The following is a 55,622-nucleotide window of genomic DNA, read 5'->3' on the forward strand; positions in this document are numbered from 1 at the left end:
TGCCCGCGAAGCAGGCGCCACAGTTACATCAGGTTACTTCACTTCGACGGCCAGGCTTTCGGCAATCTTGCTCTTCCACAGGGCAGGGCCAGTGATGTGTACCGACTCACCGTTGCTGTCCACGGCGACGGTCACCGGCATGTCCTTGACTTCGAACTCGTAGATCGCCTCCATGCCCAGCTCGGCGAAAGCCAGCACCTTCGACTTGCGGATGGCCTGGGCTACCAGGTAGGCAGCGCCGCCAACGGCCATCAGGTACACAGCCTTGTTGTCCTTGATCGCTTCGATGGCGGTCGGGCCACGCTCGGACTTGCCGATCATGCCCAGCAGGCCAGTCTGCTCAAGGATCTGGCGGGTGAACTTGTCCATGCGGGTAGCAGTGGTCGGGCCGGCTGGGCCTACCACTTCGTCACCCACCGGATCGACCGGGCCTACGTAGTAGATGAAGCGGCCTTTCAGGTCTATCGGCAGTTCTTCGCCACGGTTGAGCATTTCAACCATGCGCTTGTGCGCGGCATCGCGGCCAGTCAGCATCTTGCCGTTGAGCAGGATGGTTTCGCCCGGCTTCCAGCTGGCCACTTCTTCCGGGGTAATGTCGTCGAGGTTGACGCGACGGGCGCTCGGGCCGGCTTCCCAGACGATTTCCGGGTAGGCGTCCAGCGACGGCGCTTCCAGTTCTGCCGGGCCGGTGCCATCGAGCACGAAGTGGGCGTGGCGAGTAGCGGCGCAGTTGGGGATCATGCACACCGGCAAGGACGCCGCGTGGGTCGGGTAGTCCATGATCTTGACGTCGAGCACAGTGGTCAGGCCACCCAGGCCTTGAGCGCCGATGCCCAGCTGGTTGACCTTGTCGAACAGCTCCAGGCGGATTTCTTCCAGGCGGTTCTGTGGGCCACGGGCTTTCAGTTCGTGAATGTCGATGGACTCCATCAACACTTCCTTGGCCATGACCGCGGCCTTCTCGGCGGTACCGCCGATGCCGATGCCGAGCATGCCGGGCGGGCACCAGCCAGCACCCATGGTCGGCACGGTCTTCAGTACCCAGTCGACGATCGAGTCGGACGGATTGAGCATGGCCATCTTCGACTTGTTTTCCGAGCCGCCGCCCTTGGCTGCAACATCCACTTCGACCTTGTCGCCAGGGACGATGGAGTAGTGGATCACTGCCGGGGTGTTGTCCTTGGTGTTCTTGCGGGCACCGGCTGGGTCGGCCAGGATCGAAGCGCGCAGGACGTTCTCAGGCAGGTTGTAGGCGCGACGCACACCTTCGTTGATCATGTCGTCGACGCTCATGGTGGCGCCGTCCCAGCGCACGTCCATGCCCACGCGGATGAACACGGTGACGATACCGGTGTCCTGGCAGATTGGACGATGGCCGGTGGCGCACATGCGCGAGTTGATCAGGATCTGGGCGATGGAGTCGCGTGCAGCAGGCGACTCCTCACGCAGATAGGCCTCGTGCATGGCCTGGATGAAATCGACGGGGTGGTAGTACGAGATGAATTGCAGGGCGTCGGCGACGCTCTGAATCAGGTCGTCTTGCTTGATCACGGTCATGCAGCGCGCTCCTCTTAAAGACGGGAACATTCAAAAAGACGCTCGACATAGCCGACCAGCACGTCGAAACGCCTTGCAAGGCGCCGGCAGGTCAGGCCGACGGAAAAAGGCGCGGCAGTATAGCGCGCATCCGTGCCCGGCACACCTGCGGCCGGTCTGGACCATGGTCGGCAGCGTGCCGGCATCTATTTTGCTGGTGTGCTCTGCTTGGCTTACAGTGAGCCTTGGATAGCAGGAGATGTACCGAACATGCCCGAAATTTGCGTGGGCGAGCGCCGCTGGGTGGTGCCCATTGGCAGCAACCTGCTCGATGCCCTCAACGAGGCGGGGCTGAATGTGCCCTACAGTTGCCGCGCCGGCAGTTGCCACGCTTGTCTGGTGCACTGCCTGGATGGGCAACCGGCGGACGCTTTGCCCGAGGCATTGGCGTTGGAGAAACACGCTCAGGGCTGGCGCCTGGCATGCCAGTGCCGGGTGGTCGAGGACCTGCGTGTGGCGCTATACGACCCCCGGCAGGGTGGCGTACCGGCGCAGGTCTGCGCTTTGGACTGGTTTGGCGATGTATTGCGCCTGCGGGTGCGGCCCGCGCGGGCGGTGCGTTACCTGGCGGGGCAGCATGTGGTGCTGTGGCTGGAGGCGGTTGCTCGGCCTTATTCCCTGGCCAGCCTGCCGGGTGAGGATGATGTTCTCGAGTTTCATATCGATTGCCAGCGACCTGGTGCCTTTTGCGACAGGGCGCGTGGGCTGCAGGTGGGCGATCAGATGCATTTGGGTGAGTTCAGAGGCGGAGCCCTTCATTACGACCCTGATTGGCAGGAGCGGCCGCTGTGGTTGCTGGCCGCGGGAACCGGGCTGGCGCCGCTCTGGGGTATCTTGCGCGAAGCGTTGCGCCTGGGGCATCGGGGCGAAATCCGCGTGCTGCATGTAGCGCGGGATCCGGCGGGGCACTATCTGGCGGAGCCGCTGCTGAAGCTGCCAGGGGTGAGTGTCGAGCTGGTGCTGATGGAACAGATGGATGAAGCGTTGGCCGGGATGCGGCTGTTGTCGCGGCAGACGGTGGTGCTGCTGTGTGGGGCGCCTGGGAGTGTCGAGCGGTTTGCCCGGCGGATGTTCATCGCAGGCGTGCCGCGGGGGCAGGTGTTTGCTGATGTGTTCGTCGAGCATGCCTGAGGGTAGCCTTGTGATGCGAAGGGACCGCAAAGCGGCCCCTCCCTCTTTCATGCGGCGCTGTGCTCGGCGACGGGCACCTCGGCCTGCGCCCGCCGATAGAGAACCAGGTAATACGACCCCAGTCCGATCAACCAGCAGAACACTGCTGTCCACACATTGTGCGACAGGAAGTGCGCCCCCTGCATCATCCTGCCCACCGACAGTATCGACCCTGCTACCAGGGCTACTAAAAACGCCACCCGCGCCAGGCGCGGCTTGCGATCACGCAGCATGAAGAACAAGGCGAACAGGCAGAACCCGGTCGCGGCATGCCCGCCCGGCCAGCACAGCCCAGGCTTGTTGGTAGGCGGCCGTGGTTCCAGCAGCTTGCTGTACGTTTCGGTGCCGCCAAACTGGGTCAGGCTCCAAGGGCACTGCACCTGGGTGACTTTTTTCAGCGGCGTGACAAACGCTGTGGACAAGCCCAGCGCCAGCACCAGGCAGCCTAGTTCACGGCGCCAGCCAAACAGGCGCTTCCAGAAAAGGCTCGCGGCAAAGATCAGCAGCGATATCACCCCCAACAGGATCACCACTTGCTTGACCCGGTCATGCAGGATGTTTTCCAACACGTAACTGTGGCGGCCAATGAACTGCCCGGCAGCGGGGTCGAAGAACAGGTTGGCGACATCCATGTCGACTGAAGTCAGTTCCAGCAGGATCAGGGCCAGCGCAGTCGCCAGGGGAATCCCCAGGTACAGCCAGTAGTTGATCGGGCGAGGGCGGGTGCGTTGCTGCATGACGGCTCCAGGGCGCGAAAAAGATCGGGTATTGTCGGCCGCCCGCTATCCTGTGTCCGTGAAGGATCAGTGAAAAAACTGTCAAGTGGGGTGAATTTTCCCAAGGGCTGGCACCGTGCAGGCATAGGCCTTAAGCTGCGCCTGCCGCGCACCACAGCGAGAAGCGCCGCACAGGAGAAACCGATGCGCATTCTTTTGGTTGAAGACAACCGCGATATCCTGGCCAACCTGGCCGATTACCTGGGCATGAAAGGCTACACCGTCGACTGTGCCCAGGATGGCCTGTCCGGGCTGCATCTGGCCGCCACCGAGCACTACGACCTGATCGTCCTCGACATCATGCTGCCAGGCATTGATGGTTACACCTTGTGCAAGCGCCTGCGCGAAGATGCCCGCCGTGACACGCCGGTGATCATGCTCACTGCCCGTGACCAACTGGACGATCGCCTGCAGGGCTTCCGCTCTGGGGCTGACGACTACCTGCTCAAGCCATTTGCCCTGTCGGAGCTGGCGGCGCGCATCGAAGCGGTGCTGCGCCGTGCCCAGGGCGGTGGGCGGCGCACCCTGCAGGTGGCTGACCTCAGCTACGACCTCGATACCCTCGAGGTAACCCGCCAGGGTCGCCTGCTGAAGCTCAACCCGGTCGGCCTCAAGCTGCTGGCGGTACTGATGCAGAAAAGCCCGCACGTACTGCGCCGCGAGGTGCTGGAAGAAGCCTTGTGGGGCGATGACTGCCCTGATAGCGACAGCCTGCGCAGCCATGTGCATCAGTTGCGCCAGGTGATCGACAAACCGTTTGAAAAACCGTTGCTGCATACCGTCCATGGCGTCGGCTATCGCCTCGCCGAGGGCCGCGATGGAGTTTAAGCAAAGCCTTGCCCAGCGCATCATCATCGCCTTTGCCCTGATGAGCGCGCTGGTGGCCGGGGCCTTCGCATTCGGTATCGTCGCCACGGTGCACCTGGTCGAGGAGCGACTGATTTCTTCGGTACTGGGCGGTGATCTGCAGCGCCTGCTGCGTATGGACAGCGTCAGTGACTGGAGTCATCGGCCTCGCCCGGATCAGCTGTTCTACTTCAGTGGTGGGCGTGACGACTTCGAGCTGCCCAAGGACCTGCGTCACCTCGACCGCGGTTTCCACGAAGTGTTCCGAGACCAGCTGTCGTACCACGCCATGGTCGAGATCGTCGATGGTCGCCGCTATGTACTGCTGCAGGACCAGAGCGACTTCGAGGAGCGTGAGCGCATACTGTTTGCCGTGGTTGTGGTGGGCTTCGTGCTCAGCCTGGTGCTGGCGGTCATCCTTGGCTGGTTGGTTGCACGTCGGGTAATGGCACCGGTCATCCGCCTGGCGCGTCAGGTGCGCCACCGCGATCAGTTACTGGGCCTGGCCCCACCGCTGGCGCCGGATTATGCGGCAGACGAAGTCGGCCAGCTTGCAGTGGCTTTCGACGATACCCTGGGCCGCTTGCGTGATGCGCTGACCCGCGAGCGGCTGTTCACCAGCGACGTCAGCCACGAACTACGCACGCCGTTGATGGTGTTGGCTACCTCTTGCGAGCTTCTGATGGAAAACCCTGGCCTCGATGCCCGCGCGCGCAGCCAGGTGGAGCGGGTTGCGCGGGCTACCGAAGAAATGCGCGAGCTGGTCAAGACCTTCCTCATGTTGGCCCGGGCGCAGCGTGATGAGGGCGCGGTGGCGTCACGGGCGACCCTGCGCGAAGTGGCCGACGAACTTATCGGGGTGTGGCGCGACACCATCGAACAGAAAGGCCTCACCCTGTATTTCGATGGCCGCGTGAGTGCTAGCCCTGTGCTGTACAACGCCACCTTCCTGCAGTCGGTGATGGGCAACCTGCTGCGTAATGCTGCGCACTACACCGACAGTGGGTATATCCGCCTGAGCCTGGAAGCCAACGGTTTCAGCGTAGAAGACAGCGGCGTGGGTATCCCCGAAGAGCAGCGCGAGGCCATGTTCAGGCCGTTCGTGCGCGGCGATGAACGGCGTGGCGAGGGCCTGGGGCTGGGGCTTTCGCTGGTACAGCGGATCTGTGACGACCAGGGCTGGCGTGTCACCCTGACATCCACCTTGCCACATGGCTGCCGCTTCCAGGTGGACCTGAGCAACACCGCGGCCAAAGGTGACCCGGACGCCTTGGTCGGGTAATTTCTTGTATCAGGTCAACTGGTACTCAACGTTTTTTTCACACTGGCATGACCTGATTCCAACGCTTGCATACCTAATGTGGGCGCAATGGAGTCAGGAGATGCCCAATGCGTAGCCCCATCAAGCTTGAATTTTCCGAGAAGTACGACAAAGACCATGCGCGCGAGTACTTTCTCAAGCACCAGGCCGGCCTGGCGCGACGCCTTTCCCACAAGCGAGATGAGCAGTTGGCGCGCCGCGCCTTGGCATTGGCTGGCGAGCCCGGCCTGGTATTGGACCTGCCATGCGGTGCGGGCCGTTTCTGGCCGCTGTTGGCGGAAAAGCCCAATCGGGTAATCATCGGTGCCGACAACTCCGAGGCCATGATCGAGACTGCCTGTGCGGCGCAACCGCCAGAGGTGGTCGCACGGGTACGGCCGTTGCAGACTTCGGCCTTTGCCATCGACCTGCCGGATAACGCCGTCGACAGCATCTTCTGCATGCGCCTGTTCCACCACATTGGCGAGGCGGCGCACAGAAAGACCATACTTTCGGAATTTCAGCGGGTTAGCCGTGATAGTGTGATCCTGTCCCTGTGGGTGGATGGCAACTTCAAGGCCTGGCGCCGGAAAAAGCTGGAGCTGCGCCGTAGCGCCAAAGCCGAACAGGATAATTACCAGAACCGTTTCGTGTTACCTGCCGAAACGGTCGAAGAAGAATTCAGGGCTGCCGGCTTCAGAATCCAGGAACGCCTCGACTTCCTGCCGTTCTATGCCATGTGGCGAGTCTACGTATTGCGTAAGGGGTAGTGTTTGATGGCTGTAGCCCATAAAGGGGAATCGCGGTTCGATTTTTACTGGCGTCAGCAAGGCGAGTGGGTCGAGGAGCCTAACCAGCGCCGCGGCGGTGAAAGTGGCGTGCAACGCCTCAACGATGCCAATGGCAAGCTGTTGTATGCCAAGCGCCAGGTTGGGCATATCTACCGCAGCCTGTTGCACCCTTTTGGTCGGCCGACGGTATTGCGTGAACTCGATGCGCTGAACAGTTTCGAGCAGTTGGGCGTGCGTGTACCGCGTATCGTCTTCTGTGGTGCGGAGCGCGATGCCGAGCACCAGTGGCGCGCGCTGCTGGTCAGCGAAGCGCTGGACGGTTTTGTCGAACTCGACACCTGGCATGCCGAAGGTGCCCGCGAGCGTTACCCGCAGGTGGTGCATGAGCGCATGCTCAAGGACCTGGCGGAAAACCTGGCGCGGATGCACCTGGGGCACTGGCAACACGGCTGCCTGTATGGCAAGCACGTATTCATCAAGGTGATCGGCGAGGGCGACCAGGCTCGCGTCGAAGTGGCGCTGCTGGACCTGGAAAAGTGCAGGCGGCGTATCAGTTGCCAGCGTGCGGCCGGCAATGACTTGCGTCAGCTACGCCGCCATTCGTCGCTCAATGACGCAGAATGGCGGACACTGCTCTACTTTTACAAGATGGCGTTTGGCAGCGCTGTCAAAGGGTTAGAGTAATGAAACTAGAAATTGCTCGAGCTTTGTTCCTGGTAGCTGGCCTGGCGGTGACCACCGTGGCGGTGGCTGCCTGGGAAGAGCCGAGACCGACGGTGTTCAGCAAGGCAGAAATGGCAGACCAATGCGCGTTGCCGCGGGATGCAAAACCGCAGCAGGCCCGGACCGAGCCGGACCATGACCTTTTGCTGTTCCTGTTTGGCTTGCGTCAAGGGTTGCGTCCATTCGGTTGAACCCTGCGTTAGCTGGAAAAACCAGAGGCCTCGCGATTGCGGGGCCTCTGGCTTTTTGCGCCTGCGTTGCCGGCCTCTTCGCGGGCAAGCCCGCGCCCACAGTTTGGCTCAAGCGATTGCAGGTTCCTTGGCGCTCGCCTTGTGCGCCAGCAGGGTGTAGATACATGGCAACACAAACAAGGTAAACAGCGTGCCAATCGACATCCCGGTGGCAATCACCATACCGATGTCAAAACGGCTGACCGCTCCCGCCCCGGTTGCCAGAATCAGCGGCACCATGCCGAACACCATTGCCGCCGTGGTCATCAGCACCGGCCGCAGGCGAATGGCCGCTGCTTCCTCGATCGCTTCGCGCACGCTCAGGCCCCGCTCCTGACGTAGCTGATTGGCGAACTCTACGATCAGGATACCGTGCTTGCTGATCAGTCCGATCAAAGTCACCAGCCCGACCTGGGTGTAGATGTTCATGCTCGACACACCCAGGAACAGCGGCAAAAGCGCGCCACAGATCGACAACGGCACTGTCACCAGAATCACCAACGGGTCGCGGAAGCTTTCGAACTGGGCAGCCAGTACAAGGAAAATGATCGCCAGCGCCAGGCCGAAGGTGACCCACAATGCGCTACCTTCCTGAACGTACTGCCGGGCCGCGCCGGCGTAGTCGAAGGCAAAGCCTTCCGGGGCCTCTTCGCGAGCTATGTCCTGCACGGTCTTCAGCGCCTCGCCCAGGCTGACCATGGGTACACCCTGGATGATCGCAGCGTTCAGTTGCTGGAACTGGTTGAGCTGACGTGGGCGAGCACGGTCGGTGAGGGTGATCAGGGTCGACAGCGGCAGCAATTGGCCCTGGTCGTTCTTCACGTAGTAATTGTTCAGCCAGCCGGGGTTGTCGCGGTACGGCCGTTCAACCTGGGCGATCACCTTGTAACTGCGGCCCTCAAGGGTGAAACGGTTGATTTCCGCCTCGCCCAGCAGGGTCGCCAGGGTGCTGCCGATGGTGTCCATCGACACCCCCATCTGTGCCGCCTTTGCCCGGTCGATGTCTACCACCACTTCGGGCTTGTCGAAGGCAAGATCGATATCGAGGAAGGCGAACTTGCCCGATTCCTGAGCGCGCTTCTTGATGCGTTGGGCCACTTCCAACAGTGCCGGGTAGTCGCCAGCGGTATTGATCACAAACTGGAACGGCAAGCCCTCGCCAGTGCCGGGCAACGACGGCAGGTTGAAGCCGAAGATCTGCAGCCCGCTGATTTCCTCGAGTTTGGCCTGCACCAGCGGCAGTAGCTCCATCTGTGTGCGTTCACGTTCGTTCCAAGGCTTGAGCAAAAAGCCACCGATACCGGTCTGCACGCCATTGAAACCGTTGATCTGAAACGACGAATAGTATTCGGGGAAGGTCTTGAACAGCGGTGTGAACTCGTCGGTGTAGGCATTGAGATAGTCGAGGTTGGTCGGCTGGGGCGAGCTGCTCATCATGAAGATCACCCCTTGGTCCTCGTTGGGCGCCAGTTCATTCTGGGTGAACTTGAGCAGCACCGGGATCAGGCACAGGACGATCACGGCAAACACCAGCACCACCGGCCGGCTGTCGAGGGTGGCGTGCAGCAAGCGCTGGTAGCGCCCCTTCAGGCGTTCGAACAGCTGGTCGAGGCGGTGGGCCAGGCCGCTCGGGTTCTGCTCCCGGCGCAGCAGCAAGGCGCACATCATTGGCGACAGGGTAAGGGCAACGATACCGGAAATGATCACCGCCCCGGCCAGCGTCAGGGCAAACTCCTTGAACAGCGCGCCAGTGAGCCCGGTGAGGAAGCCGATCGGTGCATACACGGCGGCAAGGGTGATGGTCATGGACACCACTGGCATGGCAATTTCGCGCGCGCCTTGCAGGGCAGCGTCGAACGGCGACTTGCCTTCTTCCATGTGCCGGTGGATGTTTTCCACCACCACAATGGCATCGTCCACCACCAGGCCGATGGCCAGCACCATGGCTAGCAGGGTCAGCAGGTTGAGTGAGTAGCCCATCATCTGCATGAAAAACAGTACACCGATCATCGACAACGGTATGGTCACCACCGGAATCAGCACCGAGCGCAGGGCGCCGAGGAACAGGAACACCACCACGATGACGATCAGCACTGCTTCGCCCAAGGTCTTGATCACTTCGTCGATCGAAGCCTGGATGAACCGCGTGGCGTCGTAGGCAATCGACACTTTCAGTGCCGAGGGCAGCTGGCTTTCCAGCTCTGGCATGATGCGCCGCACTTCCTTGATGACATCCAGCGGGTTGGCGGCCGGGGTGGCCTTGATGCCGATATAGACCGACGGGGTGCCGTCGAACGAGCTGACCGTGTCGTAGTTTTCTGCGCCCATCTCGACCCGCGCCACATCGCCCAGCAGCACGCGGCTGTCACCGCTGGTCTTGAGCGGCAGGGCGGCGAACGCCTCGGCCGACTTCAGCTCGGTACTGGCGTTTACGCTGGTGACCACGTATTCGCCTTTGACCTCGCCTGCGGCGGAAAGGAAGTTGTAGCGGCGTACGGCATTGGTCACGTCGGTAGCCGAAAGGCCGAAACCGGCCAGTTTCACCGGGTCCAGCCACAAACGCATGGCGAACACCTGGTTGCCGAGGATCTCCGCCTCGGCCATGCCCGGCAAAGTGGCCAGCTTGGGCTGGATAACCCGTGACAGGTAGTCGGTGATCTGCGGGTTACTCATTTCCTTGCTGTAGAAGCTGACGTACATCAGCGCCGAGGCGTCGGCAGCTTCCTTGCTCAGTACCGGGTCTTCGGAGTCCTGGGGTAACTTGTTGCGCACCTCATTGGCCTTGGCCAGCAGCTCGGTGAACAGTCGGTCGCTGTCGGCGCCAATGCGCGCGTAAATGGAAATGATCGAGAAGTTCTGCCGGCTCACCGAGGTCATGTAGTCGATGCCTTCGGCACTGGCCAGGCTCTGCTGCAATGGTTGGGTGATGTAGCCCTGGATGGTTTCGGCGTTGGCCCCGGGGTAGGCAGTGGTGACCGTGATCAGGGCGTTTTCCATTTGCGGGTACTGGCGGATCTGCAGCTTGTTCCAGGCCTGGAAGCCGAGCAGCAGAATCAGCAGGCTGACCACGCTGGCCAGCACCGGGCGGCGGATGAACGGGTCGGTGAACGCCATGCCAGCCTCCTGTCAGTCCTTGGCCGCTGCGCCCGGTTCGGGCTTGAGGGCGTTGTCCTGGCCAATGCGTATCGCGGCACCGGGGGTGAGTTTCAGCTGCCCTGCGGTGACCACCTGTTCCCCGGCCTGCAGGCCTTTGCTGACCACAACCACACCGTCTCGGCGCTCGCCAGTCTGTACTGTGCGCTGTTCGGCGACCAGCAGGGGTTGGCCCTTGTCGTCGTTTTCCTGCTTGCCGTTCTTGTCCTTTTTCGGTGAGACGACATACACCGAGTTGCCATACAGGGTGTAGGTAATGGCGCTTTCCGGCACCACCACTTGCGGCTGCGGGTTGGGCAGCAGGATCAACAGGCTGGCGAACATGCCTGGCAGCAGTTTGCCGTCGGGGTTGGCCATGGTGGCGCGTACCAGCAGGTTGCGCGTGGTTTCCTCGACCTTGGGGTTGATGGCGCTGAGGTTGGCGGGGAAGCGCTGGCCCGGATAGGCGGCCACTTGCACCAGCACCTGCTGGCCCAGGCTCAGGTGTGGCAGGGCCTGTTCCGGCACGTTGAAGTCTACGTACAGGCTGGACGTGTCTTGCAGGGTGGCGATCACCGTGCCGGCGGCCAGGTACTGGCCGATGTCTACCTGGCGGATGCCGATGGTGCCGTTGAAAGGTGCATTGAGTCTCTTCTTGATCTTCTGCGCCCTGAGCTGCTCGACCACTGCCTGGTTGCGCCGGTACTGGGAGGAAAGGCGGTCAAATTCGCCGCGGGAGATGGCCGAATCGCCGACCAGCTGGCTGCCACGGCCGAAATCGACCTTGGCCAGGCCCAGGTCGGCCTGGGCGGTGCCGAGCAGGGCTGTTTCCTGATCGTCGTTGAGCTGCAATAGCAGTTGCCCGGCCTTGACCTGCTGGCCTGAGTCGAAGTGCAGGGATTTGACGATGCCTTCCACCTCCAGGCTCAGATCCACGCCCTGCAGCGCTTTGAGGCTGCCGACCGCGGGCAGGCGCTCTTGCCACTGGCGCTGTTCGGCCATGGCAGCCGCCACGGTGATGGGGGGCTTGGGGGCAGTGAACATCTGGATCTGCTGGTAGATCGAGAAGGCTTTGTAACCCCCCAGGGCCAGCACGATCAGCAGAACCACGGCCAACATGATGAGCATGCGGCGGCGCAGCATAGGTCCGGTTCCTTGGATGCAGTTGTTATTCGCTTCTACACGACAACGGGCGATCCTGCCCACGTGCGGATGGGGGAAGTATTGACTGTTTTTCGGGAGGAGGGGCGTGAAATGCCTGTGCCGGCCTTTTCGCGGCTAAAGCCGCTCCTACAGGGACCGTGTAGAACCCTGTGGAATCGGCTTTAGCCGCGAAAGAGGCAGTGAATGCAACAGAAAAATCAGACGAGATGCAGGTGGTTGTCCCAGAAACCGGACGGCAGGTTCATCGGTTGCCCGACCAGTTCGGCCTTGCGGCAATCGTAGAACCGGCAACGGCCCTGCCCGGAGGTGACGACAAAGCCGTCCTTCACTGCGCCAACGCCTGCGCAGTCGGGCATCGGGGCATCCAGCCGCACCGCGCCGCTGTCCAGGTCCCAGACGAACAGGCGATTGGCCCGCGGCGCCGTCAGCGCTACCAGCCGCAGCTCGCTGTGGATGGCAACGCTTGCGGTGTATTGGGCCATGGCTTGCAGTTGCCGCTCCGGCACCGGAAAGGCCTTGAATGGCTCGCCCGGGCGCTTGATCGCCAGCAGCTCGGCAGTTTCATCGGCATCGCCCATGAACTGCTGGCAGGCGGCGATGGTGCCATCGCTGGCCACTGCCAGGTGTCGCACGCTGTTCATCTGCTGGGCCAGGATTTCCTTGCTCAGCAGGGTGCCGTCACGCTGCATCAGCACCAGGCTAGGTTGCATGGCATCGAGGTTCATCTCGACACGGCTTTCGGCTTCGGTACGGATACCGCCATTGGCCACGACCAGCGTTTCGCCGTCGGGCAGCCAGGCAACCTCGTGCGGGCCGATACCGTGGGTCGGGATCTCGCCGGTGTGCACCAGGCGCTCGCCTTCGAAACGGTACACGCCAAGCACGCCGCGCCCCGGGTCGGTGGTGTCGTTCTCGGTGGCATACAGCCATTCGCCTTCTTTGTGTACCACGGCATGGCCATAGAAGTGCCGGTTAGGCTGCGAGGCTACCGTTTGCAGCAGGCGCCCGTCACGCAGGTCGATCAGGTAGCTTTCGGTACCAGGGCGGCGGGCGACGAACAGGGCGATTGGCTGCTCGGGGTGGTGGATGATGGCATGGCAACGCTGAGCGACCTGGGTGCTGAACACCTGTGTGCCGTCCAGGCGAAAACCTACGGCAAAGTGCTGGCCGTTGCCGTTGTCACGCGCCGAGAGCAGCAAGGGTTCGCTGCCTTTGTTGCGGAACAGGCTCCAGCCGCCCAAGGTGAGGGCACTGAGCAATACGCTACCGAGTTTGAGTGCCTGGCGTCGCAGCATGATCAGTCACCGTCGTTGGCATTGAAGCCCAGCTGGATGTTCAGTGCCTTGGCCAGATCGCTTTCGTGCAGGCGATGGACGACGTTGAGGCTGTCGTAGATCTGGTTGAGGGTTTGCTGACCGGCGTCGTCGGCCAGCAGCTCACCCAGCGTTTTCTGGTTATCGGCCAGCAACTTGAGCGAGGTAGCGTAGGCGGCGTCGATCTTGTCCGCCAGCGCTTTCTGACCGCTGGGCAACAGGCCGCGCAGGCCCTGGTTGTCTACCCCGACCCAGACGGCTTCGGCGGCCTTGAGGCTGGCCTGCAGGCTGTTCATCGAGTTGTGGCTGCGCCAGGCCTCGGCCTGCAACGGCTGCGGGATGCCCTTGCTCTGACGGCCCATCGGTGCGCCGAGCTTCTTCTTCAGGGTGTCCAGGGCGGTAACCTGGGCGCGCAGCAGATCGGCGATCGCCTCGTGGGAGTCGGCGTAGCGCTGGTTGGGGAACTTGGTCATCTGCGAGAGCATGCCGTCGGTGCTGTTCCAGCCTTTGAGAATTTCCTCTGCCAAGGCCTTCTGGTGCGCGCCGATGGCCACCAGCAGCGGGCAGTAGCGGGCCTTCTGCTCGGCAGTGGCGATGTCCGGCTTGCTGTCGAACAGGATGTACTCATAGGCCGACAGGCCACGTACCACTACGCTGGACTTGCCCAAAGCCTCAGCATCAACTGGCTTGTCGCCGTTGACCAGTTGCTCGACCTGACGGCCGACCAGGTTTTTCTTGTCGGGCCAGAACTGTACCTGCCAGGCGCGGTTGCCTTCGGCCAACGGGCCGACCAGCAGCGGCTGAAGCTCGGCCCAGGCTTTTTGTGCGTTGAGGAAGTCGGCGCGGGCTTTGTCCAGGCTTTCCTTGCCTTCGCAGTAGGCCAGGGCGCTGGCAGCCAACGTACGGTCGGCTTCGACCCAGCGGCTGTAGGTAGGCAGGATCACCTGGTTGGCGATGGCGGCGGAGGTCACTGCTTGCGGGTCTTGCGGCGAGCAGGCACCGAGGGCGAGTGCGGCGAGGCTTGTGAACAACAGTTTGGGTCGGAACATGCCCGGCTCCTTTGTGCGTTTAAAGTGAGTTCAGGAACGCCAGCAACGCGGCGCGCTGCTCGGCATTGAAAGTGAGTACGAAGTTGCGTGCCGCCTCGGCTTCGCCACCATGCCACAGCACGGCTTCAAGCAGGTTGCGGGCGCGGCCGTCATGCAGGAACTGGCTGTGGCCACTGACCGTTTCGCTCAGGCCGATGCCCCACAGCGGCGCGGTGCGCCAGTCCTGGCCGTTGGCGGCAAATTCGGTGCGCTCGTCGGCCAGCCCCGGGCCCATGTCATGCAGCAGCAGGTCGCTGTAGGGGCGGATGACCTGGTTGGCCAACTCTGGTTCGGCGGCGTCGGCGGCGGTGGTGAACTGCGGTGTGTGGCAACCTTGGCAACCTGCCTGGTAGAACAGATTCTTGCCCGCCAGTACCTGTGGCGAGCCGACGTCGCGGCGGGCCGGCACAGCCAGGTTGCGGGTGTAGAACGTGACCAGGCGCAGGATGTTGTCGCTGACTTCTTTCTCGCCATCGGCCCCGTCGCCGTTGGGTGCGGACAGGCAGGCGGTTTGTGCCGGGGTGCAATCGTCCTTGGGCAGCAGGGTGCTGGTCAGACCCATGTCGCCGGCAAAGGCGTGCACGTTCTGCTGGTTGACGTTGGGCTGCCCGGCTTTCCAGCCGAAGCGGCCGATCACCGTTTTACCCTGGGCATCGTCCCATACACGGTTGGCCCGCCCGCGGATGCCATCGCGGTTGCGGTCGTCCGGGTCTTCGTTGGCCAGCAGGTCGGCTTCGGGGATAGCTTCAAGCAGGCCCAGGCCGATCATTGGTGGTGCCACCCGCGCCGAAAAGCGCGTGTCGGGGTGCATCACACCATAGCCGAGCTGGGTAATTTGCAGGGCTGGCTTGCGCAACTCGACCTGGTGGCCGTCCTTGAATGACACGGTTTCGCTGGAGTAGCTGACCCGCACCTTGCCTTCCGGCGCCACGCCGGGGATGGCCATGTCCTGCAACTGAGTGCCATAGACTGGCTCTGGCACCACGCCGAGGCGCTCGATCACTTTGGCCAGGTAGGGTTGGTCGGGGATCGACAAGCGCACCAGCATACCCACCGCGTTGCTGTCACCCGGCTCTGGTGGGTGGCCACGGCCATCGCGCACGTGGCAGTTCTGACAGGCGTTGGTATTGAACAGCGGGCCCAGACCATCACGCGCGGTGGTGGTGGACGGGGCAATCACCCAGGGGTTGCGAAAGAAGCTGTTGCCAACGGCGAAGTCCAGGCGCAGCTCTGGCGAGAGGTTGGCCGAGGGCAGGGAATAGGCATTGCGATCGCTGCGCTGCACGGTCGCCTTGCCACCCGATAACGCTTCGCCGGGCTCGGCGTGGGTGAAACGCGGGGCGTCGTCACAGGCGGCCAGGGCACAGGCCAGCAGCAGGGGGGGGAGTCGGGACAGCGACAAGGACATCGAGAATCCTGGGCGTGAGCGAAAAACCGGCGTGCAGCTTAGCAGGCCCAGGATCATTGAATAAGAGCAATTTGCGTTTGCTTGATGAAATTGCCGCGAGCGCAGTTGGTCAGGCCATATAGAGCATGAAGTGTCGGTTGACCAGGTTGACGATCAGGTTCTTGTTGCCGCCACCGCGATTATCGCCGGTGACTTCGATGACTTGTTCGCTGGTGTATTCCATGGAAGAGGCAGTAATGCACTTGACTGCGTCCTCGTGCGCAGGTTGCCAGTAGTCCTGGAATATCCAGATGCTGGTGTCGGCAGACGGGCCGAGGATCAGGCGCAAGGCCTTGTGGTTCTCAGTCGATCTGCCGATCCATGGGATGGCCAGCGAGCCATTCCAGACGTGCTGGGCGCCGACTGCCAGGCTGTTGCTGCGGTTTTCACCGTCGATCAGGGTCAAGGTATAAGGAGTGTTATTGGCGATGGAGCGCAAGTAGGTGACGTTGGCCATGTGGTGTTTCCTCTTAATGTTCAGTTTTCGGGCGGGGTAAGGGGCTAGTCGGGGCGCGATAGACATAGGCCGCGAGCAAGGTGATTTCGTTGAACGGGGGGTCGAGCTCGGCGGGATGAAAGCGACCGAGCAGTTGCAGCCCTTGGTCACTGGCGACCGCTTCGAACATCCGGCGGTCGGTTTCGTTGGGGTCGTACAGGTAGATCTTGCCGGGGCGGGCAACTACCCGGCACATTTCCTCGGCCACGTGGTGGGTAATCGGAGCGCCCATCAGCGTCACGTGAGGGACTGCATGGTCGTCGAGGGGAAAGTCCGGAGCATCGTATTCGTATACGACGATGAGGTTGGGGATGTGCCCGCCTGCGAACGGCCCGTTGGAGATGAGCTGGCCGGCCTTGTTCAGGTTGTACGCATCGTTGAATCCGGTAATGAGGTCCCCCCCATTCATGCGTTGGACGATTCGGCCTTCGCCCCAGACATCAAGAATCTGCAGCACTGTGCCTCCTGTTAGCTTTGATCGAAGGCCTACAGGATGAGCATCTGCGCGTACGCCAGGCAGCAGGAAGCGTTTTACCCGGCAGCAAATGAAAACGCCCGGCACAAGGCCGGGCGTTTGCGTTGAAGCGCTACAGCAGGATCAGAACTCGTGATCCGCAGTGTCCGGGTTCAGGTTGGCAATACCCAGCTTGCCCGCGGCCTGCTCAATCGCCCCGGTCTGCTTGACCAGTGCGGCGATTGCGTCACGCACGACCTGGTTACCTGCAGCATTGTCGGCGGCGATCAGCTGGTCGTAGTGCTCGCCTTTGAGGGCATGGTCGGCGATTACCTGAAGCTTGGCCTCGGTGGCTTCCAGGTCGGCCTTGAGGGTTGCATCGGCGGCTGGGTCAACCTTGGCGACCAGCGACGAAAGGCTAGGGCCGGTCAGCTTGGTGCCGTCCGGGCGGGTGTACTCGCCCAGGTAGACGTTGCGGATGCCCTTGGCGTCGTAGAAGTGCGAGTAGTGGGTGTTGTCGCTGAAGCAGTCCTGCTCGTCTTCCGGCGAGTTGGCTTCCAGCGAAACTTTCATGCGCTCACCCGCCAGTTCGCCCAGCGACAGGCTGCCCATGCCGAACAGCATCTTGCGCAGGCCGTCATTGACAGGCTCGGCTTCCAGCTTGGCGCGGTAGTTGTCGGCGACGTTCGGTGCCCAGTTGCCGACCATCTCTTCGAGGTCGGTGACCAGCAGGTCGGTAACCGCTTTCAGGTAGGCACGGCGGCGGTCATTGTGGCCGCCAGTAGCGCCCTGGCCTTCCAGGTAGTCGGATGCCGGACGGTTGCCAGCGCCTGGGCCGGTACCGTTCAGGTCCTGGCCCCAGAGCAGGAACTCGATGGCGTGATAGCCCGTGGCAACGTTGGCTTCGGAGCCAGCCAGCTCGTTCAGGCCAGCCAGTTTTTCGGGGGTGATGTCCTTGACGTCGACCTTCTCTTCACCCACCTGGATCTCGGTGTTGGCAATGATGTTGGCGCTGGCCGCCGGGTTGCCCAAGGCGTGCTCGTAGCTCTTGTCGACATAGTCGATCAGGCCTTCGTCCAGGGGCCAGGCGTTCACCTGGCCTTCCCAGTCGTCGATGATGGTGTTGCCAAAGCGGAAGGCTTCGCTCTGCAGGTACGGTACGCGTGCGGCGAACCAGGCTTGCTTGGCGGCCTTCAGGGTTTCGTCGTTGGGCTTGGCCAGGAACGCGTCGACTGCGGTCTGCAGCGTCTTGGCAGTGCTCAGCGAGTCGCTGTACACGGCGTAGACCATGTCGGTGTAATGCTTGACCACGGCTTTGCCGGCTGCTTCGTCGACAGCGCCTGGCGCAGCAGCGGTGGTGGCAGCAGCAGCAGGTGCCTGGGCTTGCGCCGCGGCGGCTTTTTCGTCCTTGCCTTCACCGCAACCGGCGAGGGCGATGGCAATGGCCAGCAGACTGGCGGAGGCCAGAGGCATTCGAATCATTATTGGTTTTCCTGCATCGTGTGGTTGGACCAAGGGGTGGACCGTGCGCCGTGGCACGCGAAACTACAACATCATGCGAAAGATTTGCATTTGCTGTAAAGGGGCGGGCGCGCAATTCGTGTAAATCCGGGTCACGGCCTGTAACCGGGCAGGTGGCCTCAGGAAACCGAAACCCGGCTGCGTTGCGCTTGTTTGAGGAAGTGAGTCAGTTCACGGGCCGAAAGCGGCTTGCTGTAGTGGTAGCCCTGGCCCTCGTGGCAACCCTGGGCAACGATGTAGGTTTCCTGTTCGGCGGTTTCCACGCCCTCGGCGATCACCTGCATCCCCAGGCTCTTGCCCAGCTGGATGATGGCGCGAACGATTGTGGCGTCGTCATCGTCGTCGAGCAGGTCCTGAACGAAGCTCTTGTCGATCTTGATCTTGTCCAGCGGCAGCGACTTCAGATAGCTGAGGGACGAGTAGCCAGTGCCGAAGTCGTCGATGGCAATCAGCGCCCCGGAGCGGCGCAGGCTCAACAGGTGCTGGGCGGCGGTACTGATGTCTTCCATCAGGCCGGTTTCAGTGACTTCCAGTTCCAGGCTGCGCGGTGGTAGGCGATAGGCTTGCAGCAGGTTGTTGACCACCCGTGGCAGCTCGCTGTGGTGCAGTTGCACGGTTGACAGGTTGACCGCCATGCGCAGGTCGCTGAAGCCCTGGTCGTGCCATTCGCGCAGTTGTCGGCAGGCCTGATCAAGTACCCATTCGCCGATGCTGATGATGCTGCCATTCTGCTCGGCCAAGGGGATGAACTGGTCGGGTGGCACCATGCCCAGTTCCGGGTGCTGCCAGCGCAGCAGGGCCTCTACGCCAACCACCCGGTGGTCGCGGTAGCTGATCTGTGGCTGGTACACCAGGTACAACTGGTTGCGCGGCAGGGCTTCACGCAGGTCCTTTTCCAGTTCGCGACGGCGACGCATCTCGCTGTCGACGCTGGCGATATAGAACTGGTAGCGGTTGCGCGAACGGACTTTGGCCAGGGTCATGGTCTGTTCGGCTTTTTGCAGCAGTTTTTCGGTGCTGTCGCCGTCTTCGGGGAACAGGGTGATGCCGATGGTCGCGCGCAGGCGGATTTGCTCGTGGTCGAGGTCGAACGCCACTTCCAGGTCGTCGAGGATGCTCTGCGCCAGTTCGGCAGCCTCGTAGGGCTGCTCGATATTGGCCTGTACCAGGGCGAACTGGTCACCGCCCAGCCGCGCCAGGGCGCCCAGGCGGCCACTGTGGGCGCGTAGCCGGTCGGCCAGGGCCAGCAGCAACTGGTCACCGACCTGGTAGCTGAATTGTTCGTTGATGCCCTTGAAGTCGTCCAGGCCTAAGCACAGCACTGCCACGCGGTGCTGCAGGCGGCCGCCGTCGATGAGGATCTTGTCCAGTTGCTGCTGCAGTTGCTGACGGTTGGGCAGGCCGGTGAGGAAATCATACTGGGCCATGCGTTGCAGGCTGTTTTCCGCTTCGTGGCGCAGATGGGTGTTGCGTTCGATCGAGGCCAGCAACTGGTTGGCGGTGTTCACCCACAGGCCCAGTTCGTTTTTCTCGTGGCCCTTGAGCAGCGGTATCTGGTGCTGGCTGGGGCGGTCAGGGTTGATCTGGGTGAGATGCTCGATGATCTTCGACAGCGGTTTGGTCAGCAGCCAGTGGTAGACCAGGTACAGCACCAGGCCCATGGCCATGGCCCGCAGTACGCCGGAAATGAAGATGATCACCGCGTTGATCAGGAAATCTTTACCGTAGGACGAGGTGTCGAGGGTAATGCTGAGGTCGCCGTAGTATTCGCTGTAAGGGCCACGACCGACCAGTTGCGTGGTGTAGGTGCGTTCCTGGCCGAGGATGAGGTCGGTGAGCCAGCGCATGGACATGTCCTGCAGCGGGCGGGACTTTTCTGCCAGCATGGTTTCGTTGGGATGGCCAATGGAGGCCATGCGCACTGACTCGTCCTGGAACAGGCCTTCGATGACCTGCATGCCCATTTCACGGTCGAGGCTGTACACCGCCTGGGTCGAAGGGTCGCGGAACATGTCGAGGATGCGCTGGGCATCATTGTTCACGGCTTGGCGGGTCTTGTAGGTGTCGTAGATGATTTGCGCACAGCTGAGCACGACGCCAACCGCCAACGCCGACAGCAGCACGACCCTGAGCAACTTGACCGACAAGCTGTTCCGCAATTCCAGCTTCAATGGGGTTTCCTTAATCCATGCGCATGGCATCATTTTGCCATCAACGATGACGATACACTACCGGCCGACCATTAGCAGTGTATCGGTTGCCTGACCCCGCAACTTGAATGCGCTGTATCAATCTTCCAGAGGTTTGATGTTAGCGTGGTATGCGGGCTGAGCAAGCAAAACCGTGGCAGCCTCTTTGCGGGCAATACAGGCACAAAAAAACCCGGCACATGGCCGGGTTTCTTGATCAAGGCTGAATGGCTCAGGCCTTGAAGGTCTTGCCTTCGAACTGCTCGGCAACGAAGGCCCAGTTGACCAGGTTCCAGAACGCCTCGACGTACTTCGGACGCAGGTTGCGGTAGTCGATGTAGTAGGCGTGTTCCCAGACGTCGCAGGTCAGCAGCGGGGTGTCGCCGCTGGTCAGTGGGCAGCCGGCGCCGATGGTGCTGGCCAGGGCCAGGGAACCGTCAGCTTTCTTCACCAGCCAGCCCCAGCCGGAACCGAAGGTGCCAACCGAAGTCTTGGTGAACTCTTCCTTGAACTTGTCGAAGGAACCGAAAGCGGCGTTGATGGCGTCAGCCAGTGCACCGGTCGGCTGGCCGCCGCCGTTTGGCGACAGGCAGTTCCAGTAGAAGGTGTGGTTCCAGACTTGAGCGGCGTTGTTGAAGATGCCGCCCGAAGAGCTCTTGACGATCTCTTCCAGGGTCTTGCCTTCGAATTCGGTGCCTGGGACCAGGTTGTTCAGGTTCACGACATAGGTGTTGTGGTGCTTGTCGTGGTGATACTCCAGGGTTTCCTTGGAGATGTGCGGCTGCAGGGCATCGTGGGCGTACGGCAGCGGCGGCAATTCAAAAGCCATGGTGGATCTCCTGATTCAGGTCTGTTTGCGGTTTGCGCAAGGCCGATCACGGGCGGCCCGATAAGCGTCGGCGAGTCTGTACTCTTTGCGACGCAAGCGCTGGATCATAGCACCGGGCCCGGCGCATAACCACGCAACAAACATAGGGAATAGAGGTTCCGGAGGGGTTGGGCTGAGCCGACCGGCGGCTCGCCCTTGCGCTGGTGTCAAATGTGAGACCGAGTGCCGCTCGATCTTGCAGTCGATGAATATGGCGCGCCAAACCCCGGGGTCAGTTGAAGATCAGTTGCGCAGCCACTGCAAACATCATCACTGCCACCATCAGGTCGAGCATCCGCCAGGTCGCCGGCCGCGCCAGCCACGGTGCCAGCCAGGCCGCGCCAATGGCCAGGGTCGAGAACCACAGCAGCGAAGCGCTGGCCGCACCGGCCACGTAGGCGCCAGGGGCGGACTGTTGGGCGCCCAGCGAGCCGATCAGCAACACCGTGTCGAGGTACACGTGCGGGTTCAGCAGGGTCACCGCCAGGGCGCTGAGCAGCACGGCGCGACGGGAACGGACGCCCTGGCCCTGCTGGTGCTGCAGGCTCTGCTTGGAGCAGGCGCTGCGCAGCGCCTTGGCGCCGTACCAGATCAGGAACACCGCGCCGCCCCAGCGGGCAATTGCCAGCAAGGTCGGGTTGTGCGCCAGCACGGTGGCCAGGCCGAACACCCCGGCGGCCACGAGGATGGCATCACAGACGATGCACAGCGCTGCCACCGGCAGATGATGCTCACGGCGCAGGCTCTGGGCGAGGACGAAGGCGTTCTGGGCGCCGATGGCCATGATCAGGCCGAAGGCCACCAGCATGCCATTGAGATAGCTTTGCCACATGGCAGGGCTCTCCAAAAAGGGTCACGGAAGATGCTGGCCATTGTGATGTTCGGCGCTGTATAAGAAAAACAAATAAAGCTGATCACCCATTAGGAAAATCGATGTTCGACTACAAACTGCTGGCTGCCCTTGCGGCAGTGATCGAACAAGGCGGTTTCGAGCGTGCAGCGCAGGTACTGGGCTTGTCGCAGTCGGCCATTTCCCAGCGCATCAAGTTGCTTGAGGCGCGGGTCGGCCAGCCGGTGCTGGTACGTGCCACGCCGCCCGGCACGACCGAAGTCGGCCGCCAGCTACTCAACCATGTGCAGCAGGTGCGCCTGCTCGAGCGCGACCTGCAGCGCCAGGTACCGGCACTGGACGAAGAGGGCATGCCGGAGCGCCTGCGCATCGCCCTCAACGCCGATAGCCTGGCCACCTGGTGGGCTGGCGCGGTGGGCAACTTCTGCGCACAACAGAACGTGCTGACCGAGCTGGTGGTAGAGGACCAGGAAGTGGGGCTTAAACGCATGCGTGCCGGCGAGGTGGCAGCCTGCCTGTGTGGGAGTGAGCGACCGGTAGCCGGAGCACGCAGTTTGCCACTGGGGGCCATGCGCTACCGGGCGCTGGCCAGTCCCGTGTTCATGGCGCGGCACTTCCCCCAAGGTTTTGTCGCCAGCCGCCTGGCCCGTACCCCGGCGATCGTGTACGGCCCGGACGATTTCCTGCAGCACCGCTACCTGGCATCGCTGGGCATGGAGGGTGGTTTTCTGCACCACCTGTGCCCTTCATCCGAAGGCTTCCTGCGTATGACAGAGGCAGGATTGGGGTGGGGCCTGGTGCCCGAACTGCAGGCCCGGGAGCAATTGGCCAGTGGGCAATTGGTGGAAATCTGTCGCGATACCCCCATCGATGTGCCGCTGTACTGGCATCATTGGCGCAATGGCGGGCAATTGCTTGCGCAACTGACTGACCACTTGCGGCACACCGCACAGCACTGGCTGGTGCCCTTGTAGTCATGGCTAGCGTCAGTTGCATCTGAAATCTGGCAAGACGGAGTGTTACATGCGAATTCTGGTCACCGGCGCGAGTGGCTTCATTGGCGGGCGCTTTGCGCGTTTCGCTCTGGAGCAAGGCCTGGACGTGCGTGTCAGCGGCCGCCGTGCCGAAGGGGTCGAGCACCTGGTCAAGCGTGGCGCACAGTTCATCCCGGGCGATCTGGGGGACGCCGAGTTGGCCCGGCGTTTGTGTCAGGGTGTCGAAGCCGTGGTGCACTGCGCTGGCGCGGTGGGTAACTGGGGACGCTATCAGGAGTTCTACCAGGGCAACGTGGTGGTTACCGAAAACGTGGTCGAGGGCTGCCTGAAAGAGCATGTACGGCGCCTGGTGCACCTGTCTTCGCCGTCGATCTATTTCAATGGCCGTTCGCGTCTGGACATCCGTGAAGACCAGGTGCCGCGTCGCTTTCACGATCACTATGGGCAAACCAAGTACCTGGCCGAGCAGAAAGTGTTCGGTGCCCAGGAGTTCGGTCTGGAAGTGCTGGCGCTGCGCCCGCGCTTCGTCACCGGCGCTGGCGATGCCAGTATCTTTCCGCGGCTGATGCAAATGCAGCGCAAAGGGCGTGTGGCGATCATCGGCAACGGCCTGAACAAGGTCGATTTCACCAGTGTGCACAACCTCAACGAGGCGCTGCTAAGTGCATTGTTCGCTGATGATCGGGCGCTGGGCCAGGCTTACAACATAAGCAACGGTCAGCCACTGCCGCTGTGGGACGTGGTCAACTACGTGATGCGCCAGATGCAGCTTCCCCAGGTGACCCGCTACCGTTCCTATGGCCTTGCCTATAGCCTGGCCGCCCTGAACGAGGCGGCCTGCATGTTATGGCCAGGGCGCCCGCAACCGACCTTGTCGCGCCTGGGGATGCAGGTGATGAGCCGTGATTTCACCCTGGATATCAGCCGTGCCCGGCAGTATCTGGACTACCAGCCCAAGGTCAGCCTGTGGACGGCGGTGGATGAGTTCTGCAGCTGGTGGAAGCATTTGCCGCCCGGCTGACAATGGTCATCAATGCGCCGCGCTGGCGGTTTATACTCGTGCCTCTATGTGACTTCGGCGGTTGAATGTATCCATGCGTAACCATGTTCACGATGACTTTGATGACGTGCCAACTTTGCGGGCGGGAACGGTTGATGATGACGAACTGATGCCGGCGCATGTGATGCGCAGCCGCCAGAAAGCCGCCCGCGGGGCCAGCACGGCGCCGTTGTGGGCGTTGATCGGAGCCTCCTTCATCGCGTTGGCGGGCCTGGGCTGGTGGAGTTTCCAGCAGATCTCGCTGATGGAGCAGCAACTGGTGGCCACCCAGGAAAGCTTTGCCCGCATCAGTGAGGAGGCGGCTGGCCGCCTTCAGGCGATAAGTGGCAAGGTGGCGGCCACCGAGTCAGGCGCCACTACCAGCACTGAGGCATTGAAGCTACAGCTGCGCCAGTTGCAGAAGGGTGTTGCCGGTCAGACCGGCGACCTGGGCAAGCGTCTGGAGCAGGTGCTGGCCGATACGCGAGAACAGCAGAAGGCCGTGACCGAGCTGCAAAGCCAGTTGCAGGCGCAGTTGAAGCTGGTGAATGGCGAGCTGGCGGCGTTGCGTTCGGGTCAGGTCGATGGTGGCAAGCTGGATGCCCAGTTAAAGAGCCTGAACGAGCAGGTTGCCGCGCTGAAGGCTGCACAGGTTGATGGCGGCAAGCTGGACGGCCAGCTCAAGAGTTTGGGTGGCGAGGTGGCAGCACTGAAGAAGCAGGGCAACCCGAGTGCGGCTATCCAGAGCCTGGAGCAGGACATGGTCGTGCTCAAGAGCCAGATCGACAACCGCCCGGCTGCGGCGTCCTCCAGTGGTGCTTCGGTGAAGGAGTTCGATGCCTTCCGGGCGCAGATGACGCGTAACCTGAACACGCTGCAAAGCCAGATTCAGAACCTGCAGCAACAGATCAACGCTCGTCCGTGACATCAGCTGAGCCTTATTCGCAGGCACGCCCGCTCTCACAGGATCAAGAACAGCTTTCAAGCTTTTCGCTGTACCGGTGGGAGCGGGCGTGCCCGCGAACGGCCCTGGATCACAACCGCGGATAATCGATGTAACCCACCGGCCCCTTGCCATAGAAAGTTTCGGGATGTGCCTCGTTCAACGGCGCATCGGCTGCCAGCCGTGCCGGCAGGTCGGGGTTGGCGATGAACGGCACACCAAACGCCACGGCATCTGCTTTGCCACTGGCCAGGGCCGCATTGGCACTGGCCTTGTCGAAACGCTCGTTGACAATGTACGGGCCACCGAATGCCTCTTTGATCAGCGGCCCGATGCTGTCATCGGCTTCCCGCTCCCGCGAGCAGATAAAGGCGATGCCGCGCTTGCCCAGCTCTCGGGCCACATAGGTGAAGGTCTCGGCGCGGTCGGCGTCGCCCATGTCATGGGCGTCGGCACGCGGTGCCAGGTGCACACCTACGCGCTGCGCGCCCCACACTTCAATGGCCGCATCGGTCACCTCCAGCAGCAGGCGCGCGCGGTTCTCCAGCGAGCCGCCGTAACGGTCGGTGCGCTGGTTGGTGCTGCTTTGCAGGAACTGGTCGAGCAGGTAACCGTTGGCGCCATGGATCTCCACACCATCAAAACCGGCAGCCTTGGCATTTTCGGCACCGCTGCGGTAGGCCTCGACGATGTCGCTGATTTCTTCGGTTTCCAGTGCTCGTGGGGTGGGGTAGTCACTCAGTGGGCGCACCAGGCTCACATGGCCCTTGGGCTGGATCGCGCTGGGGGCTACAGGCAGTTCGCCATTCAGATAGCTGGGGTGGGAGATTCGGCCCACGTGCCACAGCTGCAGGAAGATACGTCCGCCTGCGGCATGTACGGCCTTTGTCACATTGTTCCAGCCACGGACCTGTTCATCGTTCCAGATGCCGGGGGTATCTGGGTAGCCGACGCCCATGGGGCTGACCGAAGTGGCCTCGCTGAGGATCAGCCCGGCACTGGCACGCTGTACGTAGTATTCGGCCATCAGCGCATTGGGCACGCGGCCTTCATCGGCGCGGCAGCGGGTGAGCGGGGCCATGATGATACGGTTGGGCAGTTGCAGGTCGCCCAGTTTGATTGGATCGAAAAGCGTGGTCATAGCGGTTACCTGCCTTGTCAAAGTGCTTGGCGCAGTTGTTCGAGGAACGCCTGGATGGTGGCTTCGTCGCGTTTGAAAAAGTGCCATTGGCCAATCTTCTGGCTGCTGATAAGCCCGGCGCGCTGCAACGTGGCCAGGTGGGCAGAGACCGTCGACTGCGACAGGCCGCAGCGCTGGTCGATTTGCCCGGCACACACACCGTTTTCGGTGCTGTGGTACTGGTCTGGGAACTGGGTTGCCGGGTCTTTCAGCCAGCTGAGAATTTCTCGCCTGACCGGGTGGGCCAGTGCTTTTATGATTTCGTCGAGATCGAGTGGCATGGTTTGAGGCTCGCTGTAGCGGTATATCGCGATAGGGCGAAATATAATTCGCTGAATTCCGATATACAAATACGAAGGCGTTCTGAGCTGAGTACGAATCGGTATATCGCGTTATAACGATATTCTGGGCGGCGGTGCTAGACTGCGCTCATGAACTACCTCGCACACTTGCACCTGGGCGGCCCGGCGCCGCAACAACTGCTTGGCAGCCTTTATGGCGACTTTGTCAAAGGCTCGTTGGAAGGGCGCTTTCCGCCTGCGCTGGAGGCGGCCATCCGGCTGCACCGGCATATCGACAGTTACACCGACCAGCACCCGTTGGTGCTAGCGGCTCTGGCACGTTTTCCGCGCGAGCGGCGGCGCTTTGCCGGCATCGTTCTGGACGTGTTTTTCGACCATTGCCTGGCACGGCATTGGAGCCACTACGCCGAGCAGCCGCTGGAGCAGTTCACTGGCGCGTTTTATCGGGTACTGCTGGCAGAGCCCGAGCTGCCTGGGCGGTTGGCGCGGATTGCGCCTTTCATGGCAGCGGATGACTGGCTAGGGGCGTATGGCGATTTTGCCACCTTGGAGCAGGTGTTCAACGGCATTGCCCGGCGCTTGTCACGGCCTGAGGGGATGGCCGGGGTGATGCTGGAGCTGGAGCGGCTGTATGAGCCGCTGCTGGCGGATTTTCGCGAGTTCTACCCGCAGTTGCAGGCGTTTGCGGCGGTAGGGCGGATGTCTGACAGTTAGAGGCGTGTGGGTGATACTGGCCCCTTCGCGGGTAAACCCGCTCCTACGGGCAATGCGCTCGGTGTAGGAGCGGGTTCACCCGCGAAAGGGCCAGAACAGGCAGTACACGCATTCAGGCAGCCCGCGCCTGGCGACGTGGCGCCATCTCCACGTCTTCAACCCCGAACAGCGCCAGGTGAATCGCCTGCTGTGCCTGCAATGCCAGCACCGCACGTTCCTTGCCTACGCTACCTATTGGCTGCAGCAGGTGGATGCACACCTCGCCCCGCGGCAGGGCAAACAGGCGTATCAGGTGCGACACCAGGTCGTCCTCACCAATGAACGGCGCTACCGGGTCGATCTGGTCATCACGCAGGTACTGGATAGCGACTGGCTGCACTGCCACGCCACGGTCGATGGCACCTGCCAGCAGGCGGCCATGAAAGGTGCGCAGCGTGCGGCCGCTGGTGGTGGTGCCTTCGGGGAATATCAGCAGCGGGCGGGCCAGACCCAGTTGCCCGGCGATCTGTTCGCGCAGGCGCTGGCTGTCGCCACCACCACGGCGAATGAACAGCGTGCCGGCCTTTTCCGCCAACCAGCCGGCCACCGGCCAATGGCGAACTTCGGCCTTGGACAGGAAAGACAGCGGCGTGAGCATGCCAAGCAGGGGTATGTCGGTCCAGGAAACATGGTTGCTGACCCACAGCATCGGCCGCTGTGGAAGTTCGCCAACTACCTTCACGTCGAAGGGTAGGGCGGCGACCAGGCGCTTCATGAACAGGCAGGTCCAGCGCTGGCGCCGTTCGATCGGCGCCTTGAAGCCCAAGCGTTCTCCCAAGGCGATAATGCTGGCCATCAGCATGCCCTGCGCCAGCACCAGCAGCAGTCGGATGAGGCGGGCCAGTACCCGCAACTTCGGCATCAGACCGCCGCCTTGAAGTGGCGGGCGTAGCGTGGGCACAGCTCGTCGCGTTTTAGCAGGATGAACACGTCAGCCACCTGGAAATCCTCGTCCCAGCATGGCTCGCCGCAAATCTTCGCGCCCAGGCGCATGTAAGCCTTGAGCAGCGGTGGCATTTCGGCAATGACGTTGTTGGGCAGGGCCAGTTTCGGCAGCGGGTTCTTCGGCTCGGCTCGCAGGTGTTCGGTGCACAGGTAGCGCTCACGCAGGCGCTGCATCACTGCATGGGCCTGTACGCCGCCGTCCTGCATGGGGATGCTGGCGCAGCCCATCAGATAGCTGTAGCGGCCCTCGTTGAGCACCTCGGCCAGTTCACCCCAGAGCACGGCGATGGTGCCGCCGTTGCGGTAGTCGGGGTCCACGCAGGTCCGGCCCAGCTCGAGGATCGGGCCTTGCAGCTGCAACAGGCCGTGCAGGCTGAACTCTTCTTCGCTGTAGAAGCGGCCCAGGCTGCTGGCGGCCTGATGATCGAGCAGGCGGGTGGTGGCAACCAGTTCGCCGGTGCTCAGGTCGCGTACACCAATGTGGCGGCAGTGCACGTCGTAGTCGTCCATGTCCAGGCCTTGCTCGGCACCTTTGAGCTTGGCCTTGAATTCTGCGCTGAATACTTTGTAGCGCAAGGCTTGGGCTTCTTGCAGCGCCGCGGCGCCAACCAGGCGTTCGGCTTGCAGACGGCGTTCAGTGCTGTAGTCGCCAGCGGTAGCGATCCGAGTCATTACGAGTCTCCATAAGCCAGCCAAGAAGGGTTGCGGCCGGTCGGCTTTGTTGTGCAAAGTCAGCCTAGGTAGACCCAGTGTCACCCCTGTGAATCTTTGGTGATGCTTGCGTGACACACCCTGAGCCTTAACTGAAAGCCCTCCAGCAAGGAGCTGTGCCATGGCCTGGTTGCAACGACTCAACGATCCGCTTCGCCTCGCGCCGACAGGCACCCTGGGCGAAACCTACGCCGCGCTGCTTGAGCGCCTCGGCCCGGTTGCCCCGTTCGAACTGGCGGTACTGGGCGGGCGTGCAATGGCCACCCCGGGCCTGGCCTTCCTGGTGGGTTACCAGGCTGCCCTTCGCGTGCTGTGGCCCAGTGCGCCGCACAGCCTTGGCGCCTTGTGTGCCACCGAGCGGCGCAGCGTGCGACCGGCAGACATGCACACACGGCTGGACGCTCTGCGGCTGTCGGGTTGCAAAGACTTCGTTACTGCTGGCCTGGAGGCGGAGTGGTTGCTGGTGGCAGCGCGTAGCGAAGCGGCTGGCGCTGCGCCGCAACTGAGCCTGGCGGTGGTTTACCCCGGGGAGCCGGGGGTAACACTGGAGCCATTGCCAACCCTGCCGCTGATGCCGGAAGTCGGCCATGGGCGATTGCTGCTGGAGCAGGCATCGTGCGAGTTGCTGGCCGGTGACGGTTGGGATGCCTATGTGAAGCCGTTCCGTTCGCTGGAGGATTTGTATGTGCTCACGGCGCTGACCGCTTGGTTATATGGCGTGGGGCAAGAGTGCGCCTGGCCGCAGGGTCTGCGCCTGCAGTTGCTTGGGCTGTTGGCCGGCTGTGCCGAGGGTAGCCGCCAGTGTGCCGATAGCATGGGTTGCCACTTGTTGCTGGGCGGGTTGTTTGCGCAGTTCCAGGCGTTGCGGGGGGAGATCGATGCGGCGTTGGCGACAGGGCCGGTGCATTGGGCGCAAATCTGGCAGCGTGACCAGGGGGTGATGGCGCTGGCGGCGTCGGCGCGGGAGAAGCGACTGAACAAGGCTTGGGTTGCTGCGGGCTTGTCATGAATGGCTGACAGGTATGTATGAGCCGATGAGTCGCGGCGTGGTACCTGTGGAAGCGGGTTTACGTGCAAAGAGGCCGGTGAAGGCAGCGGAAAACCTGAAAGGCATTTCCTTTTATCGCGCTTGATCCCCGCAAATCCCGGCCGTTGACGTATCATTGGCCGCCTGACGGCAACCCCCTCCAGGATCGCTTGCGCATGCTCGCCCTTCTTATCCAGACCCTGAACATCACGGCACCGGTATTCGCCATGCTGTTCATGGGCGTCCTGCTCAAACGCATACACTTGATCGACGACAACTTCAACCGTGTCGCCTCGCAGCTGGTGTTCAACGTCTGCATGCCGGCGCTGCTGTTCCTCGGCATCTACCACGCCGACCTGGCCGCAGCGGTCAAGCCCGGTGTCCTCCTGTATTTCATCGTCGCCACCCTGGCCGGTTTCGCCATTGCCTGGGGCATGGCCATCTGGCGCAGCCCGATGGCCGACCGGGGCATCTATACCCAGGGCGCCTTCCGCGGCAACAACGGTGTGATCGGCCTGGCCCTGGCCGCCAGCCTGTACGGTGACTATGGCATTTCCCTGGGGGCGGTGCTCGCAGGCCTGGTCATCCTCATGTACAACTCGCTGTCAGCGGTGGTACTGGCGGTGTACAGCCCGGACCTCAAGTCCGATCCGTGGAGTATCTGCAAGAGCATTTTCAGCAACCCGCTGATCATCAGCGTGCTGGTGGCCGCACCGATGGCTTACGGTCAGGTGCCGCTGCCTAACTGGTTGCTGACCTCGGGCGACTACCTGGCACAGATGACCCTGCCGCTGGCGCTGATCTGTATCGGTGGCACGCTGTCACTGGCAGCGCTGCGTAACTGTGGCCGGCTGGCCATCGATGCCAGCCTCGTGAAAATGCTCTGGCTGCCGCTGCTCGGCACCCTTGGGGCCTGGTTTTGCGGGTTTCGCGGGGCGGAGCTGGGCATCCTGTTCCTGTACATGGGCAGCCCGACCGCTGCAGCCAGCTACGTGATGGCGCGGGCGGCCAACGGCAATCATGAACTGGCCGCGTCGATCATCGTGATTACCACGCTAATGGCGGCGATCACCACCAACATTGGTATTTTCATCTTGCAGTGGGGCGGATGGATCTAGATCCTTGACTGCAAATAACAGCAACAACACTGCCTCACTGAGCTAAAGGACACTTCATGCAAGACCAGAGCACGCCCGAGCGGTTACAGCGCGGGCTGAAGAATCGCCATATCCAGCTGATCGCGCTGGGCGGGGCCATCGGTACCGGCTTGTTCCTGGGCATTGCCCAGACCATTCAGTTGGCCGGCCCCTCCGTGTTGCTGGGCTACGCCATCGCCGGCCTGATGGCCTTCCTGATCATGCGCCAGCTGGGCGAAATGGTGGTGGAAGAGCCGGTCGCCGGCAGCTTCAGCCACTTCGCCCACCAATACTGGAGCGAGTTTGCCGGCTTTGTCTCAGGCTGGAATTACTGGGTGGTGTACGTGCTGGTCGGCATGGCCGAGCTGACGGCGGTCGGTATCTACGTGCAGTACTGGTGGCCGGACTTCCCCACCTGGGCCACGGCGGCGATCTTCTTCGTGGTGATCAACCTGATCAACCTGACCCAGGTAAAGGTCTATGGCGAGATGGAGTTCTGGTTCGCCCTGGTCAAGGTGGTAGCGATCGTCAGCATGATCGGCTTTGGTGCCTGGTTGCTGGGCAGCGGTCATGGTGGCCCGGATGCCAGCGTGGCCAACCTGTGGCAGTACGGCGGCTTCTTCCCTAACGGCGTCACTGGTCTGGTAATGGCCCTGGCGGTGATCATGTTCTCGTTCGGTGGCCTGGAGCTGGTCGGCATCACGGCTGCCGAGGCTGACAACCCGCGCCAGAGCATCCCCAAGGCCACCAACCAGGTGGTGTACCGCATCCTGATTTTCTACATCGGTGCCTTGGCAGTGCTGTTGTCGCTGTACCCTTGGCAGAAGGTGGTGCAGGGCGGCAGCCCGTTCGTGATGATCTTCCACGAACTGGACAGCGACCTGGTGGCGACCATCCTCAATATCGTGGTGTTGACGGCTGCGCTCTCGGTGTACAACAGCTGTGTGTACGCCAATAGCCGTATGCTGTTCGGCCTGGCTAGCCAGGGCGATGCGCCGCGTCAGTTGCTGAAGGTAAGCCGTAGCGGTGTGCCGCTGACCGCGCTGGGCGTCTCGGCCTTTGCGACCGGCCTGTGCGTGCTGATCAACTACCTGATGCCGGGTGGGGCCTTTGGCTTGCTGATGGCGTTGGCGGTGTCTGCGCTGGTAATCAACTGGGCGAGCATCAGCATCACCCACCTGAAGTTCCGCAAGGCCAAGCTGGCTGCCGGGATCACCCCTTTCTACAAAAGCCTGGGGCACCCACTGACCAACTACCTGTGCCTGGCATTCATTGTGCTGATCCTGGTGGTGATGTACCTGACGCCGCCAATTCGCATCTCGGTAATGCTGATCCCGGCATGGATCGCTGTGCTGTGGCTCGCCTTCAAGATGAAGAAGGCGCGCCAGGCCAAGGGCTGATCGGGTTTGTTCGTAAGGGGTATGCCGTTAGGTTTTCGGCGTCTGTGAGATCGAGCGCCGCCCGCGCGGCGCTCGATCTCACAGGCGATGAAAGCCTAAAGGCATGCGTCTGGCGGCCCTGACGCGTGCCCCTTCCATGCCCCTCAATGCTGCCTCCGCCAGGCACGCACGGTGGTGTACAGCAGCACTGTGGCGAGCACCGGCAGTACATAGAACAGCATCAATCGCTCCAGGCGGCCAGCCAGCGGCATACCCATGGTAAAAGCCGCCACATGAAGGCCGTAGGCCAGGTACAGGCAAAGAAACACCAGGCCTTCGGCGCGAGTGATGCGGTAACCGGAATAGAACACTGGCAGGCTCAGTACGGCAACGCCGAGCATTACAGGCAGATCGAAAGACAGCGCGTTAGGCGAAATCGACAGTGGCTCCGGGGTGATCAGTGCGGTCAGGCCCAATACGGCCAGCAGGTTGAACAGGTTGCTGCCGATCACCGTGCCCACCGCGATCTCCCGTTCGCCACGCAAGGCGGCGATCAGCGCAGCGGCCAGTTCCGGCAGGGAGGTACAGATGGCAACCACCGTCAGGCCGATGATGCGCTCGGACAGGCCCAGGTCGGTGGCCACCTCGATGGCAGCTTCCAGTAACAAGTGGCCCGCCAGGCTCAGCAGGCCAAGGCCGACCAGTACCTGCAGCAGCGTACCTGCCCAGAAGCGCCCGGCACCTGACCTGGCGGCGTCCGGGGCAGGGTAGGTGCGTGCGTAGTGGCGCGACTGGTGCCAGAGCATGGCCAGGTAACCGGCCAGCCCCAGCAATAGCAGTACCCCTTCAACCCTGCCCAGGCGGGCATTGGCGGACAGTGCATACACCAGTCCGCTGGCGACGATCATCAATGGAATGTCCAGACGCACCAGCTGGCGTGACACCCGCAGCGGGATGATCAGTGCGGCCAGGCCGAGAATGACCAGTACGTTGAAGATGTTGCTGCCTATCACGCTGCCTACTGCCACATCCGGCGCGCCCTGGTAGGCAGCTTGGAGGCTTACGGTCAATTGTGGCGCGGTGCTGCCGAAGGCCACCAGGCTCAGGCCTATGATCAGTGGACGAACATGCAGGCGTTGCGCCAGGCGCAAAGCGGAGCGCACCAGTAACTCGGCGCCGCCGACCAGCAACAGCAGGGCAACGCCCATTTGCAGCAGGCTAAAAGTGGGAAGGGTGGCCAGGTCGAAAATGGTCGGACTCCTGTCGCGTCAGTCGCTAAGCCCTTGTACCCGCACGCGCGCTGTTCCGCTACGGAGCATGCCGATTTTTTCTGCTGCTGCGCGAGACAGGTCGATCAGGCGGCCGCGGGTGTGCGGGCCACGGTCGTTGATACGTACCACCACACTGCGCTGGTTGGCCATGTTGGTGACCAGTACACGCGTGCCGAAAGGCAGGCTGCGGTGGGCGGCGGTAAGGCCGTGCTGGTTGAACGGTTCGCCACTGGCGGTGCGTTTACCGTGGTGGCGCGACCCGTAGTAGGAAGCGGTGCCCGTTTGGTCGTAACCGCGGGGGTCGATGTCATGGCTGGCGCAGCCGGCCAGGAAAGAAAACAGGGCGAGGGTGCCGAGGGATCGTTTTAGCAAGTCAGGTGCTCTCCGGTGCGGCCATTCGCGGGTAAACCCGCTCCTACAGGTAAAGCGCTGGCTTGTGTAGGAGCGGTTTTAGCCGCGAACGAGGGCGAAGCCCTCGCAGCATTACAGGGGGAAAATCATCACCCTTCGAGCTTGGCCTTGAGCAATTGGTTCACCTGCCCCGGGTTGGCCTTGCCTTTGGAGGCTTTCATGGCCTGGCCGACGAAGAAGCCGAACATCTTGCCGCGCTTGGCATCATCGGCTGCACGATACTGTTCGACCTGCTCGGCATTGGCTGCCAGCATTTCGTCGAGCATCTTGTCGATCGCCCCGGTGTCGGTAACCTGTTTCAGGCCTTTGCTCTCGATGATGCTGTCAGCATCGCCTTCACCGGCAGCCATGGCCTCGAACACGGTCTTGGCAATCTTGCCGCTGATGGTGTTGTCACGAATGCGCAGCAGCATGCCGCCCAGCTGCGCGGCGCTGACCGGCGCCTGATCGATTTCGACACCCAGCTTGTTCAGCAGGCTGCCCAGTTCGACCATGACCCAGTTGGCCGCCAGCTTGGCATCCCCCCCGATCTTCACCACTTCTTCGAAGTAGTCTGCCTGTTCGCGGCTGGAAGCCAATACGTTGGCGTCGTAGGCCGACAGGCCGTACTGGCTCTGGAAACGCTCGACCTTCTGTGGGGGCAGTTCCGGCAGGCCGGCGCGGATGGTTTCGAGGAAGCTGTCCTCGATGACCACCGGCAGCAGGTCCGGATCGGGGAAGTAACGGTAGTCGTTGGCTTCCTCTTTGCTGCGCATGGAGCGGGTTTCGTCCTTGTTCGGATCGTACAGACGGGTTTCCTGCACCACCTTGCCACCGTCTTCGATCAGGTCGATCTGGCGCTGGATTTCGCTGTTGATCGCGCGCTCGATGAAGCGGAACGAGTTGACGTTCTTGATTTCGCAGCGAGTGCCGAACTCGGTCTGGCCTTTCGGGCGGATCGATACGTTGCAGTCGCAGCGCAGCGAACCTTCGGCCATGTTGCCGTCGCAGATGCCCAGGTAGCGCACCAGCGCGTGGATCGCCTTGACGTAGGCGACGGCTTCCTTGGCGCTGCGCATGTCAGGCTCGGAGACGATTTCCAGCAGCGGGGTGCCGGCACGGTTCAGGTCGATACCGGTGGAACCGCTGAAGTCTTCGTGCAGGCTCTTGCCGGCGTCCTCTTCCAGGTGCGCGCGGGTTACGCCGATGCGCTTGATGGTGCCGTCTTCCAGCGCGATGTCCAGGTGGCCCTTGCCGACGATCGGCAGGTCCATCTGGCTGATCTGGTAGCCCTTGGGCAGGTCCGGGTAGAAGTAGTTCTTGCGTGCGAACACGTTGCGCTTGCCGATCTCGGCATCGATGGCCAGGCCGAACATGCACGCCATGCGCACGGCTTCCTCGTTCAGCACCGGCAGTACGCCGGGCATGCCCAGGTCAACCAGGCTGGCCTGAGTATTCGGCTCCGAGCCAAAGGTGGTAGCGCTGCCGGAGAAGATCTTCGACTGGGTGGCGAGCTGAGTGTGAATTTCCAGCCCGATCACAACTTCCCATTGCATGTGTGAATTCCTCAGAAGCCGTTGGGGGCGCGGGTGTGCCAGTCGGTCACCTGCTGGTAGCGGTGCGCGACGTTAAGCAGGCGGCCTTCCTGGAAGTACGGCGCCAGCAGCTGCACGCCGACCGGCAGGCCGTCGACGAAGCCAGCAGGCATCGACAGGCCTGGCAGGCCCGCCAGGTTGGCGGTGATGGTGTAGACGTCTTCGAGATACGCGGCAACCGGGTCGCTGCTCTTGGCGCCAAGCTTCCAGGCCGGGTTTGGCGTGGTCGGGCCGAGAATCAGGTCGACATCGTTGAAGGCGGCCATGAAGTCGTTCTTGATCAGGCGGCGGATTTGCTGCGCCTTCACGTAGTAGGCGTCGTAGTAACCGGCCGACAGGGCGTAGGTCCCGACCATGATGCGGCGCTGTACTTCAGCGCCGAAGCCTTCGCCGCGTGAGCGCTTGTACAGGTCGGTGAGGTCTTTGGGCTCTTCGCAGCGGTAGCCGAAGCGTACGCCGTCGAAACGCGACAGGTTGGAAGAGGCTTCAGCCGGGGCGATCACGTAGTAGGCCGGAATGGCATGCTGCATGTTCGGCAGGCTGATTTCCTTGACCACTGCACCGAGCTTTTCCAGCTCTTTGACGCTGGCCTGGACCAGGTCGGCGATGCGGGGGTCGAGGCCGGCGCCGAAGTACTCTTTCGGCAGGCCGATGCGCAGGCCCTGCAACGAAGCGTTCAGGCTGGCGCTGTAGTCCGGCACCGGTTCGTCGATGCTGGTGGAATCCTTGGCATCAAAGCCGGCCATGCCTTGCAGCAGCAGCGCGCAGTCCTCGGCGGTGCGGGCCAGCGGGCCGCCTTGGTCGAGGCTGGAGGCGTAGGCGATCATGCCCCAGCGTGACACACGACCGTACGTTGGCTTGAGGCCGGTGAGGTTGGTCAGTGCCGCGGGTTGGCGGATCGAGCCGCCGGTGTCGGTGCCCGTGGTGGCGGGCAGCAGGCGCGCGGCCACTGCAGCGGCCGAACCACCGGACGAGCCGCCCGGAACGTGCTCAAGGTTCCATGGGTTTTTCACCGCGCCGTAATGGCTGGATTCGTTGGCCGAACCCATGGCGAACTCGTCCATGTTGGTCTTGCCCAGGGTGACCATGCCGGCTTCGGCCAGCTTGGCGACCACCGTGGCGTCATAGGGCGCCTTGAAGTTGTCGAGCATCTTCGAGCCGCAGCTGGTGCGTACGCCGTTGGTGCAGAACAGGTCTTTGTGGGCGATCGGTGCACCCAGCAGCGCGCCGGTTTCACCAGCGGCGCGACGGGCATCGGCGGCACGTGCCTGGCCCAGGGCCAGGTCGTCGGTGATGCTGATGAAGCTGTTGATCTGTGGGTCGAGCTGTTTGATGCGCGCCAGCAGCGCGCCAGTCAGCTCTTCGGAAGAAAACGATTTGTCGGCGAGTCCGCGGGCGATCTCGGCCAGGGTCAATTGATGCATGGCAGGCTCTATCCCTTACTCGATGACTTTGGGAACCAGGTACAGACCGCTTTCGGTCGACGGCGCGATGGCCTGGTAGGCGTCGCGCTGGTTGCTTTCGGTGACTTGGTCAGGACGCAGGCGCTGGCTGGCCTCCAGCGGGTGGGCCAGAGGCTCGATGCCAGTGGTATCGACCGCTTGCATCTGGTCGACCAGGCCGAGAATGCTGTTCAGGGCGTCGGTAATGCGTGGCAGTTCGCCATCATTCAGGCCCAGACGGGCCAGATGGGCGATCTTTTCCACGTCGCAGCGTTCAAGCGCCATGAGGATCTCCAAGGGAAACAAAGAACGGAATTTGGGTCCGCAGTGAGGAACATGTCAGCTTTCTGGCGGTCTAACGGCCGCGAAATTCTGCTGGCGTGCTCGGAAAAACAGCCAATTTAACATATTGGCTCCTTGCCCAAAATCCCTGCCATTGTTAGAGTTTGCCGCACTTTTTTACCCACGCTTTCCCCAGGGTCACTTTCCCATGTTCAAGAAACTGCGTGGCATGTTTTCCAGCGATCTTTCTATCGACCTGGGTACTGCCAACACCCTTATTTACGTGCGTGAGCGCGGTATCGTCCTGAATGAGCCCTCGGTTGTTGCCATCCGTACCCATGGCAACCAGAAAAGCGTCGTCGCCGTCGGTACCGAAGCCAAACGCATGCTGGGCCGTACGCCTGGCAACATTGCAGCCATTCGTCCGATGAAGGACGGCGTCATCGCCGACTTCAGCGTCTGCGAAAAAATGTTGCAATATTTTATCAACAAGGTTCACGAGAACAGCTTCCTGCAGCCAAGCCCGCGCGTGCTGATCTGCGTGCCGTGCAAGTCGACCCAGGTCGAGCGTCGCGCTATCCGCGAGTCGGCCCTCGGTGCGGGTGCCCGTGAAGTGTTCCTGATCGAAGAGCCGATGGCTGCTGCCATCGGTGCAGGGCTGCCGGTTGAAGAGGCCCGCGGTTCCATGGTCGTCGATATCGGTGGTGGTACCACTGAAATCGCCCTGATCTCGCTGAACGGCGTGGTCTATGCCGAGTCCGTCCGTGTGGGCGGTGACCGCTTTGACGAAGCCATCGTTACCTACGTGCGCCGCAACTACGGCAGCTTGATCGGCGAATCCACCGCCGAGCGTATCAAGCAGGAAATCGGTACTGCCTACCCAGGTGGCGAAGTACGTGAAGTCGACGTACGTGGTCGTAACCTGGCCGAAGGCGTACCGCGTGCCTTCACCCTGAACTCCAACGAAGTGCTCGAAGCGCTGCAGGAATCGCTGGCGACCATCGTCCAGGCGGTCAAGAGCGCCCTCGAGCAATCGCCGCCGGAGCTTGCTTCGGACATCGCCGAGCGCGGCCTGGTGCTGACCGGTGGTGGTGCGCTGCTGCGTGACCTCGACAAACTGCTGGCCCAGGAAACCGGCCTGCCGGTAATCGTTGCCGAGGACCCGCTGACCTGCGTCGCCCGTGGCGGCGGTCGCGCCCTGGAAATGATGGACAAGCACGCGATGGACCTGCTCTCCAGCGAGTGATCACGCTTGCTGTTCACGAGCGCCCGGTTTACAGGTAGTACGCACAGTGCTACCTGTATGTGCTGCGCTGGTGCCCGTTTGGGGCGCCGTAACCGTCAACCCGCAACCAGGCTGGTGCGTTGTCCCATGTCCAATGACCTCCTGAGTCGTCCACGAGGAACGGCCCATTAAACCGCTTTTCTCCAAGGGCCCTTCGCTGGGCGTTCGCCTGCTCGTTCTGGTGGTGATGTCAGTCGCGTTGATGGTTGTCGACGCGCGCTTTGACGTGCTCAAGCCCGTGCGCAGCCAGATGGGCCTGGTGCTGATGGAGTCGTACTGGATCACCGATTTGCCGCAGCGTGCCTGGCAAGGTGTGGCCGGCCAGTTCGGTAGCCGCACCGAGCTGATTGCCGAAAACGAGAAGCTCAAGACTGAAGCCCTGCTGCTGCAGGGGCGCCTGCAGAAGCTGGCGGCCCTGACCGAGCAGAACGTGCGGCTGCGCGAGTTGCTCAACTCTTCGGCGCTGGTCAACGAAAAGGTCGAAGTGGCCGAGCTGATCGGTGTCGACCCCAACCCGTTTACCCACCGCATTCTGATCAACAAGGGTGAGCGTGATGGTGTGTTCCTGGGCCAGCCGGTGCTCGATGCCCGCGGCCTGATGGGCCAGGTCGTAGAGTTGATGCCCTACACCGCGCGGGTGCTGCTGCTGACCGATACCACCCACAGCATTCCGGTGCAGGTCAACCGCAACGGTCTGCGTGCCATTGCCAGCGGCACTGGCAACCCGGAGCGCCTGGAGTTGCGCCATGTGGCCGACACTGCCGACATCAAGGAAGGCGACCTGCTGGTCAGTTCCGGCATGGGGCAGCGCTTTCCTGCCGGTTACCCGGTGGCCACGGTCAATGAAGTGATCCACGATTCCGGCCAGCCCTTTGCCATCGTCCGCGCCATCCCCACCGCCGCGCTTAACCGCAGCCGCTATATGTTGCTGGTGTTCAGTGACCGGCGTAGCCCGGAGCAGCGCGCCACCGATGCCGCCATTGCTCAGGAGGAGGCTGACCGCAAGGGGGCTGCACCTGCTGGTCAGCCGGCCGCTACCGGTGATCAGGTTGCGCCAGCCGCTGGTACGCCGGCCGCGGCGGTCGCACCGGCAGCTCCGGTCACTCCGGTCGCGCAGCCCGCAGCCCCGGCTGCTGCACCTGCCACGCCGGCCGCACCCGCTCAACCCCGGAGGCAATGATGGCTGCATCACGCCGCAACAACGGCTGGATCATCTGGCTTACTTTCGCCATCGGCCTGCTGCTCAGTGTTTCTCCCATGCCGCAGTTCATGGAGGTGTTCCGGCCCATGTGGCTGGCCTTGCTGGTGTCGTTCTGGACCCTTGCCGTGCCGAACAAAGTCGGCATGACCACGGCATTCGTGCTGGGCCTGGCCGAGGACGTGCTGTATGGCACCCTGCTGGGGCAGAATGCGCTGGTCCTTACCCTCATCACCTTTCTGGTGCTGTCCCTGCAGCAGCGTCTGCGCATGTTCCCCATGTGGCAGCAAAGCCTGGTCATTCTGGTGATCTTTGGCATCGCCCAGTTGATCCAGCTATGGCTCAGCGCACTGACCGGCAACCGCCTGCCCACCTTGGCGCTGGTTTGGTCGGCGGTAATCAGTGCCTTGCTCTGGCCGTGGATCAGCTTTGCCTTGCGCGACCTGCGTCGACGCTTGCATATCAACTGACGGCAATGTGCCGCTGACAGGGAGATGTCTGCATGACCCCGCTATACCTGGCTTCCGGCTCGCCCCGTCGTCGTGAACTGCTGACGCAGATCGGCGTGCCATTCATTGTCATCAATGCCCCCGTCGATGAATCTCCGCTGCCCAGCGAAAGCGCCCCTGCCTACGTCGAACGCCTGGCCCGGGCAAAGGCCGCCGCCGGCCTGGCCCGTGTCGACGGGCCGGCTGTAGTGCTCGGCGCAGACACTGCCGTGGTGCTCGATGGTCGTATTCTCGGCAAACCGGAAAACCGCGAAGATGCCTTGGCCATGCTGGCTGACCTGTCGGGCCGCGAGCATCAGGTGCTGACCGCTGTTGCCCTGGACGATGGCCAGCGGGTGCACAGTTTTTGCGTTACCAGCAAGGTGCGCTTTCGCGCCATCAGTACCGATGAAGCGCAGCGCTACTGGGCCAGCGGCGAGCCGGTCGACAAGGCAGGCGGCTATGCCGTCCAGGGGTTGGGTGCGGTGTTCGTCACCGGCCTCTCTGGCAGCTACTCGGCGGTGGTCGGCTTGCCGCTCTGTGAAACGGCGGATTTGCTTGGCCAGTTCGGCATTGCCTGCTGGCAATCGCCCGCGCATACGCCAGAGGTAACAAACCCGCAGTAGCCAGCAGTGCATACGCCATCCATCATTAGAAAGAACCTTTGACGAGAGCCTGCCATGAGTGAAGAGATCCTGATCAACATCACCCCGATGGAGTCACGTGTGGCGGTGGTGGAAAACGGGGTGCTGCAGGAAGTGCACGTCGAGCGCACCCAGCGCCGTGGCATCGTCGGTAATATCTACAAGGGCAAGGTGGTGCGTGTGCTGCCAGGCATGCAGGCGGCCTTCGTCGACATCGGCCTTGAGCGCGCTGCGTTTATCCATGCCTCGGAAATTTCCCAGCGTGAAGGCTCGGCGGTAGAGAACATCACCGCACTGGTACACGAAGGGCAGGCCCTGGTGGTGCAGGTGACCAAGGACCCGATCGGCACCAAGGGTGCGCGCCTGACCACTCAGCTATCAATTCCGTCGCGCTACCTGGTGTACATGCCGCGCAGCAGTCATGTCGGTATTTCGCTGAAAATCGAGGACGAAGCCGAGCGTGATCGCCTCAAGCAGGTGGTCAGCGACTGCATGGATAGCGAGAACATCAAGGATGCCGGCGGCTTCATCCTGCGCACCGCCGCCGAAGGTGCGCGTGCCGAGGAGATCTTGCAGGACATTCGCTACCTGCGCCGCCTGTGGGAGCAAATTGGCACCCAGATCAAGACCTGCGGCGCGCCCACGGTCATTTACGAAGACCTTGGCCTGGCCCTGCGTACCCTGCGCGACCTGGTCAACCCGAAGATCGAGAAGATCCGCATCGACTCGCGGGAAACCTTCCAGAAGACTACACAGTTCGTCGGCGAGTTGATGCCGGAAATTGCCGACCGCCTCGAACATTACCCGGGCGAGCGCCCGATCTTTGACCTGTACGGCGTCGAAGACGAGATCCAGCGGGCCCTTGAGCGCAAGGTGCCGTTGAAGTCCGGCGGCTATCTGGTGGTCGACCCGGCCGAAGCGATGACCACCATCGACGTCAACACCGGGGCTTTCGTCGGCCATCGCAACCTCGAAGAAACCATCTTCAAGACCAACCTCGAGGCCGCTACCGCCATCGCCCGACAACTGCGCCTGCGCAACATTGGCGGCATCATCATCATCGACTTCATCGACATGGAAGACGAAGATCACCAGCGCCAGGTACTGCGTACCTTGGAAAAACAGCTGGAGCGCGATCATGCCAAGACCAACATCATTGGCATCACCGAGTTGGGCCTGGTGCAGATGACCCGCAAGCGCACGCGGGAAAGCCTGGAGCAGGTGCTTTGCGAGCCGTGCCTGGCCTGTCAGGGCCGCGGCAAGCTGAAAACACCCGAGACCATCTGTTACGAAATATTCCGCGAGATCCTGCGGGAGGCCCGTGCCTATCAGGCTGAAGGCTACCGTGTGCTGGCCAACCAGAAGGTGGTCGACCGCCTGCTGGATGAAGAATCCGGCAACGTGGCGGAACTGGAGGCCTTCATCGGTCGAACCATTCGCTTCCAGGTCGAGTCGATGTATTCGCAGGAACAATACGACGTGGTGCTGCTCTGAGGCCTTCTGAAACACGCCACTGCGTCGTCGGGCTGGCAAAACCGGCAGTACCGGCCATCATGGATAAACGACTTGGAGGGCCATGGCCATGGGACGTCTGAACCGCGTTCTTGTCGCTCTGACCCGCTGGGGGTTGGGCATATGTGCCCTGCTGACAGTATTGGTAGCGCTATATGTCAGCCTCGGTCGTGAACTGGTGCCGCTGGTAGCCGAGTACCGTGCCGATGTAGAAAGCAAGGCCGAGCAGGCGCTGGGCCTGCCCGTGCATGTCGGTGCCCTGGAAGGGCACTGGAGCGGACTGGCCCCCGTGTTGCGGGTGCGCGACCTGCAATTGGGCGAAGGCGCCAAGGCGCTGCGGCTGGACGAGGTCATGGTGGTGCCCGACATCTGGGCCAGCCTTACCGCCCGCGAAGTGCGCCTGGCGCGTATTCAGCTGGGCGGGCTGCAACTGATCCTTCGCGAGAACGAGCAGGGCGCCTGGAGCCTCGAAGGCCTACCTAAAAAGGACGATGCACCGCTGGACCCTGCCGACCTGCTGCAGCGCTTGCGCCAGCTGGGGCGCATCGATGTGTTCGACAGTCTGGTCACCCTGCACCCCTGGCAGCGCGACCCGCTGACCCTGACTTATGTGAGTGCCGGCGTGCAGGCCGGTGCCACACGCCAGGCCTTGGACCTGCGTGCCACCCTGCCCGACGGCCAGCCCCTGGCGCTGAGCCTGAACAGCCATATGTCGGCCGAAGCTTGGCGCGATGGCGAGGTAGAAGCCTATTTGAGCCTGCCGCAAAGTGACTGGGCACATTGGCTGCCGCCCCGGGTGTTGGGGCAGTGGCATGCTGATACCCTGCGGGCAGGCGGTGAGTTCTGGGTCAACTGGGGCAAGGGACAGTTGCAACGGGCCGTCGTACGGCTCAATGCACCCAGGCTGGAGGGCGCCTATGCCGGGCGCAAGGCTGCCAACCTGAATAACCTGGCTTTGGGTGCGTGGTTCCAGCGGCGGGAGCAAGGCTTCGACGTAGTCGTCGACTCGTTGGCCATGGACCTCGGCAAGGCCCGCTGGGAGTCTCACCTGCAGTTGCAGCAGCGCCCTGGCCAGAACGCAGCCGATGAAAGCTGGCAGTTACAGGCGGACCGCCTCGACCTCACACCGCTGACCCCGCTGATCGATGCCCTGGCACCGCTGCCGGACAAGGTAAAGGATGTGGTCGATGGCTTGAAGGTAACCGGTACGTTGCGCAATGTGCGCCTCGAGGCCAGGCCCAAGGCCGAGGGTGACCAGCGCCTGCAGTTTGCAGCCAACCTGGAGAAAGTAGGCTTCGATGCTTATCACAACGCCCCGGCGGCCGGTAACGTCAGTGGCAGCATCAGGGGTGACCTGGGCCATGGCGAGCTGCGCCTGGATACCGATGCGTTCATGCTGCATCTGTACCCGATCTTCGCCAAGCCCTGGCACTACCAGAAGGCGAATGCGCGCCTGACCTGGACTTTGGACAAAGACGGTTTCACCCTGGTTGCGCCCTACCTCAAGGTGCTGGGCGAAGAGGGCAAGATCGCCGGTGACTTCCTGATTCGCCTGTTGTTCGAGGAGGGCCGCGAGGACTACATGGACCTGCGCGTCGGCCTGACCGAAGGCGATGGCCGTTATACCGCCAAGTATCTGCCCGAAGTGCTCAGCCCGGCACTCGACGAATGGCTGCGCAGCGCTATCGTCAAAGGTGCCGTGGACGAGGGTTATTTCCAGTATCAGGGCTCGCTGAACCATGGCGCAGCGCCGGAAGCGCGCAGCATCAGCCTGTTCTTCAAGGTGCATGACGCCGCCCTGGACTTCCAGCCTGGTTGGCCACAGGTGCAGCATGTGGATGGCGATGTGTTCATCGAGGACAGTGGCGTGCGCATCATGGCCCGGCGAGGCGTGCTGCTCGACACCAAGGTCAGCGATGTGAAAGTCGATATCCCGCATGTTGACGGTGACCAGCACAGTCACCTTTATCTGGACGGCGACTTCGACGGTAGCCTGGGTGATGGCCTGAAGATTCTCAAGGAAGCGCCCATCGGCACCGGTGAGATTTTTGCCGGCTGGGAAGGTGAGGGGCCGCTGAAGGGCAAGGTCAAGCTCGATATCCCGCTGACCCATGGGCAGCGCCCAAAAGTGCAGGTGGACTTCGCCACCAGTGACGCGCGCCTGAAGGTTGCCCCGCCGAGCCTGGAGTTGAACCGCCTGAAGGGCGACTTCAGCTTCGACTTCGACAAGGGCCTTAGTGGCAAGGGCATCAGCCTACAGGCCTTCGGCAAGCCGGTAACGGCTCGAATCACCGCTGAAGGTCAGGCTGGGCAGATGCAGACCCGCATCAATGCCAATGGCCAGGTATCGCTCAAGACGCTGACTGACTGGCTGCAATTCAACCAGGCTTTGCCGGCATCCGGTGACCTGCCGTATCAGTTGCAGCTCAGTCTGGGGAGCCGGGACAACCGCCTGAGTGTCACTTCCAGCCTCAAGGGCTTGGCCATCGACTTGCCGGCTCCGTTCGGCAAAGCGGCAGCAGATACCCGTGACAGCCGTTTCAACATGAGCCTTCAGGGCCCGGAGCGGCAATTCGATGCCGCCTACGCCGACCTTGCCCGCTTTGCCTATGCTGCACCGGCCGAAAAGTTGACGCAGGGCCGTGGCGAGCTGGTGCTGGGTACAGGCGACGCCCGGGTACCTGTCAGCCAGGGGCTGAGGGTGCGCGGGCGCCTGGAGACCCTGGACCTGGCCCCTTGGCAGGAAAAGGCTGCCCAGCTTGCTGGCGACGACCCGGGTGGCAGCGCGCGGCAGAACTTGCAAAGCGTCGACCTGAGCATCGGCCAGTTGAAAGCCTTCGGCATGGACCTGAACCAGGCCGTAGTTCGCCTGGCCCGGGCCGGGCCAGCCTGGGATTTGCGCCTCGACAGCAAGGAGGTCATCGGTAACGCACGCGTACCGGATGCCAAGGGCGCGCCCATGGTCGTGCGCATGCAGACCTTGCGCCTGCCTGCCGCCAGCGCCGCTGAACAGCAGGCTGAAGACGGGCCCGACCCGCTGTCCTCGTTCGATCCGCGCAAAGTCCCGGCACTGGACCTGAGCATCGACAAGCTTTATCGAGGTGACGATCTTTACGGCAGCGCCTCGATCAAGCTGCGGCCGACCGCACGTGGCGTCAAGGCCAGTGATATCGACCTCGACCTCAAGGGGTTGCGCATCGATGGCGGTGGTGGCTGGGAAGGTGAAACGGGCAAAACCAGCAGTTGGTACAAAGGGCGCCTTGATGGCAAGAACCTGGCGGATGTGCTCAAAGCCTGGGGCTTTGCCCCGACTGTGACCAGCCGCGACTTCCGCCTGGATGTGGATGGCCGCTGGCCGGGTTCGCCGGCCGCGGTGGGCCTGAAACGCTTCTCGGGCAGCCTGGATGCAGCGCTGCGCACCGGCCAGTTCGTCGAGGTCGAAGGCAGTGCACAGGCACTGCGGGTGTTCGGCCTGCTCAACTTCAACTCGATTGGCCGTCGCCTGCGTCTGGACTTTTCTGACCTGTTTGACAAGGGCCTGGCCTATGACCGGGTCAAGGGCTTGCTGGTGGCCAGTAGTGGTGTCTACGTAACCCGCAAACCGATTACCGTGACCGGTCCGTCGAGCAACTTCGAGCTCGACGGCACGCTGGACATGGTCAGCGACCGGGTCGATGCCGACCTGCAGGTGAGCCTGCCGGTGACCAACAACCTGCCGCTGGCAGCGTTGATCGTCGGCGCGCCAGCTGTGGGCGGCGCACTGTTCCTGGTCGATCGGCTGATCGGTGACCGCGTGTCACGCTTTGCCAGCGTGCACTACCGTGTCGAAGGGCCATGGAAAGAGCCTAGAATCACATTTGTGAAACCTTTCGAAAAATCCCGCTAGGAGTACCCATGAAGGCTGCGGTAATCCAGATGGTCAGCCAGGACGACGTGCAGTCCAACCTGCAGCGTGCCGGTGCCCTGTTGGAGCAGGCCGCGTCCGGCGGCGCACGTTTGGCGGTGCTGCCGGAAAATTTTGCCGCCATGGGGCGCAAGGACGCTGCTGCCATCGGCCGTGCCGAAGCCTTGGGGGAAGGGCCTATTCTGCCATGGTTGAAACGCACCGCCCGCGACCTCAAGTTATGGATTGTTGCCGGTACCTTGCCATTGCCACCGGTCGGCCAGCCCGATGCCAAGGCCCATGCGTGCTCGCTGTTGATCGATGAACACGGCGAGGTGGTGGCACGGTATGACAAGCTGCACCTGTTTGACGTGGATGTGGCCGACAATCGGGGCCGCTACCGCGAGTCGGATGACTACGCGCAGGGTGCTCAGGTGGTGGTGGCTGATACGCCGGTCGGGCGGCTTGGGCTTAGCGTGTGCTACGACCTGCGCTTTCCCGAACTGTACAGCGCGCTGCGCGCCGCCGGCGCGGAGCTGATCACCGCACCGGCTGCTTTTACTGCAGTGACCGGCGCAGCACATTGGGAGGTGCTGGTGCGAGCCCGGGCCATCGAAACCCAGTGTTATCTGCTGGCTGCGGCACAGGGCGGCGCCCACCCTGGCCCACGGGAAACCCATGGCCATGCGATGATCGTCGACCCTTGGGGACGCATTCTCGCAGAACAGGCGCAAGGTGAAGCGGTACTGCTTGCCGAGCGCGACATTGAAGAACAAGTGTCCATTCGGACGCGCATGCCGGTGGTATCGCACCGGCGCTTTTTTTCGCAGGGCGCGTTGCGGCCTGCGCACACCTCGGAGTGACTATGAGCCAGATGTTATCCACCGTCAGTGAGCAGCTCTTGGCCCCAGGCGGCTTGACCCTGGACAGCCTGCAGAGCGTGCTGGGTGAGTTGGCTGGCCCCGGCATCGACGCCGCCGACCTGTATTTCCAGGGCCAGATCTCGGAAACCTGGGCGCTGGAAGACGGCATCGTCAAAGAGGGCAGCTTCAACCTCGACCAGGGCGTGGGCGTGCGTGCCCAGTCCGGCGAAAAAACCGGCTTCGCCTACAGCAACGCGATCAACCTTGAAGCGCTGACCTCGGCAGCCCGTGCCGCCCGTTCGATTTCCCGTGCCGGGCAAAACGGCACGGTGCAAGCCTTCCGCAGTCAGGAGGTGGCCGCCCTGTATACCGCGGACAACCCGTTGGACGTGCTCAGCCGTGCCGAAAAGGTCGAGCTGCTTAAGCGTGTCGATGCCGCCACCCGTGCTCTGGACCCGCGCATTCAGCAAGTCAGCGTGAGCATGGCCGGGGTCTGGGAACGCATCCTGATTGCTGCGGCCGATGGCAGCCTGGCTGCCGACGTACGCCCGCTGGTGCGCTTCAATGTCAGCGTCATCGTCGAGCAGAATGGCCGTCGCGAACGTGGCGGACAGGGCGGTGGCGGCCGTACCGACTACCGTTTCTTCACCGAAGAGCGGGTCATGGGGTATGCCCGCGAGGCGTTGCGCCAGGCCCTGGTCAACCTGGAAGCGATACCGGCACCGGCCGGTACCTTGCCGGTGGTGCTGGGCTCGGGCTGGTCGGGCGTGCTGCTGCATGAAGCGGTCGGCCACGGCCTGGAAGGTGACTTCAACCGCAAGGGCAGTTCGGCGTTCAGCGGCCGGATTGGCGAGAAGGTGGCGTCGAGCCTGTGCACCATCGTCGACGATGGCACCCTCGAAGGCCGCCGCGGTTCTCTGAGCGTGGATGACGAAGGCACCCCGACCGAATGCACCACGCTGATCGAGAATGGCGTGCTCAAGGGTTACATGCAGGACAAGCTGAACGCGCGCCTGATGGGCATGGCTGTGACCGGTAACGGCCGTCGTGAATCCTACGCGCACCTGCCGATGCCACGCATGACCAACACTTACATGCGTGCCGGCGAAAGCGACCCTCAGGAGATCATCGCGTCGGTGAAGAAGGGTATCTACTGCGCCAACCTCGGTGGTGGGCAGGTGGATATCACCAGCGGCAAGTTCGTGTTCTCCACGAGTGAGGCCTACCTGATCGAAGACGGCAAGATTACCGCGCCGGTGAAGGGCGCAACCCTGATCGGCAATGGTCCGGAGGCGATGAGCCGGGTTTCGATGGTCGGTAACGACCTGGCACTGGACAGCGGGGTAGGGACGTGCGGCAAGGACGGGCAGTCGGTGCCGGTCGGGGTGGGCCAACCTACCTTGAAACTGGATGCGATTACCGTGGGCGGTACCGGGGCTTGATGGTTTCGGGAACCGTTGTGGGAGTGGCGATGCCCACTCCCACAGCGGCCCAGCCTGTCAGCGTAGCCCGCGCTGCAACTCGTCGAGGTCGCGAATGTACTTGAACACCTTGCGCGCGGCGGCAGGCGGTTTGTTCCGCGCCTTCTCGTGCTGGGCATGGCGCACCAGCGAGCGCAACTGCTGGCGGTCGGTGTCGGGGTACTCGTTGACGAAGCGCTCGAGGTCTTCGTCGTTACCGTCGATCAACCGGTCACGCCAGCGCTCCAAACTGTGGAAGCGTTCGTTGTACTGGCGAGTCGAGCTGTCCATCTGCTCGAGCAGGGCGTGGATGGCATCGAGGTCTTGCACGCGCATGAGCTTGCCGACGAACGACATGTGGCGTTTACGGGCGCCATGAGCGGTGTGCTTGCTGGCTTCGGCCAGTGCCTTGCGCAGCTCGTCGGTCAATGGCAGGCGCGCCAAGGTATCGGCCTTGAGCGTGGTAAGCCGCTCGCCGAGTTCGACCAGCGCATGGAGTTCGCGCTTGATCTGGGTTTTGCTTTTTTCGCCGTCGAAGGCGTCGTCGTTTGAATCAACCATGGTGGCAGTCCGCTAGAAATCGCCGCCATGATAACCAGTCGGGGGCCGCTTGTCCGGCCCGGTCGTAGAATGACCCCAAGCCGTACGCAGAATTTGAGTGGAGAGAACCATGAGTGCAGTCCAGAGCGTAGGTCCGAAAGACTTGCCAGCATTGCAGGAACAGGTCGAGGCGATCATCGCCGAGGCGCGTCGTCAGGGGGCCAGTGCCTGCGAAGTGGCGGTGTCGCTGGAGCAGGGGCTGTCCACCACCGTGCGCCAGCGTGAGGTCGAAACGGTCGAGTTCAACCGCGACCAGGGCTTTGGTATCACCCTCTATGTCGGCCAGCGTAAAGGTTCGGCCAGCACCTCTGCCAGTGGCGCGGAGGCGATTCGCGAGACCGTCGCCGCAGCGCTGGCAATTGCCAGGCATACCTCCGAGGATGAATGCTCGGGCTTGGCCGACGCGGCGCTGATGGCGCGTGAAATCCCTGATCTGGACCTGTACCACGACTGGGATATCGAGCCCGAGAAGGCCATTGAAATGGCCCTGGCCTGCGAGGCGGCGGCGTTCGACGCCGACCCGCGCATCCTCAACGCCGATGGCACCACCCTCAATACCCACCAGGGCTGCCGCGTGTATGGCAACAGCCATGGGTTCATCGGTGGCTACGCCTCGACCCGCCACAGCCTGAGCTGCGTGATGATTGCCGAAGGCGACGGGCAGATGCAGCGTGACTACTGGTACGACGTGAACCGTCAGGGCAACCTGCTGGCCGACCCGCGCAGCATCGGCGTGCGCGCTGCCCAGCGTGCTGCCAGCCGCCTTGGCGCCCGGCCGGTGCCGACTTGCGAGGTACCGGTGCTGTTCTCGGCCGAATTGGCCGGTGGTCTGTTCGGTAGCTTCCTGTCGGCCATTTCCGGCGGCAACCTCTACCGCAAGTCGTCGTTCCTGGAGGGTACCATTGGTCAGCGTCTGTTCCCTTCCTGGCTGACCCTGGACGAGCGTCCGCATATTCCGCGTGCGTTGGGCAGCGCCGCGTTCGACGGTGATGGCCTGGCCACCTATGCCAAACCGTTTGTCGACAAAGGCGAGCTGGTGTCGTACTTGCTGGGTACCTACTCCGGGCGCAAGCTGGGTTTGCCAAGTACGGCCAATTCCGGTGGCGTGCACAACCTGTTCGTCAGCCACGGTATCGAAGATCAGGCCGCGCTGATTCGCCGCATGGGCCGCGGGCTGCTGGTGACCGAGCTGATGGGGCATGGCTTGAACATGGTGACGGGGGACTATTCCCGTGGTGCGGCGGGGTTCTGGGTCGAAAATGGCGAGATCCAGCATGCCGTGCAGGAAGTCACCATCGCCGGAAACATGAAAGACATGTTCCAGCAGATTGTCGCGATTGGCAGCGATCTTGAAACCCGCAGCAATATCCATACGGGCTCGGTGCTGATTGAGCGCATGACCGTTGCTGGTAGCTGATCGTTAGCCCGCGAACGGGCTGCTACAGGCTCTAAACTTTTTCTGCAAATCCTAAGACCCGGCCCTTGCGCCGGGTTTTTTGTTTCATCATCCCCTCTTGTAATGATTATGATTGTCATTTAATAATCAATATCATTATCCGGTAACTCGGCGATGATGTTCATGAAACCCGTCCTCCGCGAACTGCCCTACCTGGAAAACTGGCGCTGGCTCAGCCGGCGTATTCGCTGTGCGCTCGAGCCCGACGAGCCGCGCCTGATCGAGCATTACCTGGCCGAAGGCCGCTATCTGGTGTGCTGCACCGAAACCTCGTCTTGGACGGTGGCGCTGACAGCGTTTCGCCTGCTGCTGGATACCGCCTGTGATCGCATGCTGCCTTGGCATTGGCGTTGCCTGTGCCTGGATCAGGCATGGCGTCCTCTGTTGGACCTGCGCAACCTCGACCGTCAGGAACAGAACCAGCGCTGGCAGCCCTACGCCTTGCAGTTGGCCAATTGCCGCCTGCTGCCTTCGATTTCTCCCGATGAACTGATGCAAGGATTTGATGATGAGTGATACCCGTATCGAGCGTGACAGCATGGGTGAGCTGCAGGTGCCGGCCCAGGCCCTTTACGGCGCCCAGACCCAGCGCGCGGTCGACAACTTCCCGATCAGCGGCCAGCGTATGCCGGCACAGTTCATTCGTGCCTTGTTGCTGGCCAAGGCCGCTGCGGCCAAGGCCAACGTCGAACTGGCGCAACTTTCTGCCGGGCAGGGCCAGGCTATCGTCAAGGCGGTTGAGCAACTGCTGGCCGAGGATTTCATCCAGCACTTCCCTGTCGATGTGTTCCAGACCGGCTCTGGCACCAGTTCGAACATGAACGCCAACGAGGTTATCGCCACCCTGGCTTCCCATGTACTGGGTGAGGCGGTCAATGCCAATGACCACGTCAACTGTGGCCAGAGCAGCAATGACATCATCCCGACCACCATCCACGTCAGCGCTGCGCTGGCCCTGCACGAGCAGTTGCTGCCAGCCCTGACGCACTTGGTGCAGGTGATCGAGGTCAAGTCGGCACAAGTACATCAGTACGTGAAGACCGGTCGTACTCACCTGATGGACGCGATGCCGGTGCGCATGAGCCAAGTGCTGGATGGCTGGGCTGCGCAGATCAATGCTGCCAAGGCGCACATCGAAGCGATGCTGCCGCACTTGCAGGCGCTGGCCCAGGGCGGAACCGCCGTGGGTACCGGCATCAATGCCCATCCGCAGTTCGCTGTCGGTTTCGCTCGCCAGCTCAGTGGCCTGACCAAGATCGAGTTCACGCCCGGCCAGAACCTGTTCGCCCTGATCGGCTCGCAGGACACGGCCGTGGCTTTGTCTGGCCAGCTCAAGACCACCGCCGTGGCGCTGATGAAGATAGCCAACGATCTGCGCTGGATGAACTCCGGCCCGCTGGCCGGTTTGGGCGAAATCGAGCTGCAAGCTCTGCAGCCGGGCTCTTCGATCATGCCAGGCAAGGTCAACCCGGTGATCCCGGAGGCCACTGCCATGGTCGCCGCCCAAGTGATTGGCAACGACGCGACCATCGCCGTCGCGGGCCAGGCCGGTAACTTCGAGCTGAACGTGATGCTGCCGGTGATCGCTCGCAACCTGCTGGAAAGCATCGAGCTGATGGCCAATGTCAGCCGCTTGCTGGCCGACAAAGCCATCGCCAGCTTCAAGGTCAACGAAGACAAACTCAAGGAAGCCCTCGCGCGCAACCCGATCCTGGTCACTGCGTTGAATCCGATCATCGGTTACCTCAAGGCCGCCGAAATCGCCAAGACCGCCTACAAGCAGGGGCGCCCAATCATTGATGTGGCGCTGGAGCACACCGATCTGTCCCGCGATCAGCTTGAAGCGCTACTGGACCCGGAAAAGCTCACCGCCGGGGGTATCTGACACTGCGTCACCGCCCAGAACCCATGCCTACGGAATTCACTGACATGCCCCATACCTTGCCTGCATTGCCATACGCCTACGACGCGCTGGAGCCACACATTGATGCCCAGACAATGGAAATCCACCACACCAAGCATCACCAGACTTACGTCAACGGGCTGAATGCCGCCGTTGAAGGTACCAAGTGGGCCGAATGGCCGGTGGAAAAACTGATCGCTGCCGTCAAGCAACTGCCGGAAGACCTGCGTGGCGCTGTGACCAACCACGGCGGCGGGCACGCCAACCACGGCCTGTTCTGGACTGTCATGTCACCTCAGGGCGGTGGCGAGCCCGTGGGTCAGCTGGCGCAAGCTGTCACTGCTCAACTTGGCGGTTTCGAGGCTTTCAAGGAGGCTTTCACCAAAGCCGCGTTGACCCGCTTCGGCAGCGGTTGGGCCTGGCTCAGCGTAACGCCGCAAAAAATGTTGGTGGTGGAGAGCAGCGGCAACCAGGACAGCCCGCTGATGCACGGCAATGTGCCGATCCTGGGCCTGGACGTGTGGGAGCACGCGTACTACCTCAAGTACCAGAATCGTCGCCCGGAATACATCGGTGCCTTCTACAACGTCATTGACTGGGTGGAAGTCGAGCGTCGCTACCTCGAAGCCCTGAAGTGAGTCGGACCGGTATGCGCTCTTGGCGAGCTTTAGGCTGTGTACAGGCTTCTGTCTGATGATAGTGATGGATACCGCGATGTCCTGACATTGTGCAAGCGCAGGTGTGCGAGGTCTATTCGCCTTCGTCAAAGAAGTTGTTGATCAGCTCGACCAGTGCGTCCATGGCGTCGCTGTCCTGCTCGCCCTCGGTATGCAGGTGCACCTGGGTGCCTTTGCCTGCTGCCAGCATCATCACCGCCATGATGCTCTTGCCATCCACCAGCTTGTCCGGGGCGCGGCCAACCCGTACCTGGCAGGGGAAGCGGCCGGCCACACCGACGAACTTGGCTGCCGCCCGGGCATGCAGACCCAGCTTGTTGATGATGGTGATTTCGCGGGCGGGCATCGTGGGGCGGATCCTTGGGCTAGAGGTCGCGATGGCGGACCTGGACGTTTTTCAGGGTTTGCTGCAGCTGTCGACCAAGGCGCTCGGTGATGTACACCGAACGGTGATGGCCGCCAGTGCAGCCGATGGCGATGGTTACGTAGGCGCGGTTGCTGGCAGCGAAGCGGGGCAACCATTTGAGCAGGTAGCTGGAGATGTCGTTGTACATGTCTTCGACATCCGCTTGTGCAGCCAGGTAGTCGATCACGGGTTGATCGAGGCCCGAGTGCTCACGCAGTTCTGGCTTCCAGTAGGGGTTGGGCAGGCAGCGCACGTCAAAAACCAGGTCTGCGTCAACCGGCATTCCCCGCTTGAAACCGAACGACTCGACCAGAAACGCTGTGCCAGGCTCGGGCTGGTTGAGCAGGCGCAGCTTGATCGAGTCACGCAACTGGTACAGGTTCAGGTTGGTGGTGTCGATCTTCAGGTCGGCTAGGTCGGCAATGGGTCCCAACAACTCGCTTTCCACGCGAATCGCTTCCGCGAGCGAGCGGTTGGCGTTGGTCAGAGGGTGTCGCCGGCGGGTTTCCGAGAAACGTTTGAGAAGGACCTCTTCATCGGCATCCAGGTACAACACGTCGCACTGGATGTGCCGGGCGCGGGCTTCTTCAAGCAGTTCAGGGAAGCGTAGCAGGTGGCTGGGCAGGTTGCGTGCATCGATTGACACCGCCACCTTGGGCTGCAGCAAATCGGTGTTGATCAATGCATTTTCCGCCAACTGCGGCAGCAGCCCGGCGGGCAGATTGTCGATGCAATAAAAACCGCTGTCTTCCAGGACATCGAGGGCGGTGCTCTTGCCGGAGCCGGACCGGCCGCTGACGATGATCAGGCGCATGTTCAGTGCTCGTTCTGTACGTCCAGGACAACCTGGAACAGAGCCTCATTGCTGGTGGCCGCGCGCAGCCGATCACGAACCTCCTTGCGATCGAGCATGCTGGCGATCTGACGCAATAGCTCAAGATGGGCATCGGTGGCCGCTTCGGGCACCAGCAGTACAAACAGCAGGTCCACTGGCGCGCCATCGATGGCGTCGTAATCAATAGGGGCTTCCAGGTGCAGCAGAGCGCTGACTGGAGCTGAGCATCCTTCAAGGCGGCAGTGCGGGATGGCGATGCCATTGCCGAATCCGGTAGAGCCGAGCTTTTCCCGGGCTACCAGTTTTTCGAAGACGTCCTGCATCTCCAGTTCTGGCACTTGGTCGGCGATGACAGTGGCGACCTTTTCCAGGGCGCGCTTCTTGCTGCCGCCCGGCACGTTCACGAGAGAACGGCCGGGGGTCAGGATGGTTTCAAGTCGGATCATGGATGAGGGGGATCAGCGGGCAGCTGCACCTTGCAGCAGGCTTTGCTGTTTTTCCTTGTGTTTTTTCAGTTGGCGGTCGAGCTTGTCGGCCAAGGCATCGATCGCTGCATACATGTCTTCGTGTTCGGCGTTGGCTACCACTTCGCCGCCGGGAATCTGCAGGGTCGCCTCGACCTTCTGCTGAAGCTTCTCGACTTTCATGATTACCTGCACGTTGGTGATCTTGTCGAAGTGACTCTCCACGCGGGCGAGCTTTTCAAGCACGTAATCGCGCAGTGGCTGGGTGACTTCTACATGCTGTCCACTGATATTGACTTGCATACAGCTTCTCCTTTGTTGCCCGTGCATAAAGAGGCAGGTCTTGCACCTGCCACGAAAACGCTGTGGCTCATCTCAGGGGCTACATCAGTCGCTTGCGTTCGCTCGACGGTGCGATGCCGAGGGACTCGCGGTACTTGGCGACGGTGCGACGGGCTACCTGGATGCCTTGTGCCTCCAGTAAACCAGCGATCTTGCTGTCACTCAATGGCTTTTTCTGATTTTCCGCCGCAACCAGTTTCTTGATGATCGCGCGGATCGCCGTGGACGAGCATTCTCCGCCTTCGGAGGTGCTGACATGGCT

The 55,622-nt window shown here is 62.2% G+C and carries 53 protein-coding genes (1 of these 53 running past the window's edge); 25 read left to right on the forward strand and 28 right to left on the reverse strand.

The features are described from left to right. Window positions 1-33: 33 nt before the first annotated feature. Window positions 34-1,557, reverse strand: coding sequence for a fumarate hydratase (locus ACF8EA_RS23920; protein ID WP_392523505.1), 1,524 nt, complete (start codon window positions 1,555-1,557; stop codon window positions 34-36). A 249-nt stretch (window positions 1,558-1,806) separates the two neighbouring features. On the opposite strand from ACF8EA_RS23920, the gene ACF8EA_RS23925 reads away from it, so the two are divergent. Continuing rightward, complete coding sequence (locus ACF8EA_RS23925) at window positions 1,807-2,727, forward strand: iron-sulfur-binding ferredoxin reductase (protein WP_392523506.1); 921 nt, start codon at window positions 1,807-1,809, stop codon at window positions 2,725-2,727. A gap of 47 nt (window positions 2,728-2,774) precedes the next feature. On the opposite strand, the gene ACF8EA_RS23930 is transcribed toward ACF8EA_RS23925, so the two are convergent. Continuing rightward, the gene (locus ACF8EA_RS23930; RefSeq protein ID WP_392523508.1) at window positions 2,775-3,503 is read right to left on the reverse strand and encodes a phosphatase PAP2 family protein; all 729 of its coding nucleotides are present in this window, start codon (window positions 3,501-3,503) and stop codon (window positions 2,775-2,777) included. Window positions 3,504-3,686: 183 nt separating this feature from the next. Between ACF8EA_RS23930 and colR the strand changes: the two genes are divergently transcribed. The 5 genes from colR (at window position 3,687) to ACF8EA_RS23955 (ending at window position 7,393) form a co-directional block, all read left to right on the forward strand. Further along, window positions 3,687-4,370, forward strand: a complete 684-nt coding sequence (colR, locus tag ACF8EA_RS23935) for a two-component system response regulator ColR (protein ID WP_003255215.1) — start codon at window positions 3,687-3,689, stop codon at window positions 4,368-4,370. Then, the gene (locus ACF8EA_RS23940; protein ID WP_021781816.1) at window positions 4,360-5,670 is read left to right on the forward strand and encodes a HAMP domain-containing sensor histidine kinase; all 1,311 of its coding nucleotides are present in this window, start codon (window positions 4,360-4,362) and stop codon (window positions 5,668-5,670) included. Before colR ends, ACF8EA_RS23940 begins: the two co-directional genes overlap by 11 nt. Window positions 5,671-5,777: 107 nt before the next feature. Further along, window positions 5,778-6,458 carry a class I SAM-dependent methyltransferase gene (locus tag ACF8EA_RS23945; RefSeq protein WP_021781817.1) on the forward strand — a complete coding sequence of 227 codons (681 nt, stop codon included), beginning with the start codon at window positions 5,778-5,780 and terminating at the stop codon, window positions 6,456-6,458. Window positions 6,459-6,464: 6 nt separating this feature from the next. Beyond that, window positions 6,465-7,163, forward strand: a complete 699-nt coding sequence (locus ACF8EA_RS23950) for a lipopolysaccharide kinase InaA family protein (protein ID WP_021781818.1) — start codon at window positions 6,465-6,467, stop codon at window positions 7,161-7,163. After that, window positions 7,163-7,393: a hypothetical protein gene (locus tag ACF8EA_RS23955; RefSeq protein ID WP_021781819.1), complete on the forward strand. Its 231-nt coding sequence runs from the start codon at window positions 7,163-7,165 to the stop codon at window positions 7,391-7,393. Before ACF8EA_RS23950 ends, ACF8EA_RS23955 begins: the two co-directional genes overlap by 1 nt. A gap of 108 nt (window positions 7,394-7,501) precedes the next feature. On the opposite strand, the gene ACF8EA_RS23960 is transcribed toward ACF8EA_RS23955, so the two are convergent. From ACF8EA_RS23960 to ACF8EA_RS24010, 11 genes are all read right to left on the reverse strand, one after another. Continuing rightward, a complete protein-coding gene (locus tag ACF8EA_RS23960) occupies window positions 7,502-10,546 on the reverse strand; it encodes a multidrug efflux RND transporter permease subunit (protein ID WP_392523509.1) in 3,045 nt (1,014 codons plus the stop codon). Between the two features lie 12 nt (window positions 10,547-10,558). After that, complete coding sequence (locus tag ACF8EA_RS23965) at window positions 10,559-11,707, reverse strand: efflux RND transporter periplasmic adaptor subunit (protein ID WP_392523511.1); 1,149 nt, start codon at window positions 11,705-11,707, stop codon at window positions 10,559-10,561. 218 nt (window positions 11,708-11,925) lie between these two features. Further along, complete coding sequence (locus tag ACF8EA_RS23970) at window positions 11,926-13,023, reverse strand: DUF1513 domain-containing protein (RefSeq protein ID WP_392523513.1); 1,098 nt, start codon at window positions 13,021-13,023, stop codon at window positions 11,926-11,928. A 2-nt stretch (window positions 13,024-13,025) separates the two neighbouring features. Further along, window positions 13,026-14,090 carry an imelysin family protein gene (locus ACF8EA_RS23975; protein ID WP_021781823.1) on the reverse strand — a complete coding sequence of 355 codons (1,065 nt, stop codon included), beginning with the start codon at window positions 14,088-14,090 and terminating at the stop codon, window positions 13,026-13,028. A 19-nt stretch (window positions 14,091-14,109) separates the two neighbouring features. Beyond that, window positions 14,110-15,537, reverse strand: coding sequence for a di-heme oxidoredictase family protein (locus ACF8EA_RS23980; protein WP_392523514.1), 1,428 nt, complete (start codon window positions 15,535-15,537; stop codon window positions 14,110-14,112). A gap of 109 nt (window positions 15,538-15,646) precedes the next feature. Next, on the reverse strand, window positions 15,647-16,033 hold the full coding sequence (locus ACF8EA_RS23985) for a hypothetical protein (protein ID WP_252458816.1): 387 nt from the start codon (window positions 16,031-16,033) through the stop codon (window positions 15,647-15,649). A 13-nt stretch (window positions 16,034-16,046) separates the two neighbouring features. Further along, complete coding sequence (locus ACF8EA_RS23990; protein WP_021781826.1) at window positions 16,047-16,529, reverse strand: hypothetical protein; 483 nt, start codon at window positions 16,527-16,529, stop codon at window positions 16,047-16,049. Window positions 16,530-16,670: 141 nt separating this feature from the next. Beyond that, window positions 16,671-18,008, reverse strand: a complete 1,338-nt coding sequence (locus ACF8EA_RS23995; protein WP_392523516.1) for an imelysin family protein — start codon at window positions 18,006-18,008, stop codon at window positions 16,671-16,673. Window positions 18,009-18,166: 158 nt separating this feature from the next. Then, the gene (locus tag ACF8EA_RS24000) at window positions 18,167-20,218 is read right to left on the reverse strand and encodes a bifunctional diguanylate cyclase/phosphodiesterase (protein ID WP_021781828.1); all 2,052 of its coding nucleotides are present in this window, start codon (window positions 20,216-20,218) and stop codon (window positions 18,167-18,169) included. 250 nt (window positions 20,219-20,468) lie between these two features. Next, window positions 20,469-21,065, reverse strand: a complete 597-nt coding sequence (locus ACF8EA_RS24005; protein ID WP_003255187.1) for a superoxide dismutase — start codon at window positions 21,063-21,065, stop codon at window positions 20,469-20,471. Window positions 21,066-21,336: 271 nt separating this feature from the next. Further along, window positions 21,337-21,936: a LysE/ArgO family amino acid transporter gene (locus ACF8EA_RS24010; RefSeq protein WP_003255185.1), complete on the reverse strand. Its 600-nt coding sequence runs from the start codon at window positions 21,934-21,936 to the stop codon at window positions 21,337-21,339. Between the two features lie 101 nt (window positions 21,937-22,037). Here ACF8EA_RS24010 and ACF8EA_RS24015 point away from each other — a divergent pair, with 101 nt between their 5' ends. The 3 genes from ACF8EA_RS24015 (at window position 22,038) to ACF8EA_RS24025 (ending at window position 24,913) form a co-directional block, all read left to right on the forward strand. Next, entirely contained in the window at window positions 22,038-22,928 is an 891-nt protein-coding gene (locus tag ACF8EA_RS24015) for a LysR family transcriptional regulator ArgP (protein WP_021781829.1), read from the forward strand. 49 nt (window positions 22,929-22,977) lie between these two features. Continuing rightward, window positions 22,978-23,970, forward strand: coding sequence for an NAD(P)-dependent oxidoreductase (locus ACF8EA_RS24020; protein ID WP_021781830.1), 993 nt, complete (start codon window positions 22,978-22,980; stop codon window positions 23,968-23,970). A gap of 73 nt (window positions 23,971-24,043) precedes the next feature. After that, window positions 24,044-24,913, forward strand: a complete 870-nt coding sequence (locus tag ACF8EA_RS24025; RefSeq protein WP_021781831.1) for a hypothetical protein — start codon at window positions 24,044-24,046, stop codon at window positions 24,911-24,913. Window positions 24,914-25,022: 109 nt separating this feature from the next. Here ACF8EA_RS24025 and ACF8EA_RS24030 read toward each other — a convergent pair whose 3' ends face one another. Beyond that, complete coding sequence (locus tag ACF8EA_RS24030; protein ID WP_021781832.1) at window positions 25,023-26,072, reverse strand: alkene reductase; 1,050 nt, start codon at window positions 26,070-26,072, stop codon at window positions 25,023-25,025. 17 nt (window positions 26,073-26,089) lie between these two features. After that, the gene (locus tag ACF8EA_RS24035; RefSeq protein ID WP_003255178.1) at window positions 26,090-26,392 is read right to left on the reverse strand and encodes a helix-turn-helix transcriptional regulator; all 303 of its coding nucleotides are present in this window, start codon (window positions 26,390-26,392) and stop codon (window positions 26,090-26,092) included. A gap of 150 nt (window positions 26,393-26,542) precedes the next feature. Between ACF8EA_RS24035 and ACF8EA_RS24040 the strand changes: the two genes are divergently transcribed. Next, entirely contained in the window at window positions 26,543-27,127 is a 585-nt protein-coding gene (locus ACF8EA_RS24040; protein ID WP_392523517.1) for an ACP phosphodiesterase, read from the forward strand. 112 nt (window positions 27,128-27,239) lie between these two features. Here ACF8EA_RS24040 and ACF8EA_RS24045 read toward each other — a convergent pair whose 3' ends face one another. Both ACF8EA_RS24045 and olsB read right to left on the reverse strand, forming a co-directional pair. Next, window positions 27,240-28,028, reverse strand: coding sequence for a lysophospholipid acyltransferase family protein (locus ACF8EA_RS24045; RefSeq protein WP_392523519.1), 789 nt, complete (start codon window positions 28,026-28,028; stop codon window positions 27,240-27,242). After that, window positions 28,028-28,783 carry an L-ornithine N(alpha)-acyltransferase gene (gene olsB, locus ACF8EA_RS24050; RefSeq protein WP_392523520.1) on the reverse strand — a complete coding sequence of 252 codons (756 nt, stop codon included), beginning with the start codon at window positions 28,781-28,783 and terminating at the stop codon, window positions 28,028-28,030. The genes ACF8EA_RS24045 and olsB overlap by 1 nt, the downstream gene beginning before the upstream one ends. A 160-nt stretch (window positions 28,784-28,943) precedes the next feature. On the opposite strand from olsB, the gene ACF8EA_RS24055 reads away from it, so the two are divergent. The 3 genes from ACF8EA_RS24055 (at window position 28,944) to ACF8EA_RS24065 (ending at window position 32,385) form a co-directional block, all read left to right on the forward strand. Further along, entirely contained in the window at window positions 28,944-29,831 is an 888-nt protein-coding gene (locus tag ACF8EA_RS24055; RefSeq protein ID WP_021781836.1) for a hypothetical protein, read from the forward strand. A gap of 194 nt (window positions 29,832-30,025) precedes the next feature. Beyond that, entirely contained in the window at window positions 30,026-30,967 is a 942-nt protein-coding gene (locus ACF8EA_RS24060; protein WP_392523521.1) for an AEC family transporter, read from the forward strand. Window positions 30,968-31,023: 56 nt separating this feature from the next. Continuing rightward, the gene (locus ACF8EA_RS24065) at window positions 31,024-32,385 is read left to right on the forward strand and encodes an amino acid permease (protein ID WP_103443535.1); all 1,362 of its coding nucleotides are present in this window, start codon (window positions 31,024-31,026) and stop codon (window positions 32,383-32,385) included. A 143-nt stretch (window positions 32,386-32,528) separates the two neighbouring features. Here the strand turns inward: ACF8EA_RS24065 and ACF8EA_RS24070 are convergent, their stop codons facing one another. The 5 genes from ACF8EA_RS24070 to gatC form a co-directional block, all read right to left on the reverse strand. Further along, complete coding sequence (locus ACF8EA_RS24070) at window positions 32,529-33,572, reverse strand: calcium/sodium antiporter (RefSeq protein ID WP_392523523.1); 1,044 nt, start codon at window positions 33,570-33,572, stop codon at window positions 32,529-32,531. Window positions 33,573-33,632: 60 nt separating this feature from the next. Beyond that, window positions 33,633-34,007, reverse strand: a complete 375-nt coding sequence (locus ACF8EA_RS24075; RefSeq protein WP_012270637.1) for a septal ring lytic transglycosylase RlpA family protein — start codon at window positions 34,005-34,007, stop codon at window positions 33,633-33,635. A gap of 128 nt (window positions 34,008-34,135) precedes the next feature. Further along, on the reverse strand, window positions 34,136-35,581 hold the full coding sequence (gatB, locus tag ACF8EA_RS24080) for an Asp-tRNA(Asn)/Glu-tRNA(Gln) amidotransferase subunit GatB (protein ID WP_392523524.1): 1,446 nt from the start codon (window positions 35,579-35,581) through the stop codon (window positions 34,136-34,138). Between the two features lie 11 nt (window positions 35,582-35,592). After that, window positions 35,593-37,044: an Asp-tRNA(Asn)/Glu-tRNA(Gln) amidotransferase subunit GatA gene (gene gatA / locus ACF8EA_RS24085; protein WP_392523525.1), complete on the reverse strand. Its 1,452-nt coding sequence runs from the start codon at window positions 37,042-37,044 to the stop codon at window positions 35,593-35,595. Window positions 37,045-37,059: 15 nt separating this feature from the next. Further along, window positions 37,060-37,347 (reverse strand): Asp-tRNA(Asn)/Glu-tRNA(Gln) amidotransferase subunit GatC, encoded by a 288-nt coding sequence (gene gatC / locus ACF8EA_RS24090; protein ID WP_003255165.1) that lies wholly within the window; start codon window positions 37,345-37,347, stop codon window positions 37,060-37,062. 205 nt (window positions 37,348-37,552) lie between these two features. Between gatC and mreB the strand changes: the two genes are divergently transcribed. From mreB to tldD, 8 genes are all read left to right on the forward strand, one after another. Next, window positions 37,553-38,590 carry a rod shape-determining protein MreB gene (gene mreB, locus ACF8EA_RS24095; RefSeq protein WP_003255163.1) on the forward strand — a complete coding sequence of 346 codons (1,038 nt, stop codon included), beginning with the start codon at window positions 37,553-37,555 and terminating at the stop codon, window positions 38,588-38,590. Between the two features lie 226 nt (window positions 38,591-38,816). Next, window positions 38,817-39,809 carry a rod shape-determining protein MreC gene (mreC, locus tag ACF8EA_RS24100; protein ID WP_021781842.1) on the forward strand — a complete coding sequence of 331 codons (993 nt, stop codon included), beginning with the start codon at window positions 38,817-38,819 and terminating at the stop codon, window positions 39,807-39,809. After that, window positions 39,809-40,297, forward strand: a complete 489-nt coding sequence (mreD, locus tag ACF8EA_RS24105) for a rod shape-determining protein MreD (protein WP_021781843.1) — start codon at window positions 39,809-39,811, stop codon at window positions 40,295-40,297. The genes mreC and mreD overlap by 1 nt, the downstream gene beginning before the upstream one ends. Before the next feature lie 32 nt (window positions 40,298-40,329). After that, window positions 40,330-40,941, forward strand: coding sequence for a nucleoside triphosphate pyrophosphatase (locus ACF8EA_RS24110; protein ID WP_021781844.1), 612 nt, complete (start codon window positions 40,330-40,332; stop codon window positions 40,939-40,941). A gap of 54 nt (window positions 40,942-40,995) precedes the next feature. Next, window positions 40,996-42,453 (forward strand): ribonuclease G, encoded by a 1,458-nt coding sequence (gene rng, locus ACF8EA_RS24115; RefSeq protein ID WP_021781845.1) that lies wholly within the window; start codon window positions 40,996-40,998, stop codon window positions 42,451-42,453. An 82-nt stretch (window positions 42,454-42,535) separates the two neighbouring features. Beyond that, window positions 42,536-46,357, forward strand: coding sequence for a YhdP family protein (locus tag ACF8EA_RS24120; RefSeq protein WP_392523526.1), 3,822 nt, complete (start codon window positions 42,536-42,538; stop codon window positions 46,355-46,357). 8 nt (window positions 46,358-46,365) lie between these two features. Then, window positions 46,366-47,217 (forward strand): carbon-nitrogen hydrolase family protein, encoded by an 852-nt coding sequence (locus tag ACF8EA_RS24125; protein ID WP_103470119.1) that lies wholly within the window; start codon window positions 46,366-46,368, stop codon window positions 47,215-47,217. A gap of 2 nt (window positions 47,218-47,219) precedes the next feature. Further along, complete coding sequence (tldD, locus tag ACF8EA_RS24130; protein WP_010952138.1) at window positions 47,220-48,659, forward strand: metalloprotease TldD; 1,440 nt, start codon at window positions 47,220-47,222, stop codon at window positions 48,657-48,659. A 57-nt stretch (window positions 48,660-48,716) separates the two neighbouring features. Here tldD and yjgA read toward each other — a convergent pair whose 3' ends face one another. Then, window positions 48,717-49,238, reverse strand: a complete 522-nt coding sequence (yjgA, locus tag ACF8EA_RS24135; protein WP_003255152.1) for a ribosome biogenesis factor YjgA — start codon at window positions 49,236-49,238, stop codon at window positions 48,717-48,719. 109 nt (window positions 49,239-49,347) lie between these two features. On the opposite strand from yjgA, the gene pmbA reads away from it, so the two are divergent. The 4 genes from pmbA to ACF8EA_RS24155 all read left to right on the forward strand — a co-directional run bounded on the left by pmbA (window position 49,348) and on the right by ACF8EA_RS24155 (window position 53,274). After that, window positions 49,348-50,694, forward strand: a complete 1,347-nt coding sequence (pmbA, locus tag ACF8EA_RS24140; RefSeq protein WP_021781849.1) for a metalloprotease PmbA — start codon at window positions 49,348-49,350, stop codon at window positions 50,692-50,694. Between the two features lie 153 nt (window positions 50,695-50,847). Next, window positions 50,848-51,249 (forward strand): hypothetical protein, encoded by a 402-nt coding sequence (locus tag ACF8EA_RS24145; RefSeq protein ID WP_021781850.1) that lies wholly within the window; start codon window positions 50,848-50,850, stop codon window positions 51,247-51,249. Beyond that, complete coding sequence (locus tag ACF8EA_RS24150; RefSeq protein ID WP_392523527.1) at window positions 51,242-52,618, forward strand: class II fumarate hydratase; 1,377 nt, start codon at window positions 51,242-51,244, stop codon at window positions 52,616-52,618. The genes ACF8EA_RS24145 and ACF8EA_RS24150 overlap by 8 nt, the downstream gene beginning before the upstream one ends. A 44-nt stretch (window positions 52,619-52,662) precedes the next feature. Further along, window positions 52,663-53,274 (forward strand): superoxide dismutase, encoded by a 612-nt coding sequence (locus ACF8EA_RS24155; RefSeq protein ID WP_392523528.1) that lies wholly within the window; start codon window positions 52,663-52,665, stop codon window positions 53,272-53,274. 112 nt (window positions 53,275-53,386) lie between these two features. Here the strand turns inward: ACF8EA_RS24155 and ACF8EA_RS24160 are convergent, their stop codons facing one another. The 5 genes from ACF8EA_RS24160 to ACF8EA_RS24180 form a co-directional block, all read right to left on the reverse strand. Further along, complete coding sequence (locus tag ACF8EA_RS24160) at window positions 53,387-53,659, reverse strand: HPr family phosphocarrier protein (protein WP_010952144.1); 273 nt, start codon at window positions 53,657-53,659, stop codon at window positions 53,387-53,389. A gap of 19 nt (window positions 53,660-53,678) precedes the next feature. Then, the gene (gene rapZ / locus ACF8EA_RS24165) at window positions 53,679-54,533 is read right to left on the reverse strand and encodes an RNase adapter RapZ (protein ID WP_028697417.1); all 855 of its coding nucleotides are present in this window, start codon (window positions 54,531-54,533) and stop codon (window positions 53,679-53,681) included. Between the two features lie 2 nt (window positions 54,534-54,535). Next, window positions 54,536-55,000 carry a PTS IIA-like nitrogen regulatory protein PtsN gene (gene ptsN / locus ACF8EA_RS24170; RefSeq protein ID WP_003255137.1) on the reverse strand — a complete coding sequence of 155 codons (465 nt, stop codon included), beginning with the start codon at window positions 54,998-55,000 and terminating at the stop codon, window positions 54,536-54,538. A 12-nt stretch (window positions 55,001-55,012) separates the two neighbouring features. Continuing rightward, the gene (gene hpf / locus ACF8EA_RS24175) at window positions 55,013-55,321 is read right to left on the reverse strand and encodes a ribosome hibernation-promoting factor, HPF/YfiA family (protein WP_003255135.1); all 309 of its coding nucleotides are present in this window, start codon (window positions 55,319-55,321) and stop codon (window positions 55,013-55,015) included. Between the two features lie 79 nt (window positions 55,322-55,400). Next, window positions 55,401-55,622, reverse strand: the end of a protein-coding gene (locus ACF8EA_RS24180) for an RNA polymerase factor sigma-54 (protein WP_028697418.1). 1,272 nt of this gene lie beyond the right edge of the window; 222 of the gene's 1,494 nt are visible here — the last part of the coding sequence; its start codon lies beyond the right edge, outside the window — the gene reads right to left on this strand; it ends in the stop codon at window positions 55,401-55,403.

Source organism: Pseudomonas sp. YQ_5 (assembly GCF_043103305.1).
Classification (GTDB): domain Bacteria; phylum Pseudomonadota; class Gammaproteobacteria; order Pseudomonadales; family Pseudomonadaceae; genus Aquipseudomonas; species Aquipseudomonas putida_Y.

Excerpts from the sequence above, each read along its gene's own strand:
- ACF8EA_RS24145 (WP_021781850.1), top strand. The coding sequence starts at position 50,848 with ATGATGTTCATGAAACCCGTCCTCCGCGAACTGCCCTACCTGGAAAAC.
- ACF8EA_RS24030 (WP_021781832.1), bottom strand. The coding sequence starts at position 26,072 with ATGACCACGCTTTTCGATCCAATCAAACTGGGCGACCTGCAACTGCCC.
- ACF8EA_RS24040 (WP_392523517.1), top strand. The coding sequence starts at position 26,543 with ATGAACTACCTCGCACACTTGCACCTGGGCGGCCCGGCGCCGCAACAA.
- ACF8EA_RS23965 (WP_392523511.1), bottom strand. The coding sequence starts at position 11,707 with ATGCTGCGCCGCCGCATGCTCATCATGTTGGCCGTGGTTCTGCTGATC.
- mreC (WP_021781842.1), top strand. The coding sequence starts at position 38,817 with ATGTCAGTCGCGTTGATGGTTGTCGACGCGCGCTTTGACGTGCTCAAG.
- ACF8EA_RS24160 (WP_010952144.1), bottom strand. The coding sequence starts at position 53,659 with ATGCCCGCCCGCGAAATCACCATCATCAACAAGCTGGGTCTGCATGCC.
- gatC (WP_003255165.1), bottom strand. The coding sequence starts at position 37,347 with ATGGCGCTTGAACGCTGCGACGTGGAAAAGATCGCCCATCTGGCCCGT.
- ACF8EA_RS23940 (WP_021781816.1), top strand. The coding sequence starts at position 4,360 with ATGGAGTTTAAGCAAAGCCTTGCCCAGCGCATCATCATCGCCTTTGCC.
- ACF8EA_RS24010 (WP_003255185.1), bottom strand. The coding sequence starts at position 21,936 with ATGTGGCAAAGCTATCTCAATGGCATGCTGGTGGCCTTCGGCCTGATC.
- tldD (WP_010952138.1), top strand. The coding sequence starts at position 47,220 with ATGAGCCAGATGTTATCCACCGTCAGTGAGCAGCTCTTGGCCCCAGGC.
- ACF8EA_RS23960 (WP_392523509.1), bottom strand. The coding sequence starts at position 10,546 with ATGGCGTTCACCGACCCGTTCATCCGCCGCCCGGTGCTGGCCAGCGTG.
- mreD (WP_021781843.1), top strand. The coding sequence starts at position 39,809 with ATGGCTGCATCACGCCGCAACAACGGCTGGATCATCTGGCTTACTTTC.
- ACF8EA_RS23970 (WP_392523513.1), bottom strand. The coding sequence starts at position 13,023 with ATGCTGCGACGCCAGGCACTCAAACTCGGTAGCGTATTGCTCAGTGCC.
- ACF8EA_RS24035 (WP_003255178.1), bottom strand. The coding sequence starts at position 26,392 with ATGCCACTCGATCTCGACGAAATCATAAAAGCACTGGCCCACCCGGTC.
- ACF8EA_RS24155 (WP_392523528.1), top strand. The coding sequence starts at position 52,663 with ATGCCCCATACCTTGCCTGCATTGCCATACGCCTACGACGCGCTGGAG.
- ACF8EA_RS23950 (WP_021781818.1), top strand. The coding sequence starts at position 6,465 with ATGGCTGTAGCCCATAAAGGGGAATCGCGGTTCGATTTTTACTGGCGT.
- colR (WP_003255215.1), top strand. The coding sequence starts at position 3,687 with ATGCGCATTCTTTTGGTTGAAGACAACCGCGATATCCTGGCCAACCTG.
- olsB (WP_392523520.1), bottom strand. The coding sequence starts at position 28,783 with ATGACTCGGATCGCTACCGCTGGCGACTACAGCACTGAACGCCGTCTG.
- ptsN (WP_003255137.1), bottom strand. The coding sequence starts at position 55,000 with ATGATCCGACTTGAAACCATCCTGACCCCCGGCCGTTCTCTCGTGAAC.
- gatA (WP_392523525.1), bottom strand. The coding sequence starts at position 37,044 with ATGCATCAATTGACCCTGGCCGAGATCGCCCGCGGACTCGCCGACAAA.
- rng (WP_021781845.1), top strand. The coding sequence starts at position 40,996 with ATGAGTGAAGAGATCCTGATCAACATCACCCCGATGGAGTCACGTGTG.
- ACF8EA_RS24060 (WP_392523521.1), top strand. The coding sequence starts at position 30,026 with ATGCTCGCCCTTCTTATCCAGACCCTGAACATCACGGCACCGGTATTC.
- gatB (WP_392523524.1), bottom strand. The coding sequence starts at position 35,581 with ATGCAATGGGAAGTTGTGATCGGGCTGGAAATTCACACTCAGCTCGCC.
- rapZ (WP_028697417.1), bottom strand. The coding sequence starts at position 54,533 with ATGCGCCTGATCATCGTCAGCGGCCGGTCCGGCTCCGGCAAGAGCACC.
- ACF8EA_RS23975 (WP_021781823.1), bottom strand. The coding sequence starts at position 14,090 with ATGTTCCGACCCAAACTGTTGTTCACAAGCCTCGCCGCACTCGCCCTC.
- ACF8EA_RS23945 (WP_021781817.1), top strand. The coding sequence starts at position 5,778 with ATGCGTAGCCCCATCAAGCTTGAATTTTCCGAGAAGTACGACAAAGAC.
- ACF8EA_RS23955 (WP_021781819.1), top strand. The coding sequence starts at position 7,163 with ATGAAACTAGAAATTGCTCGAGCTTTGTTCCTGGTAGCTGGCCTGGCG.
- ACF8EA_RS24015 (WP_021781829.1), top strand. The coding sequence starts at position 22,038 with ATGTTCGACTACAAACTGCTGGCTGCCCTTGCGGCAGTGATCGAACAA.
- hpf (WP_003255135.1), bottom strand. The coding sequence starts at position 55,321 with ATGCAAGTCAATATCAGTGGACAGCATGTAGAAGTCACCCAGCCACTG.
- ACF8EA_RS24045 (WP_392523519.1), bottom strand. The coding sequence starts at position 28,028 with ATGCCGAAGTTGCGGGTACTGGCCCGCCTCATCCGACTGCTGCTGGTG.
- pmbA (WP_021781849.1), top strand. The coding sequence starts at position 49,348 with ATGAGTGCAGTCCAGAGCGTAGGTCCGAAAGACTTGCCAGCATTGCAG.
- ACF8EA_RS24125 (WP_103470119.1), top strand. The coding sequence starts at position 46,366 with ATGAAGGCTGCGGTAATCCAGATGGTCAGCCAGGACGACGTGCAGTCC.
- mreB (WP_003255163.1), top strand. The coding sequence starts at position 37,553 with ATGTTCAAGAAACTGCGTGGCATGTTTTCCAGCGATCTTTCTATCGAC.
- ACF8EA_RS24065 (WP_103443535.1), top strand. The coding sequence starts at position 31,024 with ATGCAAGACCAGAGCACGCCCGAGCGGTTACAGCGCGGGCTGAAGAAT.
- ACF8EA_RS23995 (WP_392523516.1), bottom strand. The coding sequence starts at position 18,008 with ATGATTCGAATGCCTCTGGCCTCCGCCAGTCTGCTGGCCATTGCCATC.
- ACF8EA_RS24005 (WP_003255187.1), bottom strand. The coding sequence starts at position 21,065 with ATGGCTTTTGAATTGCCGCCGCTGCCGTACGCCCACGATGCCCTGCAG.
- ACF8EA_RS24025 (WP_021781831.1), top strand. The coding sequence starts at position 24,044 with ATGCGTAACCATGTTCACGATGACTTTGATGACGTGCCAACTTTGCGG.
- ACF8EA_RS24070 (WP_392523523.1), bottom strand. The coding sequence starts at position 33,572 with ATGGGCGTTGCCCTGCTGTTGCTGGTCGGCGGCGCCGAGTTACTGGTG.
- ACF8EA_RS23920 (WP_392523505.1), bottom strand. The coding sequence starts at position 1,557 with ATGACCGTGATCAAGCAAGACGACCTGATTCAGAGCGTCGCCGACGCC.
- ACF8EA_RS23980 (WP_392523514.1), bottom strand. The coding sequence starts at position 15,537 with ATGTCCTTGTCGCTGTCCCGACTCCCCCCCCTGCTGCTGGCCTGTGCC.
- ACF8EA_RS23985 (WP_252458816.1), bottom strand. The coding sequence starts at position 16,033 with ATGGCCAACGTCACCTACTTGCGCTCCATCGCCAATAACACTCCTTAT.
- ACF8EA_RS24055 (WP_021781836.1), top strand. The coding sequence starts at position 28,944 with ATGGCCTGGTTGCAACGACTCAACGATCCGCTTCGCCTCGCGCCGACA.
- ACF8EA_RS24110 (WP_021781844.1), top strand. The coding sequence starts at position 40,330 with ATGACCCCGCTATACCTGGCTTCCGGCTCGCCCCGTCGTCGTGAACTG.
- yjgA (WP_003255152.1), bottom strand. The coding sequence starts at position 49,238 with ATGGTTGATTCAAACGACGACGCCTTCGACGGCGAAAAAAGCAAAACC.
- ACF8EA_RS24020 (WP_021781830.1), top strand. The coding sequence starts at position 22,978 with ATGCGAATTCTGGTCACCGGCGCGAGTGGCTTCATTGGCGGGCGCTTT.
- ACF8EA_RS23930 (WP_392523508.1), bottom strand. The coding sequence starts at position 3,503 with ATGCAGCAACGCACCCGCCCTCGCCCGATCAACTACTGGCTGTACCTG.
- ACF8EA_RS24150 (WP_392523527.1), top strand. The coding sequence starts at position 51,242 with ATGAGTGATACCCGTATCGAGCGTGACAGCATGGGTGAGCTGCAGGTG.
- ACF8EA_RS24120 (WP_392523526.1), top strand. The coding sequence starts at position 42,536 with ATGGCCATGGGACGTCTGAACCGCGTTCTTGTCGCTCTGACCCGCTGG.
- ACF8EA_RS23925 (WP_392523506.1), top strand. The coding sequence starts at position 1,807 with ATGCCCGAAATTTGCGTGGGCGAGCGCCGCTGGGTGGTGCCCATTGGC.